The sequence below is a fragment of the Blautia wexlerae genome (assembly GCF_013300825.1).
GTDB lineage: Bacteria > Bacillota > Clostridia > Lachnospirales > Lachnospiraceae > Blautia_A > Blautia_A wexlerae_B.
Genome location: NZ_JAAIMY010000009.1, coordinates 1 through 57,671, shown reverse-complemented (window position 1 = coordinate 57,671; position 57,671 = coordinate 1). Strand labels below are relative to the sequence as shown.

Below are 57,671 nucleotides of genomic sequence, written 5' to 3'. Positions count from 1 at the left end.
GACAATATAATATAAAGTAACTTCTATAATAATTTTATATTATAACACATATAAATATGTCAAACAGCTATTTTCTTCAATATAATATTGTAAAATCTGAAAGCTTGTAAAAGGCTATAACTATCACTTCCAGCTCTTCCAGATCTCCGGCTGATATCCTACTGTCGCCTGTTTTCCGTTTCTTACCACAGGGACTTTGATGATGCTCTGGTTTTCGAGAATTTTCTCTGCCTTGTCTTCCTCTGCGATATAAGTGATCAATGCCAGCAGGTCTTTATCCTTGCAGTCAGTATCTATCAGTTTATCATAACCGCCAATTGGCTGGCAGACAGACTGGAATTCTCCTTTACTTAATCCTTTTTCTTTCATATCTATAAACTGATATTTAATTCCCCGTTCTTTGAAATAGCGTTCTGCTTTCTTGCTGTCAAAGTTTTTCTTTGTACCAAAAATCTGTATATTCATAGTCTAATGCTTTCTCCCATTTTTTTAAGAATTATTGTTCCTGCTATATTTTCTCTTTTCCTGCCTGTTCACTTTAAATTTCCATCCATTTCACAGTTTTTTCAAATTCTCACCACATATTTCTCACATTTCCTGGTTATATTATTACTTGTACAGAGCAAAGAGTAATTGCAAATAAAACTTTTTCTTTTTCATACTTTTGCCGGGAATCAATAAGGTTCCCGGCCTCCTTCTTTTATTCCGTTATTTTTTGTTCCATTAGATTTTCTTTTTAATATGGTTATAGATATTCAGTCCTTTTGTCTGTCCGTATTTGGAAATGATAGATCTGTAAATCTGCTGCTTTCTGTTTTTGTCTTCTGCATTTTTCTCCACAGTTGTAGAAACATAGTTTACTACTTCCTTTGGCATGCCTGCCTTGTCGAGAACCAATACTAATTCCTGCTGTAATTTCTTTGTTCCGGCTTTCATGTCAATTATTTTTTGTTTTGGCTTTTTTGTATTCTGCTTCTCTGATTGTTTGGCAGACTGTTTTTCTGGTTGTTCATCCAACTGTTTTTCTGGTTTCTGACCGGATTGTTCGGTCATCTGTCCGTCTTTTTCTTTACCGGTCTGTTTTTTTACTTGTTTCCTTGTATGCACCTGTTTTCCGGAAATCTTTTCGTTTCTGGAGACTTTCACATTTTTTTCTGTTCTCCAGAACTCTATAATATGGTCAAATCCTGTATCCTTGCTGATCACAACAATTTTACATTCTTCATCCTGACCTGTGCACTCTTTTCCTATCAGATATCCCAGATAAGATCCCAGATGCATATCTGCTGACTGATTTCCTGTCGGTACTTTATGTGTGATCAGTTTTGACTCTCCGTGATCATTGATAATATCAAGGTCTATTTTTCTGCTGTTGTCTGTATAAAAAAGATGGATAATATCTGTTTCCCTTAATTTACCACATCCTTTGAAGCCTTCGCTTCCTACATTTTCATAATCAATTAAATAATAAGTTTTGATAATCTTCATCCTCTCTTTATTTTTCTCTGCTGTATAATACTCTGTCATTTTTCAGCCGGATAATTCTTTCCTATTTTAACATGCATCTTTCTTCGGCACAACCACATAGTGGCAACTCTCCTGGTTAGTATTTCCTAGTTGTCTTTCCTGCCTGTTCCAGTCAGACAGAATATTATCATATCCACGAATAGTATTCCCATATTGCCACTATAATAAATTTACATACCTTTTGTGAAAAATGACGGTTTTTTCATCAAATTTGAGTTGATAAATCTTTAACAAATTTCAAAAAAAGGCAAAAATCCTGTTGATTTTAAGCGTTAAATATGTATAATAGTAAAAGAGAAGCGATACCCATTCGCTTTTATGGTAAGGTATCTTAAGCCTGTTTAAACAGGCGCTTTCATTAACGAAGAAAAGAGGTTAAACGTAAGATGGCAAAAATCGATTTAAGCAAGTATGGCATTACCGGAACTACAGAAATTGTCTACAACCCTTCTTATGAAGTATTATTTGAAGAAGAAACCAAACCGGAACTGGAAGGCTTTGAAAAAGGTCAGGTCAGCGAACTTGGTGCAGTTAACGTTATGACAGGTATCTACACAGGACGTTCTCCTAAAGATAAATACATCGTTATGGATGAGAACTCCAAAGATACAGTATGGTGGACAACAGACGAATACAAAAACGATAACCATCCTGCAACTCAGGAAGCATGGAATGCAGTAAAAGAAATCGCTAAAAAAGAGCTCTCCAACAAGAGACTTTTCGTAGTAGATGCATTCTGCGGTGCTAACAAAGATACTCGTATGGCTATCCGTTTCATCGTTGAAGTTGCTTGGCAGGCACATTTCGTAACAAATATGTTCATCCAGCCAACAGCTGAAGAACTTGAAAACTTCGAGCCAGATTTCGTTGTATACAACGCTTCCAAAGCTAAAGTTGAAAACTATAAAGAATTAGGCCTTAACTCTGAAACAGCTGTAATGTTCAACATCACAACTAAAGAGCAGGTTATCGTAAACACATGGTACGGCGGAGAAATGAAGAAAGGTATGTTCTCTATGATGAACTACTTCCTTCCACTTAAAGGCATGGCTTCCATGCACTGCTCTGCAAACACAGATATGAACGGCGAAAACACAGCTATCTTCTTCGGTCTTTCCGGAACAGGTAAAACAACTCTTTCCACAGACCCGAAACGTCTCCTGATCGGTGATGACGAGCATGGCTGGGATGACAACGGCGTATTCAACTTTGAAGGTGGATGCTACGCTAAAGTTATCAACCTTGACAAAGAATCTGAGCCGGACATCTACAATGCAATCAAACGTAACGCTCTTCTTGAGAACGTAACACTTGATGCTGAAGGCAAGATTGATTTCGCAGATAAGAGTGTAACAGAGAATACTCGTGTATCTTATCCGATCAACCACATTGAAAACATCGTTCGTCCGATCTCTTCTGCACCGGCAGCTAAGAACGTAATCTTCCTGTCCGCAGACGCTTTCGGAGTACTTCCTCCAGTATCTATCCTGACAGAAGCTCAGACTCAGTACTATTTCCTGTCTGGATTCACAGCTAAACTTGCTGGTACAGAGCGTGGAATCACAGAGCCTACACCTACATTCTCTGCTTGCTTTGGACAGGCATTCCTTGAACTGCATCCGACAAAATACGCAGAAGAACTTGTTAAGAAAATGGAAAAGAGCGGAGCAAAAGCTTACCTGGTTAACACAGGATGGAACGGAACAGGAAAACGTATCTCCATCAAAGATACTCGTGGTATCATCGATGCAATCCTTAACGGAGATATCCTTAACGCTCCTACTAAGAAGATCCCATTCTTCGATTTCGAAGTTCCTACAGAGCTTAACGGCGTAGACACAGGTATCCTTGATCCTCGTGACACATATGCTAACGCTTCTGAATGGGAAGAAAAAGCGAAAGATCTTGCTGGAAGATTCATCAAGAACTTTGCTAAATACGAAGGAAACGCTGCTGGTAAAGCACTTGTTGCAGCTGGTCCTCAGTTATAATTCCAAGAAATTAAATTGTCCAAGTGATATGAAAGGGATGCGAGTAATTCGCATCCCTTTTTTGTACTGTTCCAAATATCAGACAACAAATTCTTTTGCTTTCCCTATATTCATATCTGATTTCAGGTTCCTTATATCATTTTATCTATTTCAATAAATTTGTTTATAATAATATTGATATCCCCTGCATCAAAAACTTATTGTTCTTAAAAGTAATGTTTTCTATTTCTGGTATTAATTTGTACACCATCCCACTTTCTTCTATTATTTTTTTACCAGAGTTCTAAGACTCTCTGCCACTTTCTTATATGCAGGTACCGGAACGTGGTATTCTTCGCCCATTCTTACTACTTCATAGACTAATCCGTCGATTTCGGACTGTTTTCCTGCCATGATATCTCTCTGCATGGATGTGGTTGCTTCCGGTGCTAGGTTGGAGAGAATTTTTAAATTTACATCTACCATGTCTTTCTGGAATGGGACTCCCATGGCTTCTGCGAGTGCGGTGATTTCTCTTATCATGGTTTTGAAGAGTTCTCTGGCTTCGCCTTCTTTCTGAAAGTCTGCGGCTGTGGCGTGGTAGTAGAGCCCTGCTGCACCGATTGGGGAAACGTAGGAGAATTTCTCCAGAGTTTCGCGGCGGATATTCTCGGAGAGGATTCCGTCGATGTGGCTGTCGCAGAAGTCTTTCTGGATTTCTTTCAGTTCTGGTCTGGATTCTGCTTTGTCACGCACACCAAATACGATACGCAGGATCTGGCCGTGTTGGAGTAGTCTGCCTGATTCTTTGATGTTTGCGGAGACGTAGATGCATCCGTCTGTTACAAGGAGCTCAGGAAGCGGTTTCTGCATCTTTCCGCCGGTTCCGTAGATGTTTAAGACCGGAATTACAATGGTTGTTTTCTTTGCGATCTGTTTGATAAATGGAATGGTTTCATCCAGGGAATAGCCTTTTACGCAGGCAAAAATTACGTCTGGATGGTCTGTGTAATGTTCCATGTCTGTAGCCGGGATGGTGATCGTTTCTTCGGTTTTGTCCCACATTTTTTCTAAGGTAAGGCCCTGTTCCTGGATTGTTTTCAGGTGTTCGCCTCGGGCGATCAGAGTTACATCCTTGCCTGCTTTTTTCATATAATATCCGGTAACGCCGCCGGTTCCGCCGGCTCCGATGATTAAGTATTTCATAGTTTTTTCTGCCCCGCTTTCATAGTTTGTTTCTTATATTATCATAGCACAATTGTAATTTTTCTTCAGTATATTTATGCATTACGTCGACATAATTTTGCATTGACAGTTTATTTTTTGACCTGTAATATCAATATATTAATATTTATCCAACTCTGACATCAGTAAAACGGATATAAACAATATGGCAATAATTATCCATACGATTAATTGTGCAAAGGAATCATCAAGATGGAACGATATCTGGAATTTAGAATAGATGAACAAACTGCAGAAATTAAAATTGAAGCATTCCTGAAAAAGAATGCAGGACTTACGAAACGACAGATCAGTCAGGCGAAGTTTCGACTGGATGGGATTACAAAAAACGGGATACGCTGTCGTGTGACTGAGACAGCATATCCCGGTGATGTGATCCGTGTTTGTCTGGAGGAAGCGCAGACTGCTTCTGCACATCTTGAAAATTATAATTTCAAAATCGGTAGTAAAACTCAAGCAGGCCTTCATTGTGATAAAGCTTCAATTCCAGTTTCCGAAGCTTCTCTTTCTCTGGATATTGTATATGAAGATACAGATATTTTGGCAGTTAATAAACCGGCGGGAATGGTTACGCATCCGACAGGAATACATTATGCAGACAGTCTCTCCAATCTTGTTGCCGACTACTTTCGAGAGAAAAATGAGTCTGTCTGCGTCCGTCCAGTAGGACGGCTGGATCAGGAAACTTCCGGGATTGTGATTTTTGCCAAGAATCAGGTGGCTGCTTCGAGACTTCAATCTGTAAAGTCTCCATGCAAGATCCATAAGCAGTATCTTGCTGTTGTATCCGGTGCTTTGCCTGTAGATGCCCCTGATGTCTGGCATACCATAAATCTGCCGCTGATACAGGACCCTGCGAATCATCTGAAAATGAAAACTGCTGCTGATCTTTCCTTACATTCCTCTGTATTATCAGGAAAAATCAAAACAGCAGTTACTCATTATCATACTCTCTTTACCAGTCAGGATTGGTCACTTGTCACACTTAAACTGGACACCGGACGTACCCATCAGATCCGTGTCCATATGTCTTCGACTGGGCATCCACTTCTTGGGGATTCGTTGTATGAAAAAAATATTACTGAAAAACAGTCACCTAATAAGGATGCAGATATAGCTCCAGTATCATGCTTGCGACATCCATTCAAACGTGCGGCACTTCATGCATGGAGAGTTTCTTTTCAGCATCCTTTCAAAGATGAATTTATCTCACTGGAAGCTCCATTGCCTTTCGATTTTCGTGAGCTGGTTTCATTTTTTGGCCCTGGCTCTATTTAAGCCTCAAGTTCTTTTATTAAATTTACCATCTCAATGGCACTGAGTGCACAGTCATAGCCTTTATTTCCTGCTTTTGTACCTGCGCGCTCAATTGCCTGCTCGATATTCTCTGTTGTAAGTACTCCGAACAATACCGGAACTCCTGTTTCCAATGACACTGATGCAATACCTTTGGAAACTTCGTTGCATACATAATCATAATGGCTGGTATTTCCACGGATCACTGCACCAACACAGATCACAGCATCATATTTTCCACTTTTTGCCATTTTGGACGCGATCAGCGGAATTTCAAAAGCTCCCGGTACCCACGCCACCTGAATATCTTCTTCATTTACATTGTGTCGTATCAGTCCATCCATTGCACCGCCTACCAGTTTAGAGGTAATAAACTCATTAAAACGTGCTGCTACAATTCCTACTTTCATTCCTTCTGATACTAATTTTCCTTCTAACGTTTTCATTTTTTTAGTCCTTTCATCTGTAAATTTATATTTTTAACCTGTACAGGTTTTTTCCAAAAATCATCCTCTTCGCTGCGCAGTTCTACACCGAATAACTAGAGCGTGTATCAAAAATAGCCTGCACTCTTATTTAATACTTCAGAATATGTCCCATCCGTAATTGTTTCGTTCTAAGATAGCGCAGATCATATGCTGTGGCATTCATCTGTATCGGAACTCTCTGTTTGATCCTGATGCCAAATTCTTCCAACTGATAAACTTTATCCGGGTTATTTGTCAGCAGCCGCAGCTCTTTTACCCCAAGATTTCTCAGAATCTGCACACCAATGTAGTATTCTCTTTCGTCTCCGGCAAATCCAAGTGCCAGATTTGCTTCCAGTGTATCCATTCCCTGTTCCTGAAGTTCATAGGCACGAAGTTTATTGATCAGTCCGATTCCTCTTCCTTCCTGTCTCATATAAAGGAGTATCCCTCTGCCTTCTTCCTCAATCTGGGCCATCGCCGCTGCAAACTGCTGTCCGCAGTCACAACGCTGTGATCCAAAAACATCTCCTGTCAGGCACTCTGAATGCACACGGCACAGGACGTTTTCTCCATCTCCGATTTCACCTTTTACCAGTGCTACATGATGTTCCCCATTCAGGCGATTTACAAATCCATACGCCATAAACTCTCCGTATCTGGTCGGCATTTTTGTGGTCGTCACGCGATCCACCAGAATATCATGGCATTTACGGTAATTCTGAATATCTTTAATTGTTATGAATTTAAGATTCCACTTTCCGGCAAGTTCCCGTAACTCAGAAGTCCGCATCATAGTGCCGTCTTCTCTCATAATTTCACAGCACAGCCCGCACTGTTTTAACCCTGCAAGTCTGCACAGGTCTACAGTTGCCTCTGTATGTCCGTTTCTTTCCAGAACACCGTTCTTCTTCGCCAGAAGTGGAAACATATGTCCGGGGCGTCTGAAATCTTCGGGTTTTGCATTCTCATCCACACATTTCATGGCAGTAACAGAACGTTCTGCCGCAGAGATTCCTGTAGTGGTGCTGATATGGTCTACGGAAACAGTAAAAGCAGTTTCGTGATTATCTGAATTTTCTGCTACCATCTGCGGGAACTGCAGTTTTCTTACATATTCCTCAGACATTGGCATACAGATAAGTCCTTTTCCGTGAGTTGCCATAAAGTTAATATTTTCTGTTGTGGCAAACTCTGCTGCACAGATAAAATCTCCTTCATTCTCTCTGTCCGGATCATCCGTTACCAGAATAATTTTTCCATTCCGAAGTTCTTCCAGAGCTTCTTCTACTGAATCAAATCCGTTCATTTTTTCTCTCCTTATGCAATGTATTTTTCTGATACAATATATTTTTCTGTTGTTAAGGGGGGCAAAATCATTCGTATTGGCTGCTTATCTGGTTCATGTCAGGCAGATAAAACATCCACTGTACAGTTCTGCATCAATCGAATAACCGCTTTGTGGTTAATTCTGTCAAAAGCCATACTTATTCAGAAAATCCCGTGTAATATTACTTTTTATCGGCTGTTCTTTCACAGGCGTTATTAATTTTTCCACGTATTTTCCAATTATGTCTGTCTCCAGATTAACAATATCTCCTTCTTTGCGTTCTCCGAGGACTGTAATCTTTACTGTATGAGGAATTGCAGAAATGGAAAAGTCTGTTTCTGAGACTTTTGCCACTGTAAGACTGATTCCATCAACTGTTACAGAACCTTTTGTCACAATATATTTCATAATTTGTGGTGAAGCCTGAATGGTGTACCAGACAGCATTATCATCTCTGCGAATTTCCGTGATTTTTCCTGTTCCATCCACATGCCCGGCAACAATGTGTCCTCCAAATCTTCCATTTGCAGGCATTGCCCTTTCCAGATTTACATGCTGTCCCAAAGAAAGCTGAATCAGCGCAGAACGATTCAATGTCTCATGCATCACATCTGCTGTAAAACCATCTTCCAGACATGCAGTTACAGTGAGGCAGATTCCATTTACAGCTACACTGTCCCCTGTTTTCAGATCATCCAGAATTTTCTCTGCCCGTATCGTAAATACTGCTGAATTTGCTCCTTTTTTTATTTTTTTCACAGTTCCCAGTTCTTCAACAATTCCCGTGAACATTACTCTTCACCTCACTCTCTATAAGAAAATCATCTCCTATTCTGATTATTTCGCTGTTTTTTAATAATATTGCGCTGGCAGGATCAGGAAATCCTTTTCCTTCTATCGGTGTCTTTGCACTTTCTCCCCCAAAAAGTTTGGGTGCTATATAGGTCTGGACTTTCTGAACAATACCGCTTTCAAGTGCTGACCAGTTTAAAGTGCCTCCTCCTTCCAGTAAGATACTGTCTATCTTTGCAGCTCCCAGAAGTTCCATTAGTCTGTTTAAATCTATGTGTCCGTTTTTTTCCGGGACATCCAGAACTTTACAACCCATATCTTCATAATTCTTTATCTTCTGCTGGTCTTTACTGCTGGTTGCAAAGATTGTTGGAATTGTTGATGCCGTTTTCACAATTCTGGAATTCAGTGGTGTCCGCAAGTGGGAGTCACAGATAATACGCACAGGATTTCTGCCGTTTTCCAGTCTGCATGTAAGCATCGGATCATCTGCCAGCACAGTTCCCACTCCAGCCATAATCCCTGTATATTTCAATCTCTGTTTCTGCACATGCATTCTGGCAGCTTCGCCTGTCACCCATCTGGATGCGCCTGTATAAGTGGCAATTTTTCCATCCATGGTTATCGCATATTTCATGACTACATATGGTTTTTGATTCTGTATGTAATAGAAAAATGCTTCATTGAGTTTATCGCACTCTTCTTTTAAAACGTTTTCCGTTACTTCGATCCCATGCTCTTTCAGAATCCGGATTCCTTTTCCTGAAACCAGGGGATTAGGGTCCGAGGAACCAATGATCACACGTCTGATCCCCGATTCCAGGATTGCATTGACACACGGAGGCTGTTTCCCGTAATGGCAGCAAGGTTCCAGAGTAACATATATGGAGGCACCTTCTGGCTGTTCTGTACATGATGCCAGAGCTTCCCTTTCTGCATGAAGTTCACCGTATTTTCTGTGATATCCCTGGCCAATGACTTTTCCGCTTTTGACGATCACGGCACCTACCATTGGGTTAGGTGCTGTAAATCCCATTCCTTTTTGTGCCAGTTCTAACGCCATTTTCATATATTGCCTGTCTTTTTCCATATCCATTATATCTTTCAATCCCTCATCTCCTGTTCTTCTGATGGTACTGATGATACCAAAAAAGCCCCAGTGTCTTTCAACATCCAGGGCCTGTAAATTAATATCTGTTTGAATTATCTTCGTGTGAATCTGACTTTTTGCTTCATCATTAAAACTGCTTTGATGATATTAAAAAAGCTCTGGAATAAATTTATTATTCCAGAGCAGTCGCTTTCACAGATCAGTTAATTCTTCTGTATCTCTACTACTATCTTCTTTCATCCAGACTGTACTGTCGGCTTCGGAATTGCACCGAATCATACCTTACGGCTCGTGGGCTTTACCACCGGTAGGGAATTGCACCCTGCCCTGAAGATCTTATTTTATTTTTATCAGCAATTTCTAAATTTTATCCTGCTGATGTCTGAAAGTATACTCTTAACTTTTATTTATGTCAAGATTTTTTCAGACATATAATTTCAGTTTTTCAGGAAAGTAATTCTCTTACCATCTCTGCATTGAATGTCACACCTGTCAGGTGGTCTACTTCAATCTGGTACAGGGCATTGGCTGCAATATGCTCTGCCGCCTGTTCCAGGTCACGGATTCCGCTGGTGTTTTTGTGTTTCTCAACAATAGCCTCCAGACCGTCTTCTGTCACTACGCATTCTTCTGCTTTGAGGCTCATACGTTTCAGAACTTTCGGAAGTACATATTTGGAGAAGATAATCTTCTTCTCTTCTGAGGTGTAATCCGGAATATCGATCACTGCAAAACGGGACATCAGAGGTGCGCTGATCTGGGATTTATCATTTGCTGTAGCGATCGGATAAACGCCCACTGTCGGCACCATACATTCCATGTAGTTATCTGTAAATCCAAGGTTGTCAAGCAGTGTCAGAAGTACATCTGCCGGGTTTCCGTTGCCCTTGCCTGATGCTGCTTTATCAAGCTCGTTGATGATGAATACAAGGTTGGATTCTCCTGCTGCTGAGAAGGCTTCCATGATGATTCCAGGCTTTGCGTTTGCATAGATTCTGGAGCTTCCTGTGAGCTGTTCCGGATCGTTGATGGAACTCATATCCAGAGTTGTCCACGGAAGTTTCAGGATACGGGCAACCGCATAGGCAATCTGAGATTTACCTGTACCTGCCGGGCCTACAAGAAGAAGTCCGTATGCCGGAAGTGTATGGGTACGGTTGATCTGAATGATCGTCTCAATGATACGCTGCTTTACAGATTCCATTCCGTAGAGTTCTTCGTCAAGGATTCTGCGGGCTTCCTGAGGATCAATTGCTTCAAAGTAATTACTCTTCCACTGTACATTCATCATAATGGAAAGAGCTCGCTGAGCATGGCGTCTTTCCTCCGGAGATACTTCGTGGGAACGGGCAACTGCAAGGTTTCTTCTTGCCCAGAGACGGATGTTGTCCGGAAGGGTTCTGCCTGCGCAGGTCATAAAATCAGTGATGCTCTGAATACTTGTCAGCTTCATTTCATCTCCTGTTTCTTCCTCATCTTCGTCTTCTGCGATCTCTGCCGGTGCACTGCTTGCAAGAAGTCTCTCGATCATAAACTGAAGAAATCCGTCCTCTGCGGAGAGCTTTGTGCCGCCGCCGAATGCAGTCTCACGAATCTTATAAACTGCATATCCTTTCTCCTGATTCTGTCCGGAAAGACGTACATTGATGTGATTCTCTCCAAGCCATTTCAGAAGGCTTACGAATCTTGAATCAATGCTGAGAATATCTGCTGCGAAAGTTCCATCGTCCTCTTTAAACTCAAAGGAAGTACGTTTGATCGGGTTTGTAAAAATACCGCAGGAATGATGTTTCCACTGGCGGCTGCTGTTATCAAGAACCATGATCGGTTTCTCAGGGGATGTTTCCTGTTCATTGGACTGGAAAGTCGTGTAGGTACATTCAGACTGTACACCTGGTTTCTTGTCTGAAGCACCGCTGAAATCAAATACTGGCATGGTGTGTTTACTCCTTTTATCTTATCCTTATTCAGTGTAAAATTTTGTATAATTCCTTATTATTTTAGCAGAATCTTTCCTTTTTATCAATTATGGAAATGTATTTCCTGTATAATTATTCACAATTTTATAGCAATTCCAGAAAATAATGCAATCAAGACAGTTCAGCAGAGTGCGAAGGACAAGGAAGGTATCTGCAGGCGTGCTGACGCACGGCAAAGATATCTGACGCAGGACTTCACGCTCTGATGGGCTGGATTGCTTGCATTATTTTCTGGAATTGCTATAGCTGCTTTTTGATTCTGACCACTTTTCTCTTCCAATATATCATAATACCATACAGATATATGGTATTATTTAGCGTACATAAAACCATACTGGTAACATAATACCTATTTATTCTCTCAAAATCATTGACGGTAACATTCGCAGGCTTTATAATAGGGATAACTGAGAATTTCCAGATACTCTCTGGGAAATCGGAATTCACTTTTAGGAGAGCAAAATGAGCAAAATTATTTTAACCGGTGACCGTCCAACCGGCCGCCTTCATGTTGGACATTATGTTGGTTCATTATCCGAGCGTGTTCGTTTACAGAACTCCGGCTTATATGATGAAATTTATATTATGATCGCAGATGCACAGGCATTGACAGATAACGCAGAACATCCTGAGAAAGTTCGTCAGAATATTCTTCAGGTTGCGCTTGACTACCTTGCATGCGGCATTGATCCTGAGAAATCTACCATCTTTATCCAGTCCATGGTTCCGGAGCTTACAGAGCTTACTTTCTATTATATGAACCTTGTTACTGTAGCACGTGTACAGCGTAACCCTACTGTTAAATCCGAGATTCAGATGCGTAATTTCGAAGCAAGTATCCCTGTTGGATTCTTCTGTTATCCGATCAGCCAGGCAGCAGATATCACTGCATTCCATGCAACTACTGTTCCGGTTGGAGAGGATCAGCTCCCGATGCTTGAGCAGTGTAAAGAAATCGTACACAAATTCAATACCGTATACGGCGAAACCCTTACAGAGCCTGAGATCATCCTTCCATCCAATAAGGCATGTCTCCGTCTGCCGGGTATTGATGGAAAGGCAAAAATGAGCAAGTCTCTCGGAAACTGCATCTATCTTGCAGATGAAGAGGCAGATGTTAAGAAGAAAGTTATGTCCATGTTCACAGACCCGAATCATCTTCGTGTGGAAGACCCTGGCCGTGTGGAAGGAAACCCTGTATTTATTTATCTGGATGCTTTCTGCAAGCCGGAATATTTCGCAGAGTTCCTGCCTGAATACCAGAATCTGGACGAGCTGAAAGCACACTATACACGCGGTGGTCTGGGTGATGTTAAGGTTAAGAAGTTCCTGAACAAAGTACTCCAGGCAGAGCTTTCTCCAATCCGTGAGAGACGTAAATACTGGGAACAGCATCTGGATGATGTATATGAAATCCTCAAAGAAGGAAGCAAGGCTGCTGAAGCAAAAGCAGCTCAGACACTTCATGATGTACGTTCTGCTATGCAGATCAACTACTTTGACGATAACAGTCTGATTAAGTAATTTCGTAAGGCAGTACCATCCTGTGAATATTTCAAATTGAAACAGAAACTTCCTTTATCTAATCAAAGTAAATAATTTGACAACAGGTTCAGACAGAGAGTACACAATCTCTCATATCTGAACCTGTTTTTGTTTCCTGTTATTTTTTCTGTTCAAAATGTTTCTTCACAGATTTTCTTCTCTTCTTTTTTTCTTCGTAAAGAGCCTTATCCGCATCTTTTAGTACATCTGAAATTACCAGTTCACTGCCGCAGCGGACAACATGATATCCTACGGACAGTTCCACATAATATGGTTTGTCAGAATCACAGTTAAATTCATCGCTCTCTCTTCGTATCTGTTCCCGGATTCTCTGTCCGTCATCCTCATTTCCCGGAATCATTGCGCAGAACTCATCGCCGCCAATTCTTCCTGTCACTCCGTTTTCTCCCACTGCTGATTTCAGAGTCTCTGCACACCGCCGGATTGCAAAATCTCCTTCTATATGTCCAAAAGAGTCATTGATTTCTTTCAGATGATCCAGATCCGCAAACAGAATCAGCATCTCTTTTCCTGCATTTTCCCTGTTCATCTGTACTGCTTTCTCCATAAAACCTCTGCGGTTGAGAGATCCTGTCAGCGCATCGGATTCTGAAAGAAAGTTCAGGACTTCATTCTTCTCCCTGACTTCTCTGACCAGTGCTTCCAGTTTCTGCTGCATTCTGCGCTGTTCTTTTGACATCTGGTACATACGAAGCATATTTCCGATCTGCCTGCTGATCAGATAAAAAAGAGCCAGATTTGCAGGATTAATCTCTGCTACCAGAATTCCATACTGCATCTCACCTGAAAACAGACAGAGAATCGTTGCCACATAATTCTGGTCATCTTCCTTTCTGCACACGAGTCTGCCATTGCCTGCATATACAGCAGAAACCTCCGGACGTTCATCCTCTTTGTAGGAAATAATCTCCTCGCCCATCTGATATGCTGCCAGATACATTTTATCCGGACATTTCCATTCTTCGTTTCTGTAATGAGCAATTGGTTCCTTAAATACATAAAGATAGGAAGCCTTCGCGTTCAGAGCATTGAGCTTTACAAGTGCACGTCTGTACATTTCCTGCTCATCATTCATATGACACAGCATATCCTTGGAAATCAGCGGCACAAACCAGCTCTCCTGCTGAAATGTTCTGAAATGTTCTTTTTCCCTTTTTATGATATACGCTATGATCTTGTCATTCATCAGACGTTTTCTCAGAAGTAAATTCTGGACAATTTCCCTGTCTGCTCTTTTCTTCTGCAGTTCTTTCTGGATACATTCATCCACAAACTGATCAAATACTTTCATCAGAGAATGACCCTTGATCGTTCCGTCAAGATTACTTACAAACAATTTCTGCAGATTTCTTTTTATATTTTCTTCACTTTCAGGAATACGGAAATCTACTTTAAGAATAGCTCGCAGATACTCTCTAGTTTTCTCTCTTAATCTCTTATCCGAATTATCCGGAAGTATTCCTTTTATCATACTGTCCAGATAACGTGCTACGATATCTGTCCATCCCTCTTCTTGTCCGAGAATGGAAGTTTTCTCATAAACCTTTCTCTCCACACGGCATCCACAGGATTCTCTGATCTTTACTCCTGCCGGCACTACAATAGAATGACATTTCTTTCCTTTACAGAGTTCTACCGCACCGATCACTGCCATATATCCCATATCAAATGCATTCTGCAGTACAGTTGTCAGCGGAGGATTCATAGACTCAGCCAGTTCCCAGTCATCAAAGCCTGTAATTGCAATATCCCTTCCAACAATTTTTCCTCTTCTGGCGCATTCCCTGTATGCAGTCTCTGCCATCACGTCATTCGCACAGATCATCGCTTCCATATCCGGATATGCATCCAACAACTGATTCACCTGACTCTGTACACAGGAAGAATAATCTCCATAAGCAATCCTGTCAGCACCAAACTCAAGGTCATATTTCTTCATCACATCATATACTGCCTGCCTTCGTTCTCTGGCATCTGTATTACCATGAGGCCCTGCCAGATAGGTGAAGTTCCTGTATCCGTGATCTTTTACCAGATGTTCTGCGATTGCATACATTCCATTATAATTATCTGCAATAATCGAAGTCGCGGTTCCTGTTTTGTCCCTCTCCTCTAAAATAACACGAGGTTTATTTCTGTATTTTTCCAGAAATACAGCACTCTCTTTCTCATCGAGAAATATACAGAGTGAACCATAGGCAATGATCAGTGCGTCCAGATCCGCAAATGCTTCATAATCGTATGCCGCATTAAATTGATAATCATAATCGTCCTCTGCATCTTCTCCGAAATAAGATTTATAATAATAACTACTGTGAATTCCAAGGAAAAACAGTACATTTACACTCATAGATTCTGCTGCGTGGAAAATTCCCTGCATCAGGTCCATAGTATGGGGAGAATTTGCATTTCCTATCATTACACCAATCGTATATTTTTTATTCACGATCTCTGCTTCCTTTCGAAAAGCCTTTGTTCTCGTTTTATTTTATAATAAATTCGATTGGTCTTCAATATATTTTGGTTATTTTAACTCAATTTTCACATTGAATGACAACAACGTCAAAATACCTTATTCCGGATTTCCGGTAAAAATCTGATACCACTTAATCTCATTTGCTTCCAGATGTAACTGGAAGCTGCTTCCATCACCTCTGTAAACTACTGTATCCTGTGGTTCGTAAGTGTTGTTGACTACGCAGTATTTACCATTTTTTACATAAGCATGTACTTCTACATTGTAGTTGGTTGAATACCAGCAGTGAAGTTCTTCCTCTGCGGATGCTGACCAGAGAACTGCCCGGTAGAGCACTCTGCTGTTCTTAAAGCTGTATGGAAGTCCGCTGATATAAACGCCTCTTCCTTTACCGAAAGTCTTTACAGCCATCTGCACTTCCTGGTCTTTCTGGATTAAGATTTCTGTTTCCGGTAAGGCATAAATGTTCTTCTTACCTTCACCGAAATCAACCTCGCCTTCTGCATCTTTAAGGATGAAATGATCTCTGTGTTCTTCCCAGTTATATTTATCTGTATTCAGGTTAAATCCATGTTCTTCTTCTACTCCAAGTACATCATCTAACTGAATGAATCTGCCCTGCCACTGATGCGCTGCCGGTTCTCCTACACCGATAAATCCACCGCCATTATATACAAATTCTCTGACTGCTGTGATGATTGTTTCGTCGATCCAGTTCTCGCCGCCTGACTGTGCAGTGTCCGCATCTCCCACATTGATTACTACGTCAAATTTCTTCAGAAGATCTTTGTCTGCTTTGATATCGTCAAAGCTGATAAATGATACATCAAACGGTGCGCCGCTTAATGCTTCAATAATTCCGAAATAAGAATAATTCTGCTTGTAATAGATGGCGTGATGTACCATATGGTTACCCCATGAGCGCATCTTTCCCCAACAGTTCAGGACTGCTACTCGTTTTACGCAATAAGGAGTCGTTCCCTGAATGTTATCATATAAAGTGCGGAACTCTTCGCAGACTTCTTTGATATACTGTACAAAATCCGGGAATTCCAGGGCAAGTTTCAGATATCCGCCGTATCCTATTCTCTGAATCGGGCTTCGAAGGATTGCTCTTCTTGCTGTTACCCAGTTCACTTTTGCCTCCTTTACAGGATCGCCGCCTTCATGGAACGTATCTGGAAAAAAGTATGGCAAAAATCTTCCTTCTGTATATTTTACATTCTTAATATCACTGAACAGACGCAGGGTCGCACCATTTCCAACACTTCCAACTACAGCATCCAGTCCGATAGATGCAAATTCGTCCATAAACGGTTCCATGCCAATCCAGTGATCTCCCATGAACATCATAGCTTCTTTTCCGTATTCATGTACGATATCTACCATCTCTTTGGCAAGCTTCGCAACTTCGCGTCTCTGAAATGCCTGAAAATCTTTGAATTCTTTTGATGGAATCCGATAGGTATTGTTCATGTATCCCTGGTCAATAATATATTCCGGTCTGAAACGATAGCCCACTTCTTTCTCAAACTGCTCCAGAATATATGGGCTGACTGAAGCTGAATAGCCAAACCAGTCTACATATTTCTCTCTTGCAAGTTCATCAAATATAAGGGTAAACTGATGGAAAAATGTAGTGAAGCGCACAACATCCACATATTCATGGGTATCCAGGAATCTGCGCAGACGTTCCAGGGAATAAGCTTTTGTTTTTGGCTGTCGCACATCAAATGTGATCTGTGGCTCTACATCTTTCCAGTCATTTACTACTGCATTGTACATGTGTACCGGATCCCACATGATATATGCCAGGAAACTTACAGTGTATTCATGAAACAGCTTTGCAGCTCTGATCACTACATTACCGGTTTCTTCATCATAGCTCCACAGCTCTGTTGATACCGGTTCCCCGGTAGTACGGTCTATAACTTCCCACCATCTGTAGATATCATCTCTTGTATTCACTGCCAGCATATCCGGATATAAATGATCCATCAGGTGGATTTCCAGCTTCTCCTCCGTTGCTGTATGGAAGGATGTCATGATATACATCTGCTGGATTTCCTCAGGATGTGCTTTTGCCCATTCATTATCCTTACGGGTTGTATAATAGGTTGCATATATCTTGGAGCCAGTATCTTTTAATTCCTTCGGAAATTCTGTTCCGTCACAGTCACGAATCGCATCTGCACCCCATTCATCCAGTATCTCCAGTGTCTGTGGCACTACATCCAGATTGGTTGGTATTGTTACACGACCTTTTTTCATTGTTGTTTGTCTCCTCTCTCTGTATAAACCTGTCTTATTTTTTACTTATCTGACCTGATTCTGCTCTTTCTTGCGCCTTATCTGTCTATAGAATACGTTCTTTCCAAAACATTTTCAATTCTCTTTTTGCTTTGTTTTTTAGAAATCTTGCTGTACAAATCAAATTGTGATATTATATAAAAAATGTTATCAGAAATTTTGAACGGAATTCTGCTTTTAATCATAATAACCTATGTTTTTTTTAATTTTTATGGTTTTTTTATGCATTTAGTCCAATCGCAACAACTAAACGCAAAACAGATCCCCTTTATTATTTTTGTTCACTTTTTTGTATCAAACAAAATTACTAAATTATGGAAGACCCTATATTTCCGATATGTCCAAAAACAGGTTACAGTAATTACAAAGGAGGGACTTTTATGAGTACACATTCTCTTCGCTTCAGTCCTGAAGATACTGCGCCACAGGAGGTCACACTTCTGAATGCATCTTCTTCCCTCTATGAAGGTGACTGGCCAAGCATTCCCCACTCCCATGCATTCACTGAATTATTTTATGTGCGGGACGGACAGGGGGAGTTTCTGCTTGAAGATGAAATCTACCCTATTTCAAAGGATGACCTGATCATTGTTAACCCTCACATTAATCACACTGAAATTTCCAAAGGAAACCCACCTCTCAACTATTTCACAGTGGGCGTAGACGGATTATCTTTCTCCTTTAATGATCAGAAAGAATATCGTATCTTTAACTGCAGAAAAAAGAAAACAGATCTGCTTTTTTACTTTAATGCTCTATTTCAGGAACTGGACAATCAATCGGAAGGGTACGAAAAAATCTGCAGACATATGCTTAATATTCTGATCCTTCAGCTTCAGCGGATCACAGATTCTCCTTTTGAACTGATCACTGCACAACATCCAAGCAAGGAATGTGCACATATCAAGCGATATCTTGATTCTAATTACGGAGAAAACATCTCTCTTGATCATCTGTCTGCCATCAGCCACCTGAACAAGTATTATCTCAGCCATGAATTTACCAAATATTATGGAATTTCTCCTATGAACTATCTAAACCGAAAGCGGATTGAGGTATGTAAGGAGCTTCTGGAAAATACTGATTACGGAATTTCAGACATTGCCCATCTGACAGGATTTTCCTCTCAGAGTTATCTCTCCCAGAGCTTTCGCAAATCCTGTGGTATGACTGCGGGAACTTACCGCAAACTTAAGAAAAAAAGAAAGGATGCTATTTAACATTATGCAATACACATTTCCAAACTACTATAAAGAATTTTCCTGCATTGCAGGAGCCTGTCCGGATACCTGCTGCGCAGGATGGCAGATCGTGATTGACGATCAGACACTGAAGAAGTACCAGCACTTTAAAGGTCCGTTCCGCAATCGCCTGCACAATGATATTGACTGGAAAGAACATGTTTTCCGCCAATATAACAGACGCTGTGCTTTTCTCAACGAAGAGAACCTGTGTGATATCTACACAGAAGCAGGGCCGGAAATGTTCTGCAGAACCTGCAGAAATTACCCAAGACATATTGAAGAATTTGAAGGTCTGCGTGAGATTTCCCTGTCGCTCTCCTGTCCGGAGGCAGCAAGGATTTTACTTTCCCAAAAAGAGAAGGTACACTTTATCACAAAAGAAAAAAAGACAAAAGAAGAAGTCTATGATGACTTTGATTATTTCCTGTTCACTGCACTTATGGACACCCGTGATATGCTTATAGATATCATCCAGAACAGAGCTGTACCCATGCAGAAACGTCTGTGGAAACTTCTGGCTGCTGCACATGATTTCCAGTTATGTGTAAATAAAAATGAACTCTTTAAATGGGAAGAAATGCGAAAACGACATGAAGATTCCGGATACGGAGATAGATTTTGCAACAAAATTTACTCTCGTATAAATGCAGATAACATAGAAAACAGTTCTGCTGCATCTGCCTGCGTAAATACACCAGAACAATTATTTAAAAAAATGTGGAAAACTGTTGTCCCGGAAATGGAGGTTCTGCGCCCGGGATGGCAGGAATACTTAAAAAATTGTCTGACTCCACTGTATAATGGAAATACAGATCCGCAGTCTGACTCCGGAAATCTTTATTCCTGGCAGAAAAGTGAATTTGATTTCTCTTATCCGGACTGGCAGATTCAGGAGGAACAGCTTCTTGTTTACTGGATCTATACCTATTTCTGCGGTGCAGTTTATGATGATGAGATCTTCGCCAAGGTGAAAATGGCAGTTGTGTGCACCCTGTTTATCCATGAATTAAATGTGGGAACCTATCTAAAAAACAACCGGCAGTTTAAGCTGGATGACCAGATCCGTATCTGTTATCAGTTTTCAAGAGAACTGGAACACTCAGATCTTAACCTGAACAGATTTGAAGAATTAATGTCTGAAAAAGAGATTTTCTCCTTTGAAAATCTGCTGAAAATCTGCTGATGCAAATAAAAAATCCAGTTATTATGAGCACTAAATCAATCGGAAGGCCTCTGATGGTCTTCCGATTGATTTTAATAATTAATATTGTCCTCTCATTACTGTATTTTCAGCATATGCCAGAATTCTATCTGTTTTCATTTAGAGCGTGTTTGAAAAATCATTTCAACAATCTGTACTCTCTAATCTACGGATCATAGATACCAGATGTCCGGCACAATTTCGGATTTCTTCTTCTGTAAGTTTACCTTCTTTATATGCCTGGCGAATATTCTTATCATCATCCGGATTTCCAGGCATGATAATGTCATTGCCTGCTGCCACACATTTCCATGGAACGCTTCCATTTTCCGGAACTGTTGTGTTCCAGTCTGACATAATTGCTCCGTCAAATCCCCATTCTTTTCTGGCAACTGTCATGCACAGATCTTTGCTGTTCGCCGCATGAATACCGTTGATAAGATTATAGGAAGTCATAATAGAAACAGGATTTCCTTCTTTTACTGCAATTTCAAATCCGCGGAGATAGATTTCTCTGAGCGCACGTTCGGATACACAGGAGTCAACACCCATGCGGTTATCTTCCTGATTATTGCATGCAAAATGCTTAATTGTCACACCGCATCCCGGCTTACTCTGGACTCCCCTGGTCACTGCCGCTGCAAGCATACCTGACAGATACGGATCTTCTGAATAATATTCATAATTTCTTCCACATAATGGGTTTCTGTGAATATTCATACCCGGTGCAAGCCACAGATTTACATGAAATTCTTCCATTTCTTCTGCGATTGCTTTTCCAAACTCTGTCATGAGATCTGTATCCCAGGTCTGTGCCAGTGCTGTTCCTACCGGAAAAGCAGTACAGTACTGATAATAAGTATCTGCATTCTCATGGTGTACGCCTGGTTCCAGAATCCCATTTTCCAGAGAGCCAAGAACACCCATTTCATAGATACTGTCTGCCTCTTTATCTACTTCATACCACTGTCTAAGGCGGATACCTGCCGGACCGTCCGCCATAACAAGAGAGGGGATTCCATACTCTTCCAAAGTACCGCAGGTTTCACCTGCTGATCCCGGTACTCGAATCCCTGCTGCACCAAGAGTACTGATATTCTCTGAAATCTTTCCATAAAGCAGAGGAATCAGCTCTTCTGTAGTTCTGTCTTCCAGAACAGAAACAAATCTTTTTTCTTCCTCTGTCAGATTTTCCTGATTTTTTCCGGCATTTTCCGATTTTGCCGGTATCATCGCAGGTTTAAAATAATATTCCGGAACCTGCGCTGTTATCAGTTTTTCCTGTCTCTGCACAGATTTTTCTTTCAATTCTTTTGTCAAATGAATCTGTTCCAGTTCTTCCTGAAGCGGGCAGATTTTATCCATCTGTTCCAGTACTGTATCATCTGAAACTACCAGAACTGCTTCCAGTTTCAATTTGTCTGAACTGTTTCCGACCAGAATGCCATATTTGCCTTTTTCCACTATCCATGTATGTGTTTCCTCATTGAAAGAAGCCAGTTGTTTCTGTGGAATCTCAACAGTAAGTGTTTGTGTTTCTCCCGGCTTCAGAAGTCTGGTTTTTGCAAAACCTGCCAGTCTCTTATACTCTTTTTCCAGTTCTGTCTGCGGAAGCGTAACATAAATCTGTACCACTTCTTTACCAGCATATTCATTTCCTGTATTTGTAACCTGAACCTCTGCTCTGATCTTACTTTCTTCCATATTTATGCTACAACACTTCATCTCAAACATAGTATAAGAAAGACCAAACCCAAACGGAAACATCACCTTTTTGTCAAAGCTGTCAAAATATCTGTAACCTACATAAATACCTTCTTTGTATTTTTCCTTTTCCAGATTGCCATTCAGATACCCATACTCTTCTGAAGCCGGATAATCCTCGTATCGCCTTGCCCAGGTTGTTGTCAGTTTACCGCCCGGCACTTCTTTTCCCAGAAGTACATCAGCCAGGGCATCTCCCCCTTCCTGACCAAGCTGAGAAATATTTAAGATTCCTTTTATATTGTCTGTCTGTTCCAGAATATCTGTCAGCTCCACAGGACCACCTGCATTAAGAATAAGGATCACAGGTTTGTTCATTTCTGCAAGATAACGTAAATCTTCCTCTTCTCTCTCGCTTAAATAGTAATCTCCCTTTACTTTGCGGCGGTCTTTTCCTTCTCCTGAAATACGACTGATCACGTAAATCACCACATCTGCTTCACAGATATCTTCCTCTGCCACCTTACGTCCCAGCGGCATTGCAAAAGGATTCTCTGCATAGGCATCAAAAGGATTATCTACTTTCTTAGCTTCTTCCAGAACTTTTTCTTTCCACGCCTCTCTCGCCTGCTCATAGCGATTGTGATAATCGCTGATCCAGTCTTCGCTTACAATTTTTACTCCTGCTTCTTTCAGTCCCTGATAAATAGAAATATTCTTTCTGTTGTTAACATCTCCAGAACCAATTCCACCCTTTACGGTTTTCTCTGCTCCATACCCAAGAAGTGCAGCAGCTGTATCTTTCTTTAATGGAAGGATTCCTTCATTTTTCAGCAGAACAATGCCTTCTGACGCCGCTTTTCTGGCAAGCTTTCCATGCATCAGTTCTCTCTCTGACGGCTGTTCTTCTCTAGTTCCACTGTAAATCCATTTCTTCATATAATTATACTCCTGTTTTTAATATTATAATTCTCATGAAAAGAACCTCCATAGCATTCTCTCTATGGGGGTTCTTAATTCTCATTATTCTTTTACACCACCAAGTGTTACACCTGCAATAATGTATTTGGATAAAAGCAGATATACAATAATGATTGGCACGATCGCAACAGTGATCATCATGTAAATTTTACCCATATCAAAGTTCATATAATCAGCACCACGCAGAGTTGCAATCAGGATCGGCACTGTCATTTTGCTCTTTGACTGAATGATCAGGGCAGGAACGAAGTAATTGTTCCAGGATCCTACGAAAGTAAAGATTGCCTGTACTGCTACTGCCGGTTTCATGATCGGAAGTACAATACTGTTAAAGGTTCTGAATTCTCCGGAGCCATCAATTCTTGCCGCTTCCACAAGGGATAACGGAAGGGAAGACTGAAGGTAACTGTACATAAAGTAAAAGACTGCCGGAGATGCAATGGATGGAATGATCAGCGGAAGTAAAGAGTCATACATTCCCATCTTTGTGATCAGTCGTAAAAATCCCATTGCTGTTACCTGTGTAGGCATAACAAGAATTGCCATAATAAAGGTAAAAGCTGCTTTCTTCATTTTAAAATCATAAGCATATAGACCATAAGCTGTCAAAGAAGAAAAATATGTACAAAGTGCAGCACTGCAGGAAGATACAACAACACTGTTAAGAATACCGCGGAACATTGGGAAACTTCCGTCATTTGCCACATTCTTCAGATTCTCAAGAAAATATTTTCCGGGAAGTGCTGAAAATCCTTTCTGCAGATCCGCATGGGAACGTGTTGCATTTACAATCAGAATGTAAAAGAAAAACAGACACAGGAAGGATAAAAAGATCAGCACAAGATGAACAAAAATACTGCGCACACGACCTGATGTATTTGATTTCATAGTTTATCTCCTCCTTCTTTCTTCTTTTGCTTTTTTCTTTGCAGCTTTCTTGGAACCATCCGGGTCTGTGTCATTTGTCATCTTATATACGATCATACATAAAATACCGCTGACAATAAACAGATATACGGACAGTGCACCTGCCATACCATAGTTCTTGCTCTTTAAGTGGCTGTTCAGGAACATGATCAGAGTCATAGATGTACGGTCTGGATTTCCCTGTCCATTTGTAAGAATCTGAGGAACATCGAACATCTGAAGACCACCGATGATAGATGTGATCAGTGTATAAGCAAGGATCGGACGGATCAGCGGCAATGTGATATAGAAAAATCTCTTGATACTGTTACAGCCATCCAGTTCAGATGCTTCAAAAATATCCATACTGATACCCATAACAGCAGCCATCAGCATAATTGTTGTATTACCAAACCACATCAGGAAGTTCATAAATCCGACCAGAGATCTGGTTCCGATTACAGAACCCAGGAAATCTATCGGTTTTTTAACCCATCCCAGAGACATCAGAATAGAGTTAATCGGTCCGTTGGTAGAGAACATGGTAAAGAACAATAATGCAAACGCAGAAGCCATGATCAGGTTAGGAAGATAAATAACAACCTTGAAAAACTGCTGTCCATGGATCTTCAGACGCGCATCTGTAAACCAGCATGCCAGAACCAGTGCGATCACGATCTGCGGTACAAATCCGATTACCCACAGGATCAGTGTATTAACACTGTATTTGACCATATCTGACTTCAACAGACTCAGATAGTTTGCAATTCCAATAAAATTCGGTCCGATTTCTTTAATTCCTGAACGATAATATTCATAGAAACTATAACGTACAGTATCTACCAGCGGAATCAAAGAAAAGATTAAAAAAGTTATAAAAAATGGAAGGATAAAGATGTATCCCCATTTTGCATAGCTGATGCTTTTCTTTTTTTTCATAGTTCAGCATTCCTTCCTTTACATATTAGTGCCAGACACACATCTCTTTCATGCGTGCCTGGCAAATACAAATGCATCTGTACAGGTTATTTACACCTGAAACTTTTTAACTGTCAATTCAAAAGCGTTTATTATTCAGCCCAGTTAACTTCCTGGATTTCCGGATAACGTTCTTTGATTGCTGTTTCAAAGTTTGATTTTGCTTTGTCATAGTCTACCTGACCCTGGAAGTAATCGCTGAAAGCGTTCTGGATCAGTTCGACACATCCCTGGTCATAAGCAGAAAGTGGTGCGATCTTGATGTTCTCTGCAACCGGTGAGAAATATGTAAATGGATTCTGTCCGCCAAGGAAGTCAGATGCGAAAGTATCATCTTTTGCAACTTCCTGCATACCACTCTTTGTATTTGTAAAGTCAGAATAATCTTTGGAAATCTTTAATAAATTGTCCTTATTTCCTGTCAGTGCAAGAATGATATCTTTTGCATGTTCCGGATTATCTGTTCCTGTTGCTGCATGGATGTAAGAACCGCCCCAATTGTATTCCTGTGGTGGATTTGTAACAGCCCATGCTCCGTCTTCTCCATCCCAGTTTGGTTTCAATGTAAAGTCAATTCCCCATGCCGGGAAGAGGAATGCAAATACTTTGGATTCAGATCCCATAGCTTTGTTCCAGTCATCATTCCACTGACCTTTTACAGTTTTGTTCAGGTATCCTGCATCCAGCCATTCTTTGGAATCTTTGATCCAGTTCATTACCTGCTGGTCTACATTAACAGTTGTTGCACCGTCTTCTACCCATGGCTGGGAAATGCTGTTTCCATACAGTCTGAATGTATCAGCATAAGAAGCAAATGTGTAATATCCTTTTGCTTTCAGTTCTTCAGCTGTAGCTTTTGCTGTATCCCAGTCTTTCATTTTCTTGCCTACTTCTTCAGGATCGTCGGTTCCGAACACATCTTTGGCAATATCACGACGATATACAAGAAGTCCAGGGCAGCACTGCCATGTAGATCCTCTCTGTACTCCATCTGCATCAGATGCAGTTGTTTTTGTAAAGTCATACTGATCTGCAAGATCTTTGTCAGGATCAATTCCAAGATCTTTCAGAGGCATTGCCACATCCGCTGCTGCATCTGTATATTTGTATACATAATCTGTTTCTGATAAGAAGATATCTACCTTATCATCTGCTGATGCATCAGCCTGATTCATAAGAGCTTCATCAAGTTTCTGCTGATAAACACCATCCTGATTTGGATTTATGATCCAGTGAATTTCTGTTCCATCCTTTAATGTTGTTACTGTTCCGTCTTTGGATGTTTCTTTTACTTCAGGATATACTGCTTCCAGACGCTGACGGAATTCATCATTCCAGGAATAAATATTGATTACTTTTCCTTCTTCATCTGCATGTACGATTGTAGCGGTTCCGCCCATTGTACCTGCAATTACGGATGCTGTAAGTAAAACAGCTAATGCTTTCTTTTTCATTAAAAAAGCCCTCCTTTTTCTTTTTTTCTCTTTGTGAGTTTCTTGCCTCACCTGATGTATCAGATTATAGCTTAAACTGCTTTTCGGGTATATTATAATTTCCACCAAAATGTCAGATTCATGACCTCATTGTGTTCTTTTTATATACAGACAGATTTTGTCATTTAATAAGGAAATCTTTCCTAAAATCATAATCTTTCTGTTTTTTTATTAGTATTTTTGTATAAAAAGTACCATTTTTCTATAAATCAGCCAGATGAATATTCGCAATCTGATTCATTACCTGCTCATATATTTTTCTGAAATTGTGTTATTTTATGTCATGATTCTGATACTTACTTCATGTTTCTTATTTCCGAAAGATCTCATTTCCGATATAATTTCCATACAATATTTATGGAAGGAGAAAAATGTTGAAACATATTAAGTTTATTGATAATCATGGAAGCTTTTGTGTGAACAGACCGGAAAATACCAGTTATCTTTATTTTCCTCTTGCATCAGAAGCAGGTCTGAAAAGTTCCGTCACACCAGTGCTTGGAGGTGACAGCAAAATTGATCAGGATACCTTCCTGTTAGAACCGGTCAGTTCCGAAAATCTTCATAACAATCGTTCTTCCAGAAATTTCTGGATCGTAAAAGAAGGACACATTCCTTATTCAGTAACAGGTTCCTCTACTCAGCAGGAAGCCGACCGTTTTACTGACAGGCAGGAAGACAGTGAACTAACCGCCGGATTCATGTGGCAGACTTTGAAAAGGACTTCCAGAGAACTTGGGCTCATCTCCACAGTTACTTCTTTTATCCCCAAAAGTGATAATGTGGAGATTATGTATGTGACGGTTGAAAACCAGACAGATACTGTACAGAAATTTACTGCATATGGTGCAATTCCTGTTTACGGAAGAAGTGCGGATAACATTCGTGATCATCGAAATGTCACTTCCATGCTCCATCGTATCGAGACAACAGAACATGGAATCAACGTCTGCCCCACCATGTCATTTGACGAGCGGGGACATCAGCCAAATCATAAAATCTATTATGTAAATGGCTGTTCCGGAAAGGGAGAAAATCCGATTTCCTATTATCCGACTGTAGAAGATTTTATCGGAGAAGGTGGTACCTATACACATCCACGCACAGTATATGAAGGATATAAAGGAGTTCCCGCACACAGTATGGCAGCAGGAAAGGAAGCAATGGGTGCTTTCTGTTTCTCATCTTTCACACTGGCTCCCGGTGAAAAAACAGACTTTATTTTATTATCAGGCATTGCCGACAGTAAAGAAGAAATTGAAAATATTTTTGAAAAATACAATACTTCCGATAAAGTAAAAAATACACTGGAAGAAACCAGAATTTACTGGAAAAAACAGGTAAACGTTGACTTCCACACACAGGATCCTGACTTTGACAGTTATATGAAATGGGTAAGTTTCCAGCCATTCCTGCGCCGTTTATTTGGCTGTTCTTTCCTCCCTCATCATGATTACGGACGTGGTGGACGCGGATGGCGTGATCTGTGGCAGGATTGTCTTTCTCTTCTGCTGATGAATCCTCAGAATGTAGGTGCCATGATTGAAAAGAATTATGGCGGCGTACGTATTGATGGTACAAATGCTACTATTATCGGAGACGGTGACGGCAATTTTATCGCTGACAGAAACGGAATCGCACGTGTATGGATGGATCATGCACTCTGGCCACTAATCACGACCAGTCTTTATATTAATCAGACCGGAGATATAGAGATCCTTAAGAAACAGGTTCCTTATTTTAAAGATGCACAAACCATGCGCGGCACAGAAATTGATACTCTCTGGAATGACGCATATGGAAATAAACAGCGCACCGAAGACGGTCAGGTATATACCGGAAGTGTTCTGGAGCACATTCTGATCCAGCAGCTTGCCGCTTTTTATGATGTAGGTGTTCATAATATTTACCGTCTTCGCGGAGCTGACTGGAACGATGCCCTGGATATGGCAGCAGAAAATGGTGAAAGTGTTGCCTTTACCTGTGCTTATGCGGGCAATCTCCATACTCTTGCTTCCATATTACGCCTTATGGAATCTGCAGGCGAAACCAGTATCCCGCTGTTAGAGGAAATTGAAATCCTGCTGAACGACCAGACAGATATGTTTGACAGTGTATCTGAAAAGAAAAAGATTCTTACTGAATATGCCAACAGCTGCAGGCATAACCTAAGCGGCAGAAAGAAAAACTTCTCTCTCTCCACACTTGCTGCCAACCTGATCCAGAAATCCAACTGGCTGACAGATCATATCCGTTCACAGGAATGGATTGATGGCAAAGACAGCGAAGAAGGATGGTATAACAGCTATTACGATAATCATGGAGAGGCAGTGGAAGGTTTCCACCATGAACAGGTGCGTATGATGCTCACGGGCCAGGTTTTCTCTATTATGGGAAATGTTGCCACTGATGCGCAGATCAGAAAAATCGTAAAAAGCGCAGATCATTATCTTTACAGAAAAGAAATTGGCGGTTACCGCCTGAACACAGATTTTCAGGAACTGAAGTTTGATATGGGACGTATGTTCGGTTTCGCTTATGGCGAAAAAGAAAACGGTGCTGTTTTCTCTCATATGGCAGTTATGTATGCAAATGCCTTATATCAGAGAGGCTTTGCAAAAGAAGGCTGGAAAGCATTGCGTTCTCTGTCTGATACAGCTCTCGACTTTGATACCAGCCATATTTACCCGGGAATTCCTGAATATTTCCGTTCAGACGGACGTGGCATGTATCATTATCTGACAGGTGCTGCAAGCTGGTATCTTTTTACCATGATCACAGAGGTCTTTGGTGTCCGTGGAGTTTTCGGAAACCTTCTGGTTCATCCAAAACTTCTGGCAGAACAGTTCGATGAAGCAGGAACTGCTTCTGTCTCTGTTACTTTTGCAGGAAAACAGTTCCATGTTACCTACCGAAATACAGACAGAAAAGATTATGGTTCTTATCATATCGCCGCTGCGGACTGCGACAAAACAGCAATAGAAATCGCAGAAGATTCCCATATTATGATCTCCAGAGAATTTATTAACAACCTCTCTTCTGATCTTCATGAAATTACAGTGACACTTGCCTGAAAACAATAGCTGTTCAGCCTCCATAAAAGCAGGCGACAGGCAGTTATAAATATTGTTCTAACAGAAAGGATTTACTATATGAAATACGGATATTTTGACAATGAAAACCGAGAATACGTGATTACTAATCCGGCAACACCTGCACCATGGGTAAACTATCTGGGTTCCCCGGAGTACGGTGCAATCATTTCCAATAATGCAGGGGGCTACAGTTTTGCAAAATCCGGTGCAAACGGACGTATCCTGCGCTATGTTTTTAATAACTTTGACCAGCCGGGACGTTACATCTACATTCGCGATGACAGATCATCAGACTTCTGGTCTGCATCCTGGCAGCCTGTAGGCAAAGATCTGGCTCAGTATAAGAGCGAATGCCGTCACGGAATCGGTTATACAAAAATTTCTGCCGACTACAGTGATATTCACTCAGAAGCCCTTTACTATGTTCCTCTTGGAAAAAGTTATGAAGTATGGGCATTATCTGTGACCAATCATTCTGATCACGAAAGGAACCTGACTCTCAGCGGATATGCAGAGTTTACCAACCACAGCAATTACGAACAGGATCAGGTTAATTTACAGTACTCTCTTTTTATTTCTCGTACACTGTTCGAAGGAAACAGGATTACTCAGCAGATTCATGGAAATCTTGATGCAATTCCTGAAAATGAGAACGTAGATGAGAAAAATGTGACAGAACGTTTCTTTGGACTTGCAGGTGCTGAGGTTTCTTCTTACTGTGGGGACAAAAATGAATTTCTCGGAAGTTACCATGGATATGGAAACCCTGAAGGTATTGTCTGTGGTGATCTTGGTGATAAGACAAGCTATAATGAAAACTCCTGTGGTGCTCTCTCCTGCAAAATAACTCTTAAAGCAGGTGAAACCAGAACAATTGCTTTTCTTCTTGGAATGAAACCGTCATCTGAAGCTGCTGAAGTAATCAGATGTTACGAAAATCCGGCTCCAACTGTAGCAGAAGAACTGGAAGCATTAAAAGCTGACTGGAACAGTAAGCTTGATAATCTTAAAGTCAGCACTCCAAGTCCGGAATTTGATACTATGATTAATACCTGGAACGCATACAACTGTTTTATGACTTTCATCTGGTCCCGTGCAGCTTCCTTCATTTACTGTGGACTCAGAAATGGATACGGATACAGAGATACTGTACAGGATATTCAGGGAATCATCCATCTGGCACCGAAAATGGCACTGGAAAAGATTCGTTTCATGTTGTCTGCGCAGGTAAATAACGGTGGCGGACTTCCTCTTGTCAAGTTTACTCACACACCTGGAAAAGAAGATACTCCGGATGATGCTTCTTATGTACAGGAAACCGGCCATCCGGCTTACCGTGCAGATGATGCATTATGGCTTTTCCCAACTGTATATAAATATATTTCAGAAACCGGAAACACTGCTTTTCTTGATGAAGTGATTCCTTTTGCCAACAAAGAAGAAGCTACTGTATACGAGCATCTGAAACGTGCGGTTGCTTTCTCTCTTAATCACCTTGGACCTCATGGAATGCCTGCCGGACTTTATGCTGACTGGAACGACTGTCTCCGCCTGGGTGCAAACGGAGAATCTTCTTTCGTTGCCTTACAGTTCTATTATGCAATGACAATCCTGAAAATCTTTGCAGAATACAAAAAAGATACAAAATATGTACAGTATCTTGAAGAGACTCAGAAAGCATTTGGTGAAAAAGTTCAGGAACTGTGCTGGGATCATGACCGCTTCGTACGTGGTTATACAGAATCAGGAGAAAGAATCGGTGAAGCTGCTGCTCCTGAAGCAAATATGTGGCTGAATCCTCAGAGCTGGGCTGTCATCAGTGGTCTTGCCAGCCCTGAACAGGGAGACGCTGCACTGAACAATGTATACGAACGTCTAAACACAAAATATGGTGCGATCCTTATGGATCCGCCTTATCATGCGCATGCTTTCGATGGTGCACTGGCAGTTATCTATAATCAGGGTACCAAAGAAAACTCCGGTATTTTCTCCCAATCCCAGGGCTGGCTGATTCTTGCTGAAGCACTCCGCGGTCATGGAGAACGTGCTTTTACCTATTTTATGGAAAATTCTCCTGCTGCGCAGAATGACTGTGCCGAAATCCGTCGTCTTGAACCATACTGCTATGGTCAGTTTACAGAGGGAAAAGCAAGCAAACACTTCGGACGCTCTCATGTTCACTGGCTGACAGGAACTGCTTCTACTGTAATGGTAGGATGTGTGGAAGGTATCCTCGGGCTTCGCCCTGATCTTGAAGGACTTCGACTGTCTCCTTCTGTGCCAAAAAGCTGGAAACACTTTGAGATTGAGAAAGTTTTCCGTGGAAAACAGCTTCATATCTCTGTAGAAAATCCAGACGAAAAAGAATCTGGCTGCTGCAGTCTGGTTCTTAACGGACAGAAATTAGCAGATAATTATATCCCTGAAAAACTTCTTCAGGATAAGAACGAAGTCATATTAACTCTTTAATCCCCCGATATTACCAGATGAAAATAAGCGGCCGGCTTACAGAAAATTTATATTCCCTGTAAGCTAGCCGCCTGTTTACTTATCTTAATATTTTGATTAATCCTGTTCTTTTTTCAGTTCCGACTCTGATGCGACACAAAGTTCTTTTTCTATATCCCAGTGTATCATATAATGTTCATCCCTGTATTTGCCCGGTGTCATTCCCGTAACTTCCCTAAACTGCTGGATGAAATGACTCTGGGAAGAAAAGGAAAGACGGTTTGCAATCTCAATGATCGGATAATCACTGTACTGCAAAAGATTTTTCGCCATTTCTATCTTCTGTCTGCGGATATAGGCACTGACCGATATTCCTGTTTCTTTTTTAAATAATCTGGAGAGATAGCTCGCAGATACTCCAAGTGAATCTGCAAGATCTTCTATTGTAATTCGTTCTTTGATATGAGAATAAATGTATTCTTTACTTGCGTTGATATGTTTAGAATAAGTGTTATCTCTGAAATATCTGCGCATTTTTTCAGTATAATCCATCACCATCTCATCATGAAGGTTCTGAACCTCTTCTACTGTATGAATGCCATCCAGCTTTTGAATATAAAAATCACTCAAGCGAAATGCCTGTTCCATCTCCATTCCATTTTGTTTACAGAGTCTGGTTATCATTGCGGTAGTGATAACAAAATGATATTTCATATTTGTGACCACATTCTTTGACAGTACTCCCACACCATCACACTCTGTAAATCTCTGCCGTTCACAATTCTTCTTAACAGTTTTTATATCTCCACTTGCAACTGCACGATAGAACAATAATTCCTCTGTCGGTTCTCTGTGCTTAATTTCATCAAACTCATCTTCTGCCTCAAAAAGAAGCCATTCGTTCTGATAACTCATATGTCTCTCCTACGCCAGTGCCAGCAATTCTTTTCCTTCTTTCAGTCTCTCATAAAACTGTATGTAGAAATCCTGATTTTGATCATATGGTTTGAGATAGAATCTGTTCACCACAAAGAGGTTCAGATTTCTGATCAGATCTGGATCCTCAGCATTGTACAGTACTTCCTGTACATCCAGCAGAAAATAATGCCAGTCATTGACAAATTTCTCATAATTTTTCAGATCCGGTGTGTCCACCCACTTCTTTACCTTGATCTTACTGCGGTTTGTTTTAGGACATTCGTGAATCTGAAGAATATATTTAAAACTGCCATTCTCGTAGAATCTTCCCAGCGGGAATAATCTGCAGAATCCCGGCCGAATAGAGTGGATGTGACAGCGTCCTTCACTGTTAAGGAATATACACTGTTCCTTAACTCCTGTCATCCGAAGATGCGGAAGGATATTTCCATCTGTCACTCCCAGTTCCAGATATTCCTGTAAAAGCTGCTCTGCTGATTTCTGTAATCCTGCCGACAATCTGTATACATCATATGGATCCAGGAGCACAGAATCTCCCATTCCCTGACAACAGTCACAGCAGCCTTCACAGTCATGGCAGTCTGCCTTTACCATATCATTAGAATCATATAATTTACCATCCGAAATCTCTTCCAGTGTCTGTTCTCTGCGCATATGCTATGCTTTTTCCTTTCTCTCAAAAAGCCTCTAATCCTGTAACACCCCAGTCTGAAGCAAGATCTTTCATACCTTCCAAAACTTCCTCCCTTGAATATCCGTTATCATCCAGGAAATCTCCATCCATATCATTCAGATACAGATAAAAGGTCAGTGCCAGTTCCAGATAGTCTACATCGTCTTCAACCATGCCCATGTATAATTCGTTCTCTGCTTCATTTATCTTTCCTTCTTCTGCCAGTTTCATAATAGTTGAAAAAAGCTTATCTGCCTCTGTGTAATCTTCCTCGTTCTCAGGAAGTCTGTAATCCGGCTGCTGCTCATGAAGCAAAAGCTTTGCGATCAGTCTTCCTACATCCTGAATATTTCTTATCATATGATCATCCTGTACTGCCATAATGTTATCTTCCCTTCTTTATTTAATCATTCCAGTTTTAATCCTGCCAGTGCCTGTGCAAATGCATTATTCACCGGCTCCTTGGCTTCTTTCTGCTGCTGTCTCATATATTTTTGAACATCACGCTTATTGACTCCTGCTCCCTCTTTGGCTCTTCTCGCCTGAAAAGCAGAGAGCTTTTCTTTATAGCCGCAGGCACAGATAAATGTCTCTTCCTTACCTTTCACATACATTTCCATACGTTTATGACACTTGGGACAACGGGCATTGGTAGTTCTGGACAGGGTTTCTTTATAACCGCACTCTCTGTCCTGACATACAAGCATTTTTGCATTCTTTCCATTCACTGCCAGAAGCTTCTTTCCGCAGTTCGGGCAGATCTTGTTTGTAAGATTATCATGCCTGAAGGTTCCCTGTCCGGTTTTGATCTCATCTACAATGTCACAGGTATAGTTCCTGATTTCTTTCAGGAAGGTTTCCTGTTTCATTTTACCTTTTGCAATATTTCCAAGCTTCATCTCCCAGTCTGCGGTCAGTTCCGGCTTGCGCAGTTCCTCGGGTACCAGTTCCAGAAGCTGCTTTGCCTTGGAGGTCAGATGGATTTCATTGCCTTTTTTCTCCATCAGAAAGCTGTTAAACAGTTTCTCAATAATATCGGCCCTTGTAGCAACTGTCCCCAGACCACCTGTCTCACCGAGAGTTTTCGCTGCCTTTGCATCATGACTCTCCATATAGCGCACCGGATTCTCCATTGCTGCAAGAAGCGTTGCTTCTGTGAATCTTGCAGGTGGCTTTGTCCTGCCTGTATTCATGGATACATTCTCTATATGCAGTCTCTCACCTTTCTTCATCTGTGGAAGCTTCTGATCTTTCAGTTTCTGCGCATCGTCAGCAGTATCCTCATCCTCTTCAGTGTCGTCCGTATTTTCATACACATCTTTCCATCCGGCACTTTTTACAACTTTCCCGCTGGCAGCAAAAAGTTCTCCAGCAACAATTCCCTCCATGCTCACCTGTTCATAAACAAAAGGCGGATACAGCACACTGAGGAATCTACGAACTACCATATCGTAAATCTTACGTTCTTCATTTGTCATATGGTCAAGCTGCACAAACTGCTCCGTAGGGATAATTGCATGATGGTCGCTGACCTTTTTATCATCCACAAAACTTCCATTTGCACGAACAGGCTGATTCATCAGTGCGCCTGCCGGTTTTCTGTACGGTCCTGTTGCGCAGGCTCTCAGTCGTTCTTTAATTGTAGGAACAATATCCTTTCCAATATATCTGGAATCTGTCCTCGGATAAGTGAGTACTTTGTGATTCTCATACAGACGCTGCATGATATTCAGAGTCTGCTTTGCAGAATATCCATATTTCCGATTTGCCTCTCTCTGCAGTGTGGTCAGGTCATACAAACCCGGTGCAAAGGATTTTTTCTCTTTGCTGGTTACGGAAGTTACTTCCAAAGACTGATTTCTGAGAACATCGGAAATCTCCTCTGCCCGTTCTTTATTAAAAGTTCTGAAGCTCTTACTCTTTGGTTCCTTCCATGTCCAGGTGATATCACCTGCTTTCAGGGCGATTCCGTAATATTCCTTCGGCTTAAATGCCCGTATCTCTTCCTCCCGTTTCGCAATCATCGCCAGTGTAGGAGTCTGTACACGCCCGCAGGAAAGCTGGGCATTATATTTACAGGTAAGTGCCCTTGTACCGTTCATTCCCACCAGCCAGTCAGCTTCCGCTCTTGCCACAGCTGCTCTGTACAGATTATCATACTCATGTCCGTTTTTCAGATTTCCGAATCCTTCTTTGATAGCTTTGTCTGTAACTGAAGAAATCCACAGTCTGCGGATTGGTTTATGACAGTCCGCTTTGTCAAGAATCCAGCGGGCTACCAGTTCACCTTCTCTTCCGGCATCTGTGGCTATTATAATATCATTTATGTCTTTTCTGTACAGCTGCGTTTTTACTGCATTGTACTGTTTACCGGTCTGTCGAATAACTACCAGCTTCATTCGATCCGGCATCATGGGAAGTGTGGATATTTCCCATTTCATATACTTCTTATCGTATTCCTCAGGATCTGCCAGCGTAACAAGGTGTCCAAGTGCCCAGGTGACTACGTAATCTTTTCCCTCAAGAGTACCATTTCCTTTCTGTGTACAGTGAAGTACTCTGGCAATATCTCTGGCAACAGAAGGTTTCTCTGCTATTACTAATGATTTCATAAAATAAATAACTCCTTATAAAAACCTACAGTCAGGGTTTCTGATATCCCTGACCGTTGATTTCGGGCAGCTGTCCATTTATTTTTGGCATCTGCTTATATTTAAGATGTCAGGATCAAAAGCTATTTTGCTTTGCTCTTTGCAACTCCTGCAATTCTCATATTTAAAAGTATAGCATAGATAAATTCCTGTTTCCAGTTATTCTTTAACTTTATCTCATATTAATTTTATATCCGACTCCACGAACTGTCTCCACCAGCTCACCGGCACTTCCCAGTTTTTGTCTCAGTGTTCGGATGTGTACATCAACGGTTCTGCTCTCTCCGTCGAATTCATACCCCCAGACCTGATTCAGAAGCTGGGTTCTGGAAAGTACAGTTCCGCTGTTTTTCAGAAGCAGACATAATACTTCATATTCTTTTAATGTAAGATTTACATTCTTTTTATCTACAGTTGCAATATGTCTGGAAGGGCAGACATAAAGGTTTCCTGTCCGATATTCTTCTGCGCCGTCATCTTCTGTTCTTCTTAATAATGCGCGGATCCTTGAGATCAGTTCCATCATGCGGAACGGTTTTGGAATATAGTCATCTGCCCCGCTGTCAAGACCTACCACTGTATCATATTCACTGCTTTTTGCTGTCAGCATGATAATAGGAAGTTTACGTGTATCCGGACGCATACGCAATTTCTTCAATATGGAAATCCCATCCTCTTCCGGCAGCATCACATCAAGGAGCAGAAGTGCAGGTTTTTCCTTTTCCAGGGCTTTCCAGAAGTGAGAAGGTCTTTCAAATCCTTTTGCTTCAAATCCCTGACTTTTCAATGTATAAATCACCAGTTCACGTATACTCTCATCATCTTCTACCAAATATATCATTTTTCTGTTCTCCATTTACAATTATTTACTGAATGCCATAAGCCGAAACCAGTATACAATCTCCGGAAACAACATGACATTTTCGAAAATCACTATAATTTCTCCGGTTCAGTTGATATCAGTATAATAAAAAGCCGTAAAATCTTTGTTCTGCTTTATGTTAAAACTTTGTAAAACGCTGAACTTTATTGAGAATTTTTTTATAAAATTTTTATATACTTTATGAGAAAATTTATTTGTAAAAGCAGTATGAAGATGGTATGATATGGTATGAAATAATTCTCCAAAGAAGGTGAAATTTTGAAACGTTTTATTTCCAAATACCGGCATGGACTTGTGATTGCTGTTTACAGCATCATTTATATCCTGCTCTTCAGTTACCTGGAGCACAGACCGGTTCACAGCTATCATATCGTACATACAGTATTTGATGACTGGATTCCATTTTGTGAGTTCTTTATCGTTCCTTATATGCTGTGGTTTCCATACATGATCCTGGCTGTGATTTATTTTATATTTTTTAACAAAAACAAACATGAATACTATCAGCTGGCATTTAATCTTATGATGGGAATGACTGTTTTCCTGATTATTTCCTATGTTTATCCAAATGCTCAGCACATACGTCCGACCGAATTTCCAAGAGACAATATCTTCACAGATATAGTAAAATGGCTGTACAGTACAGATACTCCTACGAATATCCTGCCCAGCATTCATGTGTTCAACTCTCTTGCAATACATATGTCGCTTACAAACTGCGAAGCACTGCGAAATAAAAAATTTATAAAAGCAGCATCCTTTACCCTGACCGCGCTGATCATCATGTCCACCATGTTCCTGAAACAGCATTCTGTGATTGATGTATGCATGGGTGCAACACTTGCATTGTTTGGCTTTCTGGTTTTTTATCCGAGAAGAGTTTCCGTTCCTTCTGAATCTGTCTGCTTTAGAGAAGTAAAGAGAAAAAAGAGCGAGAATTAGAAAGATTTAAAAAAAGCAGAATCTTTGAAATACATTTTTGTCTTTCAGAGATTCTGCTTTTTTTACAGTTATAACAATTTCATAAAATATTTTCCCACAACCGATATCCGGATGTGAAGCTTTTACACATCAGTTAAATCCATAGAATTTCTGGCTGATTTTGTAGGCTGCCACTGACATTTTTCTTCCACTTCTTCCCGGAAGGTTCATGACTCTTCCGAAAAGACTGTGACGCAGTTTTCTGTATACCTGTTTATTCTCTGTCCTGATATATTCCAGAAGTTCTTTCTTCTTCTGAAGGGACTCTTCTGTATTGGCACGTATCAGCATAATGGAAGAAATAGTTGTAATAATATCCAGATAGCTGAACATATACGCTTTCAACTGCTTATTTGTACTTTTACAGTTGATATATGCATCTACCATGAGTTTGTTTACCCGGATCTGCTGGTCAATACGTTTGATCATCACTTTCTCATTTACAGACTGGTCATCTCTCCCGATAAAATAACGGTAGAAATTCACATCCAGATAATACAGATTCTTTACATACGGAAGAGGTTCAAAAGCAAATAGATTATCTACATAAAATGTATGCTTCGGCAGTTCCAGATTGCATTCATGAAGCAGTTTTGTACGATAAATCATGGAGTGCATCAGAAGATATTTACCTTTCGGCATATGTTTCACTTCTTCCCATCCAAATATTCTGTCCTTCGGCAGGCATTTGCGGTACTGCATGATTTTCTTACGGGTTGCGCCCTGTTTCTCATATACAAAATTACTGATTAGAAGGTCAACTGTCTGTGGACCTCTGAGCAGTTCATATAAAGTTTTCAAAATCTGTACATACGCCTCTTTATTTACCCAGTCATCACTGTCCACTACCTTGAAATACAATCCTGTAGCATTTCTGATCCCTGCATTGACAGCTTCTCCATGACCACCATTTTCCTGATGGATTGCCTTTACAATTGTCGGATATTTCCTGGCATAGTCATCTGCAATCTCGGCAGTTCTGTCAGAAGATCCGTCATCTACTATAAGAATCTCTACTTCTTCTCCTCCCACCAGTAATGACTCTATACAATTCTCCATATAATCCTGGGAATTATAACATGGAATCGCAATACTTAACAGTTTCATCTTGTTGTTTCCTCCTTGATATACTTTGCATACGCTCCAAAAGCAGATGGAATTGCGTATTGTTTACCTGACTGTTCTTTACTTACAAAAATGAGTTCTTTATCCTGTGTTGTCTTTAGGGATGATACCTTTATTCTGTATGCCTGCATTCTCCATTCAATATGGGAGAAAATATGTTTCGCAGGCGGAAGTTCTTCTATATATAATGGATCAAGTCCCAACTCTTTTACATACAAAAGTGCCTCTTCTCTCTTTAAATGTCCCTGAGTGTTTGGCAGCTCATACAAACCTGCCAGAAGTCCTTTCTCAGGTCTTTTCCTGATAGCTGTGCATTCTCCGTCCTGAATGATAAACACAGTCCTGTTGTCCTGTGTTCTGGCTTTCTTAGGTGCTTTTACAGGAATCATATCCGCTTTATCATGTCTGTGAGCCAGACAGATAAATGCAACAGGACATACTGCACATTTCGCCTGACCGTTGGGAACGCACACCACAGCTCCCAGTTCCATCAGTGCCTGATTAAAATCTCCCGGACAATCGGAAGGCATGATCTGTAAAAGCTGCTGCTCCATTTTCCTGCGGACAGACTGCCGGCTGATGTCTTCAGTACTCTCTGTAATTCTGGAAATCACACGCAGTACATTCCCGTCTACAGCCGGAACCTTTTCCCCATATGCGATCGATGCAATGGCACCGGCTGTATAACTTCCTATTCCCTTTAACGACAAAAGTGCCTGATAATCTTCAGGCAGTCTGCCATTATATTCATTTTTTACAGTTTTCGCCGCCTCCTGCATGTTCCGGACGCGGTTATAATATCCCAGACCTTCCCATAACTTCAAAAGTTTCTCTTCAGGACATTCTGCCAATGACTGAATATCCGGAAGTTCTGTGATAAATCTCCGGAAATAAGGCTTCACTGCCTCCACTCTGGTTTGCTGCAACATAATCTCTGATACCCATGTGTAATAAGCATTGTCTTTATCTCTCCATGGAAGAATTCTCTTATTATCCCTGTACCATTTTACCAGAGGCAACACTATTTCTTCAAGTACCATAACTTATCTTTTCCTCGTTTATTTACTGTTCGTTAATGTTCACTCCAAAATTCCAGGTTGCTCATAACAATGGAATTTAAGCCTGTATGTCATTTTATCACAAAACAAAGAAAAACGCTAATACATAAAAAGGACCGTACACATTTTACTGTGTTCCGATCCTTCTTTCCTTATTGATTATTTTTTGCATTTCACCCGTAAATAATACACAAGTCCGATAATTATGATCAGAAGTGCTACTATGTAAGCTATTTTAAAAGCCAGTGCTGTAGTAAAAAGATCCACAGCAGAAACAATACCAATTAAAATAAGTGCAACTCCACTTGCTTTTGCCATCTTCTCTTCATCATAAAGCTTCTTGCGGATATCCGCATTTCCACCTTTCAGGAAAATATCTCCATGTCCTGTCAGAAGCATTATTCCTACTATAAAAGCGGCAATGGTCAGTATCAGACTCAAAGAATCCATGTTCATAATCTTCCTCCTTCTATCGGCATTTTACCATACAGAACCATTTTCATTTTACAGAAATCCGGGAATATTGTCTTGTATACAATGATCCCGGAATATCAATACCTGTTTTTATTTTTTTCAGGAAACTGTTCAACGCCTTCCTATCAGCAGATCTAAGGAAAGCAATTCTTAATTAATACTAATAAAAACATACGATTGGAATATTGCAGTCAATAATATTATAAAGTTCTGCTGCTTTCTCCGGCGGCATATTGATACATCCATGCGAACCGCCTTCCATGAAACGATCTCCACCAAAGTATGGCTGCCAGTTTGCATCGTGGAAACCAATACCGCCATTAAACGGCATCCAGTACGTTACCGGCTGTTCATATTCGTATTTACCGTTTGCCAGCTGTTTACCTCTGAGCACATCCGGGCTCTTCTTATAATAAATCGTATAAATACCGGCCGGAGTCTGACGGTCAGAATATCTCATATCACCGGAAACAATATCTGACTCAAAGATATCTTCTCCGTTCTGGTAAAAATACATATGCTGTTCGGACAGATCCACTTCAATATAAGTGTTTCCTATATCATTGTAACCATGTGCATTGGCTGTCATAGAATAAACCGGCTCTCTGGTTGTCTGTGTCCCTGACTGGATCTCCTGTGTCAGCTGTGCAACCTCTGAAGCCTGATCTATCTGCCATCCATATGCAGAACCGTATACACTGACAGTTCTCCCACTTGTTGTCTGGAATTCTCTTTCAGTTCCCACCGTATCATGGGCCGCCGCAAGCTGAGCTACATAGTCTGCAATATGCTGTCTAAAAGACGTATCATCCATGATCAGCTGTCCTTTTTCGTCAAAGTTCAGCCAGTCTTTGATCGTATTTCCATCCAGAGTTTCTGTCTCATCTCCAAATGTGTAAGTAATACTTGCTTTTGTAAAATTGTTACATGCATCAAGTGATGCCTGCAGGTCCGGACTATCACTGGTGATATCTGCCTTTACATACACATCAGGCTCACTGTCGAAATCAATCGAAGTTTCATTTCCCGAAACCGCCTCTGAAAGTGCATTGTACGCTTCTTTTAAATCCAGCTTGCTTCCTTCTGTCTCCGGAACAATCTCAAATTGTGAATCTCCATATGCTACATACGCATTCTCAGGAGCTACCTGATTCTCTTCCTGCGCACAGTTAAGCGCTTTCACCTGTTTTTTCAGCTTTTCTTTATCGTAAGTTGTGTTTTCAGCGGCTGTATAACTCTTCTTTTCAAAAAATCCTCTTATCCATTCATATGATTTCTGACTCTTCAAAAGCTTCAGAACACTTCCGTCAGAAACATAACTGTAACCAATATGATCTCCACTGATGATCTGCGGATCCAGATTTCTGGAATCAACCTCTATAGAATAGTTCTCTACTGTCTTCGCAATCTTCTGTTCTGCTTCATAAGCAGTTTTTCCGGAACAGTCAATACCATTGATCGATGTTCCTTCAAAAAATTTGTCCGAATAATAATATGACATACCCGCATATACAGCCCCCGCACTCACAATAATCATTGCCATCGCGATTCCCGTAATCTTTAAGCCTTTATGTTTCTTACGGACAGGCGGCTCATAAGGTGCAAGATCTTCATCACTGATCGGTACATACGAAATTCTTCCCGGTCTTGCAGATTTACGGCGTCTGCCATTCATTTCTGCACTGCCATTCGGGACTGTATTGTTTTTTTCCTCTTTGTTGCCCATCTATTTTCTCCTCAACATAAAATGTTACTGTTCATTTTTCCTAAAACATGTCACTTCTGAAATATATTACTGTTATTCCATCTGAATAACATGTTTCGCAATGCACAGGATTTATGCTGTAATCACATAAATATGCACTGCACGTTTCATTATAACATAATTCTTCCAATTTGCACCTACTATTCACTTTTTTCTCATTTTTTTATTTCAAGGCGTAGCAGTGACTACAGCGACCGACGACAACGCGGAAATAAGAAATTGTGACGCACATCTTGCGGAAAACATTTTTCAAACACACTCCGGAAATCAACTTGTTGGCACACTAGCTTACAGCCCAAGTCTGCGTTTCATATCTTTCATTACATAGAAATACATGATGATCAGAAGTCCTCCTGCAAGCACCCATGCCATCGGACTGGCCATACATGCTCCAAAGTAACTCTTATGAGCTGCCGCGACCATAGCAGTGATTCCACGTCCTGCCAGTTCTGCAACACCGGCAAGCATGGGAAGCAGTCCGTATCCCATGCCCTGGATACCATTCCTGAGCGCATTGACAAAGTGAAGTGGTATGAAAAATACTGCCACGCATTTCACATAAGTATCAACCATAGGAATGACTTCTGCGGCATTATCTGAAATAAACAGATAAGACAGATATTTGCCAAAGAGGAAAATAATCACACCTGTAACAATGGCATAGGTAATTCCTATAATATGCGCACTGTTAAATCCCTGTCTGACTCTGTCCAGTTTACGCGCTCCTATATTCTGTGCATTATATGTTGCCATTGTTGTTCCGATTGCAACATATGCCTGGGTAAAAATATTCTCAATCTTATTTCCTGCCGTAAATGCCGCTACTGCATAGGAACCAAGAATATTCAGTGCAGACTGTACCATCATGGTTCCGATCGCAGTGATGGAATACTGCAGTCCCATGGGAATGCCCACAAGAATTTCTTTTTTTGCAATTTCTGAACGAAATTTCCAGTCATCTGCCTTCAGTTTCAATTCCGGTACACATTTGATGATATAAATCAGGCAGAGTACTCCTGATACTCCCTGTGCTGTGATCGTCGCCCAGGCAGCCCCGGCGACCCCCATATGGAAAACAATAATAAACGCCAAGTCGAGTACTATATTCAAAAGTGCCGCCAGAATCAGGAAATATAATGGTGTCTTGCTGTTTCCCAGTGCTCTCAGAATACTGGCCAGGATATTATATAATACCTGTGCAAAAATACCTCCACATATGATCATAATGTAGGTATATGCATCCTTAAAAATATCCTCCGGTGTATGCATTAATGTTAGAAGCGAGTGCATCCCCACCATACTGACAGCCGTCATTATAACCGAAATGATAATTGAAAGTAACGCCGCATTTCCCACTGACTGCCGCATCTCATCCATCTTTCCTGCACCGAATTTCTGTGAGGTCAGAACTGTAAAACCGGCTGTCAGTCCTGTAAGAAAACCTATGATCAGAAACATGATCGTTCCTGTTGAACCAACCGCTGCCAGCCCTTTTGTTCCTACAAATTTTCCTACGATTATGGCATCTGCCATGTTGTAAAACTGCTGGAATACATTACCTATAAATACAGGTATCGTAAAGTCAAGTATCATCTTCATTGGTTTCCCAACTGTCATGTCTGTCTGCATTCCAATAAACCCTCCCAATCCTTTTTTAATCCTCTTTATTTGCTGTTTTCGATATCTGTTTTATCAGATATCAGAGCGATTATAGTTGAAAAAATTTTCCATTTCAAGATGTGTTTTTTAATTCCATGATTTTCTACATAATCACCAAAAACAAACAAAAAACCCTCTGATTTGTGTCAGAGGGTTTCGTCAATATCACGAACTGCTGATGTCTGCAAAGCAGTTCTCACAGTTTTTGTATTATATTATTTCTCTACAAGAAGTGATTTTCCTGTCATTTCCGCAGGCTGTTCCATTCCCATAAGCTGGATCAGTGTAGGAACGATATCTGCAAGACATCCGTTCTCGCGCAGTGTATATTTCGGATCTGCATTTACAAGAATAAATGGTACAGGATTTGTTGTATGTGCAGTCCACGGAGCACCTGTCTCATAGTCGATCAGCTGTTCTGCATTTCCATGGTCAGCACAGATAAACATCTGTCCGTCCACTTCCTTAAGAGCCTCTACTGCTTTGCCAACACATTCATCAACAGTTTCCACTGCTTTGATGGCTGCTTCCTGTACACCTGTATGTCCAACCATATCCGGGTTTGCAAAGTTGATCACGATCACATCATATTTGTCAGATTTGATCGCATCTACCAGTTTCTCGCAAACCTGAGGTGCACTCATTTCCGGCTGAAGATCGTAGGTTGCAACCTTCGGAGATTTAACCAGAATTCTGTCTTCTCCTTTGTTCGGCTCTTCCACACCGCCGTTGAAGAAGAATGTAACATGTGCATATTTCTCTGTTTCAGCAATACGCGCCTGAGTCATATTGTGTGCTGCAAGATACTCACCAAATGTATTGTGAAGCTGAACCTTGTGGAATGCAACCTGTTTATTCTGAATGGTATCATCGTAATCTGTGAAGCATACGAAAGTAACCTGTGGTCTTGCTTTTCTTTCAAATCCCTGGAAATCATCATCGCAGAATGCTCTTGTGATCTCACGAGCGCGGTCAGGACGGAAATTAAAGAATACAACAGAATCTTTATCAGATATAACACCTGTCGGCTGTCCGTCTTTCTCGATAACTGTAGGAAGAACAAACTCATCTGTCTTATCATTATCATAAGAAGCCTGAACTGCTGCCGGTGCATCTGTTCCCTTTACGCCTTCTCCTGTTGTAAGAGCATTGTATGCAAGTTCTACACGATCCCAGCGGTTATCACGATCCATCGCATAGTAACGTCCGGAAACAGTAGCAATCTCACCTACACCGATCTTCTTCATCTCTGCTTCAAGAGCCTCTACAAACTCTTTACCTGATGCAGGAGGTGTGTCACGACCGTCAAGGAAACAATGTACGTAAACCTTCTCAACGCCTTCTCTCTTAGCCATCTCAAGTAATCCATAAAGATGTGTATTATGACTGTGCACACCACCATCAGAAAGAAGTCCCATGAAATGTACTGCAGAGTTATTCTCTTTTGCGTTCTTCATTGCTGCAAGAAGAGCTTCATTCTTAAAGAAATCACCGTCCTGGATTTCTTTTGTGATTCTGGTAAGTTCCTGATATACGATACGGCCTGCGCCCATATTCATATGTCCTACTTCAGAATTACCCATCTGTCCGTCCGGAAGACCTACTGCCAGTCCGCTTGCGTTTCCTTTTACAAATGGATATTCTGCCATCAGCTTGTCCATAACCGGTGTTTTAGCCAGATATACAGCGTTTCCTTCCTTTTTGTCATTCAGACCATATCCATCAAGAATCATTAATACGGTTGGTTTTTTGCTCATAATGTTCTCCTTTTATGTTTATTCATAATTGATAACTGTTTTGCTGATATCAGGAGCAGAAAACTGATCATCTCTGCACAATAAGACTTTTGTATCTGATATCACTTATATAGTATCAAAATCTCAGGATTTTTCAATTCTTTTTTTGTATCTGTTTCATTTTCATTACTGTATATGGAAAGAACAGTAACTTATTTTCCATATACACGAATGATCGTGGAAATCTTTCTTACGGAATCCCTGTTTCTCAGTTCTTCAATGGCAGTTCTGAAATCACCTTCTCTTACCTTCTCAGTGATCACAACTACTTCCGCACAACCTTCCACCTTGGTATCTTTCTGGATAATCTGTGCGACACTGACCTGATATTTGGCAAAAATAGCAGTCATCTCAGCAAGAACACCGCAACGATCCTCTACTTTGAGACGGAGGAAATAACGGTTATATGTATCTTCCATTTTCTTAACAGGGATCTTCTTGTAACAGGTACATCCGATTCTGCCGCAGCATCCTGCAAGAATATTTCTCACAATATCAAATACATCACCCACAACTGCACTGGCTGTAGGAAGTTCTCCTGCTCCTCTTCCGAAGAACATGGCATCCTCCACTGCATCTCCATGGACAAATACTGCATTATAGGAATCATTTACAGTTGCAAGCGGATGGGAACTGGGGATCAGCATCGGGCACACATATGCTTCAATTCCGTCTGCTTCGTTTCTTGCAACACCCAGAAGCTTGATATCACGTCCCATTTCTTTCGCATAATGAATATCTTTTGATGTGATCTTGGCAATTCCCTCTGTATATACATCGTTAAATACCACACGTGAATTAAATGCCACAGATGCAAGAATCGCTACCTTACGTCCTGCATCCAGACCTTCGATATCAGCAGTCGGATCAGCCTCCGCATATCCAAGTTCTGTTGCAAGTGCCAGGGCATCCTTAAATTCCATACCTTCCTGAGTCATCTTTGTCAGAATAAAGTTTGTGGTTCCGTTTACAATACCCATAACTTCTGTCATGTGATTTCCTGCCAGACACTGTTTCAATGGTCTGATGATCGGAATACCACCTGCTACTGCTGCTTCAAACAGAAAATCCACTTTACTCTCATGTGCCGCATCCAGAAGCTCATGACCATGTACTGCGATCAGATCCTTGTTTGCAGAGACTACATGCTTACCGGCTTTTAATGCAGAAAGGATATATTCTCTTGCAGGATTAATCCCGCCCATCAGTTCAATCACAATCTCAATCTCCGGATCATTTATAATCTCATCCCACTGGCTGGTGAGCAAAGAGGCATCTTCTATCTTCGCTGCTGCCTTTTCTATATTTCTCACAAGGATTTTTTTTATCTCAACTTTACAGCCAATCTTGGCCGACATTTCCTTTTCCTGATTCTTCAGTACCTTATATACACCTGTTCCTACTGTTCCAAATCCTAACAGTGCGGCTTTGATGACATTTTCATTCATTTTGCAGGATTCCCCTTTCGTTTTCATTGGTTTTTATAGTATGGCAGAATTTCCTATTTGTCAAGTTTGTCTGCATTTTTAAGCAAAATCTTTATCATATTTTCCAGTTCTTTGTTCCGTCTGCGAAGCCATCTCACATACCATAATATCCCCATTCCTGCCACCCAGGCAGAAATACAGAATATTCCATCCAGGATCATATAAACAGTTCTCTCTGTTCCCCCGGCAGGGGCTCCACTCAGGAAGCAGTAATACATTGCCACTGATATGCAGGCTACGGCCACGCCTTCCATTATCTTTCTGATCGTCTTCATTATGTCACTTTCCTTCTCAATAGTGTCTTTATAACGACACTGTTACAAGGCCTATTTTAACCCGATAATAAATATGAATCAAGAACAAATCGGACGGTTATTACATATGATAAGCTATAGAAAATTATGGAAGACTATGAAGGAGCGGAAAATCAGCCAGTATGCCCTGTACACTCACTATGGCATAAGCACTTCTTTTCTGGATAAGCTCCGTCATAATGAAAATGTGGAAATCCGCAGTCTTGACATCTTATGTTCGATTCTTGACTGTGATTTCGGTGATATTGTAGAACACATCCCGGATGATGCTGAACCTGAAGAAAAATAATTTTTTGTGAGTTCATCATTCGATTATATAGTTATACTGTTCAGTAGAACATTTTGTACTGTTTTCGTATGTTGATTTTTTTCTGTTTTAGAACTATATGTTCTTTTTGTTCTTATATCATATCGTAACTATAGCAATCCTGTAAAAAACCAAAACACTTACAGGTTTCTCATCCTGACAGATAAAATCGCTCTTATTCACCGATAGTTATCACTTATAATTTTATCCTATAGACTATTCACAAAAATATAAGATTTTTCCATTCATTTATGATATACTTATTTACAGCATTCTCTTAAAATTGCATTTGAGAGGCTTGTTGCAGATTTGCAAAATATTTTTATCTGAAAGGACTGTAATATATATGAAGTACGATGTAGTAATCATCGGTGCCGGACCTGGCGGTATTTTCTCTGCCTATGAACTGATGAAGCAGAATAAGAATTTAAAGATTGCGGTTTTCGAGGAAGGAAACCCTCTCAACAAAAGACATTGTCCAATTGACGGCGATAAAATAAAAACCTGTATCAAATGTAAAACCTGTGCCATCATGAGCGGATTTGGCGGTGCCGGTGCTTTCTCTGATGGTAAATATAATATTACGAATGATTTCGGCGGAACGCTTTATGAACATATTGGAAAAAAAGAAGCTCTTGACCTGATGCGCTATGTAGATGATATCAATGTTGCCTATGGCGGTCAGGATACAAAAATGTATTCTACTGCAGGAACCAAATTCAAAAAGCTTTGTATGCAGAATAAACTAAAACTTCTGGATGCTTCCGTCCGTCATCTGGGAACAGACATTAACTATGTAGTTCTTGAGAACTTATATTCAAAATTAAAAGAACATGTTGATTTTTATTTCAATACTCCTGTAGAACGTCTGGAAGTGCTGGATGATGCATACCGCATTGTTACAAGGAATGATACCACTGACTGTAGTAAATGTATCGTATCCGTAGGCAGAAGCGGAAGCAAATGGATGGAACAGGTCTGTAAAGAACTTGATATCCCCACCAAATCAAACCGTGTAGACCTGGGTGTACGTGTAGAACTTCCTGCTGTTATCTTCTCCCACCTGACAGATGAACTTTATGAGAGTAAGATTGTCTACAGGACAGAAAAATTTGAAGATAATGTAAGAACTTTCTGTATGAACCCTTATGGCATCGTTGTAAATGAAAATACAAACGGCATTGTCACAGCAAATGGCCACAGCTATGAAGATCCGTCCAAACAGACAGAGAATACAAACTTCGCACTGCTGGTAGCCAAACATTTTTCCGAGCCATTTAAAGACAGTAATGGATATGGCGAAAGCATTGCCCGTCTTTCCAATATGCTGGGCGGCGGTGTGATCGTTCAGCGTTTCGGCGATCTGGTGCGCGGAAGAAGGAGTACGGTTGCACGTATCGAAGAAGGTATGGTACGGCCTACTCTCGCAGCTACTCCCGGTGATCTGAGTCTTGTTCTCCCGAAACGTATCCTTGACGGAATCATTGAAATGATTTATGCTCTGGATAAAATCGCTCCCGGGACAGCTAATGATGACACCCTCCTCTATGGTGTAGAAGTTAAGTTCTACAATATGGAAGTTGATATTAATGAAAATCTTGAGAGCAAATACAAGGGACTGTATATCATTGGAGACGGAAGCGGTGTAACCCATTCTCTGTCCCATGCTTCTGCAAGCGGTGTATATGTAGCACGCCAGATTATTGAGAATCTGTAAAAGACCGAATCTCTTCTGATGGATACCTCCGACTACAGCAATCAATAATCTTAAAGTCCCCATCTGTCTCTTACAGTTGAAACAGATAGGGACTTGTTTATTATATTTTCTGGTATGCCATCCATTTATCCATTCCCAGACGTTCAAATGAACCACAGTACTGAAATCCGCATTTCTCCAGAAGTTTCTGCATGGGAATATTATCGCTATATGTATCCATGCGAAGATTCGGTATCTGCGCATAGGCCCAGTCCAGGCAGAAGGCTGCTGCTCCCTTTATTATTCCCGTGGACGCTACCCTGTGGACTACTCCATAAGGTTCTTCATTCAGCCACTTTCCATTAATCTCTTTATAATCCTCATCCTCCTCTTCTGCATAATAGAAAACACAGGCAACCTGCCCTTCTGACGTGCACAGATACATTTTGTCCATATCCTTTTCGATCAGTTCTGCTGAAGGGTAATCTTCACCCCACTGTTCTGCATTTCCATTTTCTCTCATAAATATGCGGGCTTTATCATAAACTTGCATAATCTGTCCAAGATCCTGCACTGATGCTTTTCTTATTTCCATGAAACCTTCCTTTTCTTTTGGTATTTATATTCTTTTAGTATTTGTATTCGTTTTGATTTTTCGTCTGTTTCTCAAATTTTTTCGTCAAAAGGCAAATATTTTCGCAATGGTCTGTAAAACTGAACATATCTACTGGCTGTATTTTTCTCACATCATAGCCATGTTTTGTCAAATACTCCAGATCTCTTGCCAGTGTTTCCGGTCCACAGGAGATATATACGATTCTTGATGGATTCAGTTTGATAACGGAGGACATAAACTTTTTATCACTGCCTGTACGTGGCGGATCCATAAATACAACATCTGCATGTTCTCCGTTTTCTGCCATGTTTTCCATAAATTCCCCGGCATCACCCTGATAGAAACGTGCGTTTGTGATCTTATTTTCCTTTGCATTGATTCTGGCATCACGGACTGCATCCGGATTCAATTCCACACCTATGACATTCTTTGCCCTCTTTGCAGCTACAAGTCCGATTGTTCCTATTCCACAGTACGCATCGATCACGGTTTCTTTTCGTCCGAGTCCTGCATATTCAATTGCTGTTTTGTACAGGATTTCTGTCTGTACAGGATTCACCTGATAAAAAGACTGAGGAGAAATACGGAATGTACATCCGCAGAGCGTATCCCGGATATATCCTTTCCCATAGATAACGATATCACGCTCACCCAGTACCATACTGGTCTTCTTATCATTGACATTGAGCACAACTGTTGTAACCTGTGGATATTTCTTTCTCAGTGCTTTTACAAAATTATTCTTTGAAGGAAAGATAGGGGAGCCGACCACAAGAACCACCATAATCTCATCTGTGGAAAACCCTCTCCTTACCAGCACATGACGCAAAAGCCCATATCCCGTATCCTCATCATACGTTTTGATTTTAAATGATTTCAGCATATCCCTGATCGTACGGATAATCTCCTGACTGACCTTATCCTCAATCATACACTCCTCTACCGGAACAACCTTATGTGTTTTCGCCTCATAGGTTCCACATATAATATTGCCTTTTTTGTCTCTGTCAAATACTGCATGAACTTTATTCCTGTAATAAAAAGGGTCATCCATTCCAATGATCGGTTTGATATTTCCGAACTTTCCAAGAAGCTTCTTCATTTTTTTCTGCTTGGTCATAAGCTGTTCTTTGTAAGGAATCCCCTGATACTGACAGCTTCCGCATTTCTTTGATACACTACATTTCTTTATTTTTTCTTCCATAAAATATTAACCTGCTTTCTATAATTACCACACTTTTTACATTATATCAGCGAAAACAGATTCCTGCAATCAGGCATTCCTGATTTGTAACAATTCTCGTAAATAATGTATTTGAAAAGGTTGCTATAGCTTCTGTTTTCTATAAAATGTCGAAAAATTGATAATTCTGTCGAAATATTTTTGCCTGATTTCTGTTGAAACTTGTAGACGAATGTAGAAAAATATGATATAGTTTGTACATACAAAAGAGAAAAACATCGAATTGCCAAAGAGAAAAAACTTTATATCACCAAAGATAAAATCTCAGAAACAATTCAAAATACAAAAGATAAAATACATGAACTAAACACACCTGATAAATAATCAGAATACAAAAGCATCAAGGCATTCCTTTCGTGCAAAAGAATTTATCCAAAGTACAAAAGAGACAGCTTGCAGCAGATTTTTACACCAGATAAAAGAGACAGTTTCCGTGATGGAGCTGTCTTTTTCTTTATACATATATGGTAGGTAATTCCACCAGACGAGATACAACGTGTCTGATGTGTTCAAACAGATGCTCGCAACAACAATTGAAACAGGGGACTTACCCAATTCAGCTAAAATACCCCTGAATACAATCCAATTAGTGAAATCACCAATTTTTCTGTATTCAGGGGCATTATATTGTTTCTCGTACGGACACAAAGATTATCTATTTATAATCAGTTTTTTATTCTTATTTGTAGTTTACGATCTTTCCGAAATCAGCTTTCAGAGAAGCGCCACCTACAAGTCCGCCGTCGATATCGTTCTGAACGAATAAGTCAGGTGCTGTTGCAGGATTTACAGATCCGCCGTACTGGATGCGAATTGCTTCTGCTGTTGCTTCATCATAGATTTCAGCGATGCATGCACGAATACCAGCGCATACTTCCTGAGCCTGCTCAGTTGTAGCTGTTTTACCTGTTCCGATTGCCCAGATTGGCTCGTAAGCGATAACTGCTGTCTTAGCCTGATCTGCTGTAACACCCTGGAATCCCACTTTAACCTGCTGACGGATGAAATCCATTGTTACGCCCTGCTCTCTCTGAGTAAGAGTTTCGCCGCAGCACATGATTGGTGTGATTCCATGTTCGAAAGCTTTGAGGATCTTCTTGTTAACGTCTTCGTTTGTTTCTCCGAAGTATTCTCTTCTTTCGGAATGTCCGAGAACAACATATTTAACGCCAGCATCTACGAGCATTGCAGGGGAAATTTCTCCTGTGTATGCACCTTTCTCTTCGAAGTACATGTTCTCAGCGCCAACCTGGATGTTTGTTCCTTTAGCAGCTTCTACTACCGGGATAATGTCGATTGCAGGTACGCAGAATACTACGTCTACTTCGTCATTAACTACTAATGGTTTTAATGTTTCTACTAATTTAACGGCTTCGCTTGGTGTCATGTTCATTTTCCAGTTACCAGCGATAATTTTCTTTCTTGCCATGATAATTTATCTCCTTAGTGTCCCTGTGGGACGTATTCTTTTCTTACTTATCGTTTGCTGCTGCAACGCCCGGGAGTTCTTTCCCCTCCAGGAATTCAAGAGATGCACCGCCACCTGTGGAGATGTGTGTCATCTTGTCGCCATAGCCAAGGATGTTAACTGCTGCTGCAGAATCACCACCACCGATGATAGTTGTAGCGTCTGTATCAGCAAGTGCTTTGGCAACAGCTTCTGTACCATGAGCGAAGTTCGGCATTTCGAAGCAGCCCATCGGTCCGTTCCAAACAACTGTCTTAGCATCTTTTACAGCGTCAGCGAAAAGCTTCTCTGTTTCAGGTCCGATGTCCATTCCTTCCCATCCGTCCGGAATCTCACCACGTTTAACAATCTGAATATTGCAGTCGTTGGAGAAATCATCACCAATTCTGTTATCTACAGGAAGAAGAAGTTTTACACCTTTTTCTTCTGCTTTCTTCATCATGTCTAATGCATACTGAAGATAATCATCCTCGCAAAGGGATGTTCCGATATGTCCGCCCATAGCTTTGGAAAATGTATAAGACATACCACCACCAATGATAAGAGTATCTACTTTATCAAGAAGGTTATTGATTACAGAAATCTTGCTGGAAACCTTAGCTCCACCAAGGATAGCAACAAATGGTCTCTCAGGATTGTTCACTGCATTTCCAAGGAAATCAATTTCTTTCTGCATTAAATAACCAACAACTGCTGTATCAACATATTTGGTCACACCAACGTTAGAGCAGTGTGCTCTGTGAGCTGTACCAAATGCATCATTAACAAATACATCGCAAAGAGAAGCAAGTTCTTTGCTGAATTCGTCTCCGTTCTTTGTTTCTTCTGCGCGATAACGTGTATTCTCAAGTAAGATAACGTCTCCGTCTTTCATCTCAGCTACTGCTGCTTTTGCGTTAGGTCCTACTACTTCAGGATCTGCTGCAAATTTAACTTCCTGTCCTAATAATTCAGAAAGGCGTACTGCAACCGGTGCAAGAGATAATTCCGGTTTCGGTTCTCCCTTCGGTTTTCCAAGGTGAGAGCAAAGAATAATTTTTCCACCGTCAGCAATCAGCTTCTTGATTGTAGGAAGAGCTGCAACCAGACGGTTCTCATCTGTAATCTTTCCATCCTGAAGCGGAACATTGAAGTCACATCTTACAAGAACTTTTTTACCTTTTACGTTGATATCATCAACAGATTTTTTATTCAGCATTTGTGGTGCCTCCTTAATAATATTTTACAGTTACTGCATATCTGTAAACAGTAACCTATAATTTTCTGCCATCATTCCGGCACTGCTGTAACAGCAGATTGGAATAATGCCCAGACCACGCGAAAAAGGTCCGGTCCAAATCAGACCGGACCCTTCGTTGGAGTCTATTCCTTTACACTTACTGAAAATTAAGCGTTCAGTAATTTACCAAAGTGTTTGATTGTACGAACCATCTGGCTTGTGTAGGAGTTCTCGTTGTCATACCAGGAAACTACCTGTACTTCTGTTGTGCCATTCTCAAGTGGAAGAACCATTGTCTGAGTAGCATCAAACAGAGAACCAAATCTCATACCAACGATATCGCTGGATACGATTTCATCTTCGTTGTATCCGAAGGATTCATTAGAAGCTGCTTTCATAGCTGCGTTGATCTGTTCTTTTGTTACGTTTCCTTCAACAACTGCTGTTAAGATTGTTGTAGAACCTGTTGGGGTAGGAACACGCTGAGCAGATCCGATAAGTTTACCGTTCAGTTCCGGAATAACAAGACCGATAGCTTTAGCAGCACCTGTGCTGTTAGGAACGATGTTAACTGCAGCTGCACGGGATCTTCTTAAATCACCTTTTCTCTGTGGTCCATCAAGTGTCATCTGATCGCCTGTGTAAGCGTGGATTGTGCACATGATACCGGATTTGATTGCAGCAAGGTCATTTAATGCTTTAGCCATTGGAGCTAAGCAGTTTGTTGTACAGGAAGCTGCGGAGATGATGTGATCTTCTTTTGTAAGAGTTTCATGGTTTACATTGTAAACGATTGTCTTAAGGTCGTTTCCAGCCGGAGCGGAAATGATAACGTGTTTAGCACCTGCATCGATATGAGCCTGAGCTTTGTCTTTGGATGTATAGAATCCTGTACACTCAAGAACTACGTCTACACCGATTTCTCCCCATGGAAGTTCAGCAGCGTTAGCTTTTGCGTAAATTTTGATTTCTTTTCCGTCAACTGTGATGGAATCTTCTCCTGCTGTTACTGTGTCTGCAAGAGCATATTTTCCCTGTGTTGAATCATATTTTAATAAGTGAGCAAGCATTTTAGGAGATGTTAAATCGTTGATTGCTACGATTTCAAATCCTTCTGCTCCAAACATCTGACGGAATGCAAGACGTCCAATACGTCCAAAACCATTGATTGCAACTTTTACTGCCATGATAAAATTCCTCCTATGAATTAAGTGGTTAATTATGGTAATCCTTTGTTTGTTAAAGAATCATCAACCTGTAATGTATTGTACATAATTCTAAACAAAAATTCAAGACCATTTTCTAAAAAAACAGATAAAAATTAAGTAAAAAATGTAAATTATATGTTATACTGTGTCTACAGTACTTTATAAATACACAGAGCAATGCCTGTATATTGCGACATTTCAGAATTTTAGGTGAAGATCTATCCATTTAAGAGGACACAGTATTCATTTGTAATATATCACACACAAATATAACAGTACTGTTTTTTTTAGAAGAAAGGACTGAAATTATGGACAGACAAATATTGTGGGATTGTCATATGCATTCTTCTTTTTCTGCTGATTCTGATACACCCATGAAAGCTATGATCCATCGTGCCATTGAAATGGGGTTGCAGGGAATTACTTTTACGGAACATCTGGATCCGGATTACCCTGTTACTCCTGACAATCTGGATTTTTCTCTGGATATCCCGGCCTACAAAGAAAAACTGGCTGAACTTTCAGATATATATAAGGATAAAATTCAGGTATGTTTCGGAATTGAACTGGGACTGCAGATGCATCTGGGAGAATATTTTGGCTCACTTCTCTCTCAGACACCTTTTGATTTCGTTATCGGTTCTTCCCATCTTGTTCATGGGTATGATCCTTATTACCCGGAATTTTTTGAAGGACGTAAGGAATTTTTATGTTATATGGAATATTTCGAATCTATTCTTGAAAATATTTCCGCATACGACGGATTTGATGTTTATGGACATATTGATTATGTTGTCCGCTATGGTCCTAACAGGAACCGGGAATATTCTTACGGACGGTATAAAGATATTCTGGATGAGATTCTGAAGAAACTGATTTCCATGGGAAAAGGCATCGAACTTAATACAGGCGGATATCATTATGGTCTTGGAGAACCCAATCCATGTACTGCCATAATAAGGCGCTATAGAGAACTTGGCGGAGAAATCATCACCATCGGAGCAGATGCGCATACTCCGGATAAAATCGCCTGTGCATTTGATAAAGCTGCCAGTGTACTGGAAGCCTGTGGTTTTCGTTACTATACAATCTTCAAAGACCGTAAACCGGAATTTATTTCTCTGTAAAACGTGTCAGTACTTGCCTATATGGCAGTTCCTATAATATAATATAATATAATATTACATATGATTTCAGAAGCCCAATTTCCAAACTGCTCCGAATACTGTTTCTCTGGTCTGCATCGCAGCTGATCATGATAAAAAACTGGCAGCAGATATGGAAATTGCAGCTTTCTGTATATATTCGTAACTGTCCGGTGTCTTCATATTTATGTTTTATATGTCCCGACACTGCCCGGTTACTGTATTTTTCATAAACCAGGGAGGAATATTATGGCTAAAAAAAGACTCCAGAAGAAACGTTCTTCATCAACAGTCAGAAAGCAGGAATCAGAAATTTTACAAGTGACTACTTCCAAAACTGAGCCTGCCAGAGTTGAAACTTCTAAAGTAGAACCTGTTAAAGTCGAGACTTCCAAGGTGGAACCTGTTAAGGTTGAGACTTCCAAAGTGGAACCTGTTAAGGTCGAGACTTCCAAAGTGGAACCTGTTAAGGTCGAGACTTCCAAAGTGGAACCTGTTAAGGTCGAGACTTCCAAAGTGAAACCTGTTAAGGTCGAGACTTCCAAAGTGGAACCTGTTAAGGTCGAGACTTCCAAAGTGGAACCTGTTAAGGTCGAGACTTCCAAAGTGGAACCTGTTAAGGTCGAGACTTCCAAAGTGGAACCTGTTAAGGTCGAGACTTCCAAAGTGAAACCTGTTAAGGTCGAGACTTCCAAAGTGGAACCTGTTAAGGTCGAGACTTCCAAAGTGAAACCTGTTAAGGTCGAGACTTCCAAAGTGGAACCTGTTAAGGTCGAGACTTCCAAAGTGAAACCTGTTAAGGTCGAGACTTCCAAAGTGGAACCTGTTAAGGTCGAGACTTCCAA

At 40.7% G+C, this 57,671-nt stretch carries 43 protein-coding genes, 1 pseudogene and 1 riboswitch; of the genes and pseudogenes, 12 read left to right on the top strand and 32 right to left on the bottom strand.

What is annotated here, in order from left to right; genetic code table 11:
- Positions 1–123: 123 nt before the first annotated feature.
- Both G4417_RS06625 and G4417_RS06620 read right to left on the bottom strand, forming a co-directional pair.
- Positions 124–465 carry an arsenate reductase family protein gene (locus tag G4417_RS06625; protein WP_173683038.1) on the bottom strand — a complete coding sequence of 114 codons (342 nt, stop codon included), beginning with the start codon at positions 463–465 and terminating at the stop codon, positions 124–126.
- Positions 466–723: 258 nt separating this feature from the next.
- Positions 724–1,527, bottom strand: coding sequence for a PIN domain-containing protein (locus G4417_RS06620; RefSeq protein ID WP_243872083.1), 804 nt, complete (start codon positions 1,525–1,527; stop codon positions 724–726).
- 386 nt (positions 1,528–1,913) lie between these two features.
- Between G4417_RS06620 and pckA the strand changes: the two genes are divergently transcribed.
- Positions 1,914–3,518: a phosphoenolpyruvate carboxykinase (ATP) gene (pckA, locus tag G4417_RS06615; protein ID WP_055149436.1), complete on the top strand. Its 1,605-nt coding sequence runs from the start codon at positions 1,914–1,916 to the stop codon at positions 3,516–3,518.
- Between the two features lie 264 nt (positions 3,519–3,782).
- Here the strand turns inward: pckA and G4417_RS06610 are convergent, their stop codons facing one another.
- Entirely contained in the window at positions 3,783–4,703 is a 921-nt protein-coding gene (locus G4417_RS06610; protein ID WP_173683036.1) for a ketopantoate reductase family protein, read from the bottom strand.
- 231 nt (positions 4,704–4,934) lie between these two features.
- Between G4417_RS06610 and G4417_RS06605 the strand changes: the two genes are divergently transcribed.
- Entirely contained in the window at positions 4,935–6,020 is a 1,086-nt protein-coding gene (locus G4417_RS06605; protein ID WP_025579516.1) for an RluA family pseudouridine synthase, read from the top strand.
- Here the strand turns inward: G4417_RS06605 and ribE (G4417_RS06600) are convergent.
- The 5 genes from ribE (G4417_RS06600) to G4417_RS06580 all read right to left on the bottom strand — a co-directional run bounded on the left by ribE (G4417_RS06600) (position 6,017) and on the right by G4417_RS06580 (position 11,674).
- Positions 6,017–6,484: a 6,7-dimethyl-8-ribityllumazine synthase gene (gene ribE, locus G4417_RS06600; RefSeq protein ID WP_173683035.1), complete on the bottom strand. Its 468-nt coding sequence runs from the start codon at positions 6,482–6,484 to the stop codon at positions 6,017–6,019. The two genes, G4417_RS06605 and ribE (G4417_RS06600), sit on opposite strands and share 4 nt — an antisense overlap.
- A gap of 130 nt (positions 6,485–6,614) precedes the next feature.
- Positions 6,615–7,814 (bottom strand): bifunctional 3,4-dihydroxy-2-butanone-4-phosphate synthase/GTP cyclohydrolase II, encoded by a 1,200-nt coding sequence (locus tag G4417_RS06595; RefSeq protein ID WP_173683034.1) that lies wholly within the window; start codon positions 7,812–7,814, stop codon positions 6,615–6,617.
- Positions 7,815–7,979: 165 nt separating this feature from the next.
- Positions 7,980–8,627: a riboflavin synthase gene (ribE, locus tag G4417_RS06590; RefSeq protein ID WP_008704016.1), complete on the bottom strand. Its 648-nt coding sequence runs from the start codon at positions 8,625–8,627 to the stop codon at positions 7,980–7,982.
- Positions 8,608–9,717: a bifunctional diaminohydroxyphosphoribosylaminopyrimidine deaminase/5-amino-6-(5-phosphoribosylamino)uracil reductase RibD gene (gene ribD / locus G4417_RS06585; RefSeq protein ID WP_173683072.1), complete on the bottom strand. Its 1,110-nt coding sequence runs from the start codon at positions 9,715–9,717 to the stop codon at positions 8,608–8,610. The genes ribE (G4417_RS06590) and ribD overlap by 20 nt, the downstream gene beginning before the upstream one ends.
- Before the next feature lie 245 nt (positions 9,718–9,962).
- Positions 9,963–10,077: riboswitch (FMN riboswitch) on the bottom strand.
- 106 nt (positions 10,078–10,183) lie between these two features.
- Positions 10,184–11,674 (bottom strand): AAA family ATPase, encoded by a 1,491-nt coding sequence (locus tag G4417_RS06580; protein ID WP_008704018.1) that lies wholly within the window; start codon positions 11,672–11,674, stop codon positions 10,184–10,186.
- A gap of 505 nt (positions 11,675–12,179) precedes the next feature.
- On the opposite strand from G4417_RS06580, the gene trpS reads away from it, so the two are divergent.
- Positions 12,180–13,241 carry a tryptophan--tRNA ligase gene (trpS, locus tag G4417_RS06575; RefSeq protein WP_118758982.1) on the top strand — a complete coding sequence of 354 codons (1,062 nt, stop codon included), beginning with the start codon at positions 12,180–12,182 and terminating at the stop codon, positions 13,239–13,241.
- A 139-nt stretch (positions 13,242–13,380) separates the two neighbouring features.
- Here the strand turns inward: trpS and G4417_RS06570 are convergent, their stop codons facing one another.
- Positions 13,381–15,729: a GGDEF domain-containing protein gene (locus tag G4417_RS06570; protein WP_173683033.1), complete on the bottom strand. Its 2,349-nt coding sequence runs from the start codon at positions 15,727–15,729 to the stop codon at positions 13,381–13,383.
- A 126-nt stretch (positions 15,730–15,855) separates the two neighbouring features.
- Complete coding sequence (gnpA, locus tag G4417_RS06565; protein WP_173683032.1) at positions 15,856–18,030, bottom strand: 1,3-beta-galactosyl-N-acetylhexosamine phosphorylase; 2,175 nt, start codon at positions 18,028–18,030, stop codon at positions 15,856–15,858.
- Between the two features lie 419 nt (positions 18,031–18,449).
- Between gnpA and G4417_RS06560 the strand changes: the two genes are divergently transcribed.
- Both G4417_RS06560 and fliB read left to right on the top strand, forming a co-directional pair.
- A complete protein-coding gene (locus G4417_RS06560) occupies positions 18,450–19,289 on the top strand; it encodes an AraC family transcriptional regulator (RefSeq protein WP_173683031.1) in 840 nt (279 codons plus the stop codon).
- A gap of 4 nt (positions 19,290–19,293) precedes the next feature.
- On the top strand, positions 19,294–20,496 hold the full coding sequence (gene fliB / locus G4417_RS06555) for a flagellin lysine-N-methylase (protein ID WP_173683030.1): 1,203 nt from the start codon (positions 19,294–19,296) through the stop codon (positions 20,494–20,496).
- Positions 20,497–20,658: 162 nt separating this feature from the next.
- Here the strand turns inward: fliB and G4417_RS06550 are convergent, their stop codons facing one another.
- The 4 genes from G4417_RS06550 to G4417_RS06535 form a co-directional block, all read right to left on the bottom strand.
- A complete protein-coding gene (locus tag G4417_RS06550; protein ID WP_173683029.1) occupies positions 20,659–23,157 on the bottom strand; it encodes a glycoside hydrolase family 3 protein in 2,499 nt (832 codons plus the stop codon).
- 84 nt (positions 23,158–23,241) lie between these two features.
- A complete protein-coding gene (locus G4417_RS06545; protein WP_055059513.1) occupies positions 23,242–24,087 on the bottom strand; it encodes a carbohydrate ABC transporter permease in 846 nt (281 codons plus the stop codon).
- Between the two features lie 3 nt (positions 24,088–24,090).
- Positions 24,091–25,044, bottom strand: coding sequence for a carbohydrate ABC transporter permease (locus G4417_RS06540; RefSeq protein ID WP_173683028.1), 954 nt, complete (start codon positions 25,042–25,044; stop codon positions 24,091–24,093).
- A gap of 131 nt (positions 25,045–25,175) precedes the next feature.
- Positions 25,176–26,537: an ABC transporter substrate-binding protein gene (locus G4417_RS06535; RefSeq protein WP_173683027.1), complete on the bottom strand. Its 1,362-nt coding sequence runs from the start codon at positions 26,535–26,537 to the stop codon at positions 25,176–25,178.
- A 413-nt stretch (positions 26,538–26,950) separates the two neighbouring features.
- Here G4417_RS06535 and G4417_RS06530 point away from each other — a divergent pair, with 413 nt between their 5' ends.
- Both G4417_RS06530 and G4417_RS06525 read left to right on the top strand, forming a co-directional pair.
- Positions 26,951–29,650: a GH36-type glycosyl hydrolase domain-containing protein gene (locus G4417_RS06530; RefSeq protein WP_173683071.1), complete on the top strand. Its 2,700-nt coding sequence runs from the start codon at positions 26,951–26,953 to the stop codon at positions 29,648–29,650.
- A 78-nt stretch (positions 29,651–29,728) separates the two neighbouring features.
- Positions 29,729–32,140, top strand: coding sequence for a GH36-type glycosyl hydrolase domain-containing protein (locus G4417_RS06525; protein ID WP_173683026.1), 2,412 nt, complete (start codon positions 29,729–29,731; stop codon positions 32,138–32,140).
- Positions 32,141–32,236: 96 nt separating this feature from the next.
- On the opposite strand, the gene G4417_RS06520 is transcribed toward G4417_RS06525, so the two are convergent.
- From G4417_RS06520 to G4417_RS06500, 5 genes are all read right to left on the bottom strand, one after another.
- Complete coding sequence (locus G4417_RS06520; protein WP_173683025.1) at positions 32,237–33,034, bottom strand: helix-turn-helix domain-containing protein; 798 nt, start codon at positions 33,032–33,034, stop codon at positions 32,237–32,239.
- 9 nt (positions 33,035–33,043) lie between these two features.
- Positions 33,044–33,712 (bottom strand): YkgJ family cysteine cluster protein, encoded by a 669-nt coding sequence (locus tag G4417_RS06515; protein ID WP_118339022.1) that lies wholly within the window; start codon positions 33,710–33,712, stop codon positions 33,044–33,046.
- A 22-nt stretch (positions 33,713–33,734) separates the two neighbouring features.
- Positions 33,735–34,112, bottom strand: a complete 378-nt coding sequence (locus tag G4417_RS06510) for a DUF6483 family protein (protein WP_173683024.1) — start codon at positions 34,110–34,112, stop codon at positions 33,735–33,737.
- A 26-nt stretch (positions 34,113–34,138) separates the two neighbouring features.
- Complete coding sequence (locus G4417_RS06505; RefSeq protein WP_173683023.1) at positions 34,139–36,343, bottom strand: DNA topoisomerase 3; 2,205 nt, start codon at positions 36,341–36,343, stop codon at positions 34,139–34,141.
- Positions 36,344–36,554: 211 nt separating this feature from the next.
- On the bottom strand, positions 36,555–37,223 hold the full coding sequence (locus G4417_RS06500; protein WP_062807861.1) for a response regulator transcription factor: 669 nt from the start codon (positions 37,221–37,223) through the stop codon (positions 36,555–36,557).
- Positions 37,224–37,523: 300 nt separating this feature from the next.
- Here G4417_RS06500 and G4417_RS06495 point away from each other — a divergent pair, with 300 nt between their 5' ends.
- Complete coding sequence (locus G4417_RS06495) at positions 37,524–38,207, top strand: phosphatase PAP2 family protein (RefSeq protein WP_173683022.1); 684 nt, start codon at positions 37,524–37,526, stop codon at positions 38,205–38,207.
- Between the two features lie 129 nt (positions 38,208–38,336).
- Here the strand turns inward: G4417_RS06495 and G4417_RS06490 are convergent, their stop codons facing one another.
- From G4417_RS06490 to G4417_RS06455, 8 genes are all read right to left on the bottom strand, one after another.
- Complete coding sequence (locus G4417_RS06490; protein WP_173683021.1) at positions 38,337–39,353, bottom strand: glycosyltransferase family 2 protein; 1,017 nt, start codon at positions 39,351–39,353, stop codon at positions 38,337–38,339.
- Complete coding sequence (gene mutY / locus G4417_RS06485; protein ID WP_173683020.1) at positions 39,350–40,411, bottom strand: A/G-specific adenine glycosylase; 1,062 nt, start codon at positions 40,409–40,411, stop codon at positions 39,350–39,352. Before mutY ends, G4417_RS06490 begins: the two co-directional genes overlap by 4 nt.
- A 177-nt stretch (positions 40,412–40,588) precedes the next feature.
- Positions 40,589–40,885 (bottom strand): DUF3784 domain-containing protein, encoded by a 297-nt coding sequence (locus tag G4417_RS06480; protein WP_173683019.1) that lies wholly within the window; start codon positions 40,883–40,885, stop codon positions 40,589–40,591.
- A 178-nt stretch (positions 40,886–41,063) separates the two neighbouring features.
- Positions 41,064–42,629: a L,D-transpeptidase family protein gene (locus tag G4417_RS06475; RefSeq protein WP_173683018.1), complete on the bottom strand. Its 1,566-nt coding sequence runs from the start codon at positions 42,627–42,629 to the stop codon at positions 41,064–41,066.
- 327 nt (positions 42,630–42,956) lie between these two features.
- Positions 42,957–44,297 (bottom strand): MATE family efflux transporter, encoded by a 1,341-nt coding sequence (locus G4417_RS06470; RefSeq protein WP_173683017.1) that lies wholly within the window; start codon positions 44,295–44,297, stop codon positions 42,957–42,959.
- 245 nt (positions 44,298–44,542) lie between these two features.
- Complete coding sequence (gene gpmI, locus G4417_RS06465; RefSeq protein ID WP_008704048.1) at positions 44,543–46,084, bottom strand: 2,3-bisphosphoglycerate-independent phosphoglycerate mutase; 1,542 nt, start codon at positions 46,082–46,084, stop codon at positions 44,543–44,545.
- Positions 46,085–46,275: 191 nt separating this feature from the next.
- Positions 46,276–47,571: a homoserine dehydrogenase gene (locus G4417_RS06460; protein WP_173683016.1), complete on the bottom strand. Its 1,296-nt coding sequence runs from the start codon at positions 47,569–47,571 to the stop codon at positions 46,276–46,278.
- Positions 47,572–47,624: 53 nt separating this feature from the next.
- A complete protein-coding gene (locus G4417_RS06455) occupies positions 47,625–47,885 on the bottom strand; it encodes a hypothetical protein (RefSeq protein WP_173683015.1) in 261 nt (86 codons plus the stop codon).
- Positions 47,886–47,991: 106 nt separating this feature from the next.
- Between G4417_RS06455 and G4417_RS06450 the strand changes: the two genes are divergently transcribed.
- Entirely contained in the window at positions 47,992–48,213 is a 222-nt protein-coding gene (locus G4417_RS06450) for a helix-turn-helix domain-containing protein (RefSeq protein ID WP_118611031.1), read from the top strand.
- A gap of 364 nt (positions 48,214–48,577) precedes the next feature.
- Complete coding sequence (locus G4417_RS06445) at positions 48,578–49,948, top strand: FAD-dependent protein (protein WP_173683014.1); 1,371 nt, start codon at positions 48,578–48,580, stop codon at positions 49,946–49,948.
- Between the two features lie 100 nt (positions 49,949–50,048).
- Here G4417_RS06445 and G4417_RS06440 read toward each other — a convergent pair whose 3' ends face one another.
- The 5 genes from G4417_RS06440 to gap form a co-directional block, all read right to left on the bottom strand.
- Positions 50,049–50,522, bottom strand: coding sequence for a GNAT family N-acetyltransferase (locus tag G4417_RS06440; RefSeq protein ID WP_173683013.1), 474 nt, complete (start codon positions 50,520–50,522; stop codon positions 50,049–50,051).
- A gap of 34 nt (positions 50,523–50,556) precedes the next feature.
- Entirely contained in the window at positions 50,557–51,747 is a 1,191-nt protein-coding gene (rlmD, locus tag G4417_RS06435; RefSeq protein ID WP_173683012.1) for a 23S rRNA (uracil(1939)-C(5))-methyltransferase RlmD, read from the bottom strand.
- A 718-nt stretch (positions 51,748–52,465) separates the two neighbouring features.
- Positions 52,466–53,215: a triose-phosphate isomerase gene (tpiA, locus tag G4417_RS06430; RefSeq protein WP_118508414.1), complete on the bottom strand. Its 750-nt coding sequence runs from the start codon at positions 53,213–53,215 to the stop codon at positions 52,466–52,468.
- Between the two features lie 43 nt (positions 53,216–53,258).
- The gene (locus G4417_RS06425) at positions 53,259–54,452 is read right to left on the bottom strand and encodes a phosphoglycerate kinase (protein WP_173683011.1); all 1,194 of its coding nucleotides are present in this window, start codon (positions 54,450–54,452) and stop codon (positions 53,259–53,261) included.
- Between the two features lie 188 nt (positions 54,453–54,640).
- Complete coding sequence (gap, locus tag G4417_RS06420; protein WP_008704062.1) at positions 54,641–55,660, bottom strand: type I glyceraldehyde-3-phosphate dehydrogenase; 1,020 nt, start codon at positions 55,658–55,660, stop codon at positions 54,641–54,643.
- A 329-nt stretch (positions 55,661–55,989) separates the two neighbouring features.
- On the opposite strand from gap, the gene G4417_RS06415 reads away from it, so the two are divergent.
- Positions 55,990–56,808, top strand: coding sequence for a histidinol-phosphatase HisJ family protein (locus G4417_RS06415; protein WP_173683010.1), 819 nt, complete (start codon positions 55,990–55,992; stop codon positions 56,806–56,808).
- 267 nt (positions 56,809–57,075) lie between these two features.
- Positions 57,076–57,671: pseudogene (locus tag G4417_RS06410) on the top strand (hypothetical protein); the annotation flags it as partial.

What these genes read in the sequence shown, in the direction of transcription:
- G4417_RS06595 (WP_173683034.1), bottom strand. Translation starts at nt 7,814, where the DNA reads ATGAACGGATTTGATTCAGTAGAAGAAGCTCTGGAAGAACTTCGGAAT.
- G4417_RS06550 (WP_173683029.1), bottom strand. Translation starts at nt 23,157, where the DNA reads ATGAAGAAATGGATTTACAGTGGAACTAGAGAAGAACAGCCGTCAGAG.
- G4417_RS06440 (WP_173683013.1), bottom strand. Translation starts at nt 50,522, where the DNA reads ATGGAAATAAGAAAAGCATCAGTGCAGGATCTTGGACAGATTATGCAA.
- trpS (WP_118758982.1), top strand. Translation starts at nt 12,180, where the DNA reads ATGAGCAAAATTATTTTAACCGGTGACCGTCCAACCGGCCGCCTTCAT.
- G4417_RS06620 (WP_243872083.1), bottom strand. Translation starts at nt 1,527, where the DNA reads ATGACAGAGTATTATACAGCAGAGAAAAATAAAGAGAGGATGAAGATT.
- G4417_RS06510 (WP_173683024.1), bottom strand. Translation starts at nt 34,112, where the DNA reads ATGGCAGTACAGGATGATCATATGATAAGAAATATTCAGGATGTAGGA.
- G4417_RS06610 (WP_173683036.1), bottom strand. Translation starts at nt 4,703, where the DNA reads ATGAAATACTTAATCATCGGAGCCGGCGGAACCGGCGGCGTTACCGGA.
- pckA (WP_055149436.1), top strand. Translation starts at nt 1,914, where the DNA reads ATGGCAAAAATCGATTTAAGCAAGTATGGCATTACCGGAACTACAGAA.
- G4417_RS06625 (WP_173683038.1), bottom strand. Translation starts at nt 465, where the DNA reads ATGAATATACAGATTTTTGGTACAAAGAAAAACTTTGACAGCAAGAAA.
- gap (WP_008704062.1), bottom strand. Translation starts at nt 55,660, where the DNA reads ATGGCAGTAAAAGTTGCAATCAATGGTTTTGGACGTATTGGACGTCTT.
- G4417_RS06520 (WP_173683025.1), bottom strand. Translation starts at nt 33,034, where the DNA reads ATGAGTTATCAGAACGAATGGCTTCTTTTTGAGGCAGAAGATGAGTTT.
- G4417_RS06425 (WP_173683011.1), bottom strand. Translation starts at nt 54,452, where the DNA reads ATGCTGAATAAAAAATCTGTTGATGATATCAACGTAAAAGGTAAAAAA.
- G4417_RS06515 (WP_118339022.1), bottom strand. Translation starts at nt 33,712, where the DNA reads ATGCGCAGAGAACAGACACTGGAAGAGATTTCGGATGGTAAATTATAT.
- G4417_RS06540 (WP_173683028.1), bottom strand. Translation starts at nt 25,044, where the DNA reads ATGAAAAAAAAGAAAAGCATCAGCTATGCAAAATGGGGATACATCTTT.
- G4417_RS06450 (WP_118611031.1), top strand. Translation starts at nt 47,992, where the DNA reads ATGATAAGCTATAGAAAATTATGGAAGACTATGAAGGAGCGGAAAATC.
- G4417_RS06605 (WP_025579516.1), top strand. Translation starts at nt 4,935, where the DNA reads ATGGAACGATATCTGGAATTTAGAATAGATGAACAAACTGCAGAAATT.
- G4417_RS06455 (WP_173683015.1), bottom strand. Translation starts at nt 47,885, where the DNA reads ATGAAGACGATCAGAAAGATAATGGAAGGCGTGGCCGTAGCCTGCATA.
- G4417_RS06475 (WP_173683018.1), bottom strand. Translation starts at nt 42,629, where the DNA reads ATGGGCAACAAAGAGGAAAAAAACAATACAGTCCCGAATGGCAGTGCA.
- G4417_RS06560 (WP_173683031.1), top strand. Translation starts at nt 18,450, where the DNA reads ATGAGTACACATTCTCTTCGCTTCAGTCCTGAAGATACTGCGCCACAG.
- fliB (WP_173683030.1), top strand. Translation starts at nt 19,294, where the DNA reads ATGCAATACACATTTCCAAACTACTATAAAGAATTTTCCTGCATTGCA.
- tpiA (WP_118508414.1), bottom strand. Translation starts at nt 53,215, where the DNA reads ATGGCAAGAAAGAAAATTATCGCTGGTAACTGGAAAATGAACATGACA.
- ribE (WP_008704016.1), bottom strand. Translation starts at nt 8,627, where the DNA reads ATGTTCACGGGAATTGTTGAAGAACTGGGAACTGTGAAAAAAATAAAA.
- gnpA (WP_173683032.1), bottom strand. Translation starts at nt 18,030, where the DNA reads ATGAAAAAAGGTCGTGTAACAATACCAACCAATCTGGATGTAGTGCCA.
- G4417_RS06500 (WP_062807861.1), bottom strand. Translation starts at nt 37,223, where the DNA reads ATGATATATTTGGTAGAAGATGATGAGAGTATACGTGAACTGGTGATT.
- G4417_RS06580 (WP_008704018.1), bottom strand. Translation starts at nt 11,674, where the DNA reads ATGCCAGTATTTGATTTCAGCGGTGCTTCAGACAAGAAACCAGGTGTA.
- ribD (WP_173683072.1), bottom strand. Translation starts at nt 9,717, where the DNA reads ATGGAAAAAGACAGGCAATATATGAAAATGGCGTTAGAACTGGCACAA.
- G4417_RS06415 (WP_173683010.1), top strand. Translation starts at nt 55,990, where the DNA reads ATGGACAGACAAATATTGTGGGATTGTCATATGCATTCTTCTTTTTCT.
- gpmI (WP_008704048.1), bottom strand. Translation starts at nt 46,084, where the DNA reads ATGAGCAAAAAACCAACCGTATTAATGATTCTTGATGGATATGGTCTG.
- G4417_RS06505 (WP_173683023.1), bottom strand. Translation starts at nt 36,343, where the DNA reads ATGAAATCATTAGTAATAGCAGAGAAACCTTCTGTTGCCAGAGATATT.
- rlmD (WP_173683012.1), bottom strand. Translation starts at nt 51,747, where the DNA reads ATGGAAGAAAAAATAAAGAAATGTAGTGTATCAAAGAAATGCGGAAGC.
- mutY (WP_173683020.1), bottom strand. Translation starts at nt 40,411, where the DNA reads ATGGTACTTGAAGAAATAGTGTTGCCTCTGGTAAAATGGTACAGGGAT.
- G4417_RS06460 (WP_173683016.1), bottom strand. Translation starts at nt 47,571, where the DNA reads ATGAATGAAAATGTCATCAAAGCCGCACTGTTAGGATTTGGAACAGTA.
- G4417_RS06545 (WP_055059513.1), bottom strand. Translation starts at nt 24,087, where the DNA reads ATGAAATCAAATACATCAGGTCGTGTGCGCAGTATTTTTGTTCATCTT.
- G4417_RS06445 (WP_173683014.1), top strand. Translation starts at nt 48,578, where the DNA reads ATGAAGTACGATGTAGTAATCATCGGTGCCGGACCTGGCGGTATTTTC.
- G4417_RS06535 (WP_173683027.1), bottom strand. Translation starts at nt 26,537, where the DNA reads ATGAAAAAGAAAGCATTAGCTGTTTTACTTACAGCATCCGTAATTGCA.
- G4417_RS06480 (WP_173683019.1), bottom strand. Translation starts at nt 40,885, where the DNA reads ATGAACATGGATTCTTTGAGTCTGATACTGACCATTGCCGCTTTTATA.
- G4417_RS06525 (WP_173683026.1), top strand. Translation starts at nt 29,729, where the DNA reads ATGAAATACGGATATTTTGACAATGAAAACCGAGAATACGTGATTACT.
- G4417_RS06470 (WP_173683017.1), bottom strand. Translation starts at nt 44,297, where the DNA reads ATGCAGACAGACATGACAGTTGGGAAACCAATGAAGATGATACTTGAC.
- ribE (WP_173683035.1), bottom strand. Translation starts at nt 6,484, where the DNA reads ATGAAAACGTTAGAAGGAAAATTAGTATCAGAAGGAATGAAAGTAGGA.
- G4417_RS06490 (WP_173683021.1), bottom strand. Translation starts at nt 39,353, where the DNA reads ATGAAACTGTTAAGTATTGCGATTCCATGTTATAATTCCCAGGATTAT.